Source organism: Reinekea sp. G2M2-21 (genome assembly GCF_015687175.1).
In the GTDB taxonomy this organism is placed as follows: domain Bacteria; phylum Pseudomonadota; class Gammaproteobacteria; order Pseudomonadales; family Natronospirillaceae; genus Reinekea.
This window is the reverse complement of sequence record NZ_JADPQG010000010.1, coordinates 1-57,671: the sequence shown is the minus strand read 5'-3', so window position 1 is coordinate 57,671 and position 57,671 is coordinate 1. Positions and strand designations below refer to the sequence as shown.

Genomic DNA, 57,671 nt, shown 5'->3' with positions numbered 1-57,671 from the left:
AGACACCGTATGCCGTCAAGATGAAAATACCGCAGAGAACAGCCGAAGCCCTTGGTGCTATCATATTCATCTACCTGTCCTGACGTTTAATTCACCATCAATGTAACAGCTTTAGCCGCAGAAAGTGTGTCAAGTCTTATCAAACTGTATCAATCCGAGCTATAACTCAAGCGTCAACAGCGGAAGTTGCGGTGTTGATTCATGTTAGAATGCACGGTTTAACGACACCGAGCGTGTCTCTTTTCTGAGTATCCATTCGACAAACAACAGGTTAGCCACCAGTCCGAACCAGATGAATCCCGCAATTACCGCATCGGTCAGTACCGATTCACCAAATAACAGAAAGGCTGGAACCGCAACCAGGCGTTGCGTGGCAGGGCTCAGCGCCGCGGCTGTCAAGCGCATCATCCAAATACGGTGGGTTGCAATGTTTCGCCGCCTGATGGCTACCAAGGCAAGGGTAAGCGCGGCAAGCATCACCACGACGTGCGATACAATGCCCATATATTTCATCATGCCGCCATACTGTGGATAAAATTGATTCATCCATAACGCACTGAAGCCAAAGCCGAGCGCGAATAAAATCAAGAAACGGCCCAGTAAACGGTGGAAAGCCGGTTTCTTTGCACGTATCTGTGGCATAAACTGCAATGGCATGAGCAAATTGAATAGTGTGCCGAAAATAATGTGGGTCAGGATTGGCAGTGGCATGCTGAAATAGGCGGGTGATGCCATATCCTGCACTGCGCCTTCCGGCCCCTGGCTGATAAGTGTTATTTGCAGCGCACCGAACAGAATCGATACGGAACCGAGTAGCAGCAGAAGCAGTGGTTTGATATTCGTTTTTGTGAACAATTGCATAGGAATCCTTTGTGTCGTCGTTGTGAAATGGTCTTCATTTTTCGCACACGCAGGGCTGTCAGTCGTCCACGCCTGCTAGCGTGGACACGTTTTTTGTCGGACAACATGGAATTATGGACATATCGTTGAACCCAATAAATTTCGCATTATTGATGATGGGCGTTGGTATGACTGCGCTTGCGGTGCCATTGCTGTGGCTCAGTCGGTTGCCTTTGTCGGTAAGGGTGCCATTGGTCACTTTTTTATTGGCCGGTACGTTGGTGATTTCGTTACCGCCAGCGATTGCGTTACTTCCAGCACTGGAATTTTATGCGTTGGGGATTGTTCTGCCGTGTTTCATGCTACTGCCCATCGCGTTGTCTTTTTATGTGGACGCGATTACGTCTGCGACGCCCTGGCGTTGGCAACGTAAACACATACTCCATGCAATCCCCATCGTGTTGGCGTTCATGGGCAGCGTCAATCTCTGGGTTCTTCCAAAAAATGATTTGCTGCAAATTTTCAGTGATACCAGCGATAATCTGCGCCTGTGGCCACAGATGGTTGTGGTCTACGCGTTTATAATAATGGTTGGCTGGGTTTTTCTTTCTGGCTATTTTGCTATTCGGATGTTTAGACAGTTGATCGTTTACCGGCGGTCGTTGAAGCAACTGTTTGCCAATAACGATCAACGCGAACTCTATTGGTTGAGTGCGCTGCTCAGCGTCTTGGCGCTGACCTGGCTGTTGTCGCTCATGTACAGTATTCCTTTGTTGACCAACCAAGCCCTACCGTTACCGGTTGAATTTCTCGTCGTGATATACATTGTACTGTTGTGGATACTGTGTGTTTTTGGCAGCCGACAACAACCGGGCTTTAGTGACCGTTATCTGCCGGATAAAGATACCTCCTTAGTTGACGTTACCAAGGAATCCGGTGGGAAATACCGTAAGTCTGGCTTGGGTGATACGCAAATGCAGCGTATTGCGACGAAAATAGAGAGCGCAATGCGCGACCAACAGCTCTTTCTCGATCCTGGGCTTTCGCTACCGGGCCTGGCGTCCACCTTGCAGATATCGCCCAATTACATTTCCCAAACGCTTAACGAAACGTTACAGCAAACGTTCTTTGACTACGTTAACGGCTGGCGCATTCGATACGCCATTCCCGCGATTATCGCCGCGGAAAAATCCATTTTGGATATCGCGATGGACTCAGGCTTTAACGCAAGGTCGTCGTTTTATAAAGCATTTAAAGCTCATACTGGCATAACCCCTACGCAATATCGGAAAAAATCTGAAGGTGTGGTAGGTCATAGCCAGTAACGTGGATTAAAGAGAAATGTTCTGAGAGTTTTGTCTGCTTTCTGGGCTCAATTTTATTAATCCTGCCAGTTCATGAAAACCTCAATGAAAGTCTGCACTAGGACAATATTCTATCGGTAATTGTGTCGATAAATTACCGTAGTTTTCAGTTTGTAAATGCTCGAAAAGTTCTATGTTCCAATTCTTTAGACTCGCATCACAGGAATGGATGGTCAATTCAATTTTTCTTGCTATGGGTCAAAATAAAAATTATGTTTCGCGCCACTAAGTTACAGGATTGAGACGTAGCTTACACAGAGACGCAAGGGAAACGTGTTTCGTCTGTCCGTTCTAATGGATCCGTTTTAGCGATCCAATTCCCCTGTAGTGACAATAGTCTTTTTTGGCGTTAACAACAGCCAGGGACTCTATTTGCCCAAAGAAAATGGATTTTAATTATGCGAGATTTGTTATTGCTGACACACTTTACAGGGTTGATCTTTGGCGCTGGCGCCGGGTTTTCAATTTTTGTAATTGGTTTTTTGAGTAAACGATTTCCCGAAGAAAGTCGGGAGGCTGTGCTGGTCAGTTTGTTCCCACTTCGTTATATCTCTTACATTGGTCTTTTTCTGTTAGTTATCTCTGGTGTACAGATGGCCGTTCCTTATTACGCCAATCTAAGCAACATGCCCTTGTTTAGCCTGAAAATTCTTTCTGTCTCTTTGATTGTACTGATCAGCTTGTACGGCTTTGGGCAAATGCAATTGGCAAAAAACAACAACCGCTCTGCGTATTTAAAACGATTAGGCGTTGCCGGAAAGATTGGTTTTGCACTGAGTTTGGTCACAGTCTACTGCGCTGTGTATTCATTTCACTAAGGAAAAAGAACATGAACGTAGCACTATTTTTTGGGGGAATGGAACACTCGCTCTACCCCGACCTGTTTGACGAATGCCTGAATCGTGTTGATGGCTTCCTGATTATCGATACCCCATTGAATCGGCAGGCTCACGCACAGGTTTTTAACCGTTATTTCCCGGCCGATGTCGTTAAAGAGGCTTTGTATATTGAACCCCATCTTGTCGGTGACATGATCCAACAAATCAAGCAATGGCAAGGTGAATACAACATTGTTCTGTCAGTTAATGTAACGGAGGAGTTTTTGGTTTCGGCGGCGTTTTGCAATGACTACTTCAGGTTTGAAAACCCAGGGGTGATGGCCGCCAAAATATCATCCGATAAACGAATTCAGCGTGCGCTAATGTCGGAGTTCAGTCCAAAAGAATATCAATGTGACACACCGTCTGCGGATATAGATTTCCCTGTGGTGGTAAAACCGACTGATAGTCATGGCGGGCAAGGTTTTACGATTCTGTCGGATGAAGAGGCATGGCAACGGTATTTACCTCGTCTGACCGAAAATATGGTCATTGAACAATACATTCAAGGTGTAGACAGCTCAGTTGAAACACTGGTTGTTGATGGTGAAGTCGTATTTCAGGGCGTAACAGAAGAGATCAGTTTACCTGCACCTTTGGACTTTTTGGAAATGGGCTACTACCAGCCTCCGCTTAATTTCTCAGAAGAATGTGTGGCAACGCTGAAAGACTATACCAAAACATTGGTGCAGAGAGTCCAATTCAGAACCGGTATATTGCACGCGGAATTCCGCATTCGACCGGACGGCCGAATATTCTTCATCGAGTTTGCGGCGCGCCCGCCCGGCGACAGTGTTCTGGCCATGTATCGTCACTCGACAGACGCGTCGTTGGAAGCGCAGTTCCTGAATGTTCTACAAAGGGAAACTGTCAACATGCCGAAAGCGAAGCGATTCGCCGGTCAACATTTTTATACCAATTTACCAAGCCCGCTTCCGGATTGGTTACAGTCGCCATATCAGAATCGTAATTGTTACGAAGACACCGAGTATCGTGTTCCGACACGATGTTTGAGCGCGCGTAACTCGTCAGGTATTCAGGAATTTGTGCAACTGACTACCAAGGCAACACGAGATCGTCCGGAGAGCTCGGCGGATCGACAAGGGTTTATTATCTATACCGCACCGACTCACTCAGATATGCAGCAGTTAAGTCGGACCATCGCATCCACCCTACACGCTAAAAAAGGAGAATAGCTATGTTTAAATTGACCGAATTGAAGGATAAACAGCCGCATCTGCAGGAACATCAATGGCCACCTTTGCCGCGGTTTAAATCGACACCCGAAGACATTCGCGAGTTTCTGTCGCTGCCAAGGTCGCTGCAAAAGTCATCGTTAGCTGAAGTGCGCGATACGCCTGCTTATGACGAATTCATCAACACAAAGCTGGCCTATATCTCTGGCTACCTTTTCTCCTATTGCGATGGCCCGTTGCACCAAGCCGTCGATGAGGATCTTGAATACGAAATTCAGCGTATGAAGTTGAGTGTAGAAAGTGAAGTTTTGGACCACTGGTTGTCCAGTGCGAACCGGGAGTACCCATTTAAAGACAGCGCCGAATGCGCCGATTATCTTCAGCACCTGACGTTTGACAATCCTGGGATTAATCACCCGTTATTTGATTTTCTGCGTAATGATGCGAATGAAGTGACATTCAAATATTTTCTCCGTAACGAAGTTTGCCGCAATGAGGTAGTAGACGATGAAGTAGCCGTGATGACCACCGGTATTCAAGGTGCTATGAAAGCAGCCGTCTGCTCTAATTTGTGGGACGAAGTGGGTCAGGGCAATCTCGGAAAATTTCATACTTATTGGTTACGTGAACTGGTCGAAGACTACAGCGACTGGCATAGCCTGATTCGGTATCGAGCAGAGGAACGACCCTGGTTTACGATGATCACAACCAATGTCTTTAACATACTGCTGACCCGTCCAGGTTTGAAATTTCGCCGGTACGGTTGGTTCCTGTTGAACGAAGGCTGGGTATCGCCACACTTTACCAAGGTGTTGTACGGTATGGATCGGGTCGGCCTCTGCCGAAAAGGCCAGCAAATCTACTTTAAAGCACACGAAAGCATAGACCCGCGCCATACAGTAGAACTGATTGAATCCATTCGCTATCAACGCCCAACTTTATCAGACAAACAGATGTCGGAAATTGCCTGTGGCGCGCATATGTCATTGGAGGCGAGCTTAAAACAGTATGACGCCATGTTGAACTATCTGGTCGCTATTAATGACGGAAAAATTGTACATAAAAACTAAGGACAGCACTCATGAATACTGCACAACAAGAATTAAGGCCTCAGGCCGTAGCAGAAAACGCCATGGTTTACGGTCAAGTTCATATCGGTCACGGTGTCGCACCTTGTCACCACGGAGAGATTCTGCAAGGCGTCTTTGAAGAATCCAATGGAAAGGAAACATTGGGCTTAGTTACGTTATTGAATTCGACGACTAAGGCAAAGGCCACCTTTCTACCGGATTCGGAATCGGATGTTATTACAGTTGAGCCTGCCTACAAGAAAAAGGCCCTGTCATCAGCAATTTTGACATTGGAAGAGCTGGGGTTGAACAATTTAGGCGGACGATTGATTTGTGACAGTTGTGTCACTGAAGAGCTTGGTTTGGGTTCATCGACAGCGGATGTTGTCGCAGCCGCCCGCGCTGTCTGCAGTGCCTATCAACGTAAGCTCTCGCGTGAAGCGCTGGCCCGAATTGCGGTTCGTTCGGAAGTCGCTTCAGACCCCATAATGTTTGAGTCGTCGACAGTATTGTTTGCGCAACGGGAGGGCCATGTTATTGAAGAACTCGGGCCATTATTGCCCGGCATGAGTTTACTGAGCTTTACCTTGGGTGAGCCAATTAGTACCTGTGATTATCGTGCGCCGCAGTACACTTGGGAGGATCTGCAGCAGTTTAAACCACTAAGAGGTTTATTGCGATTTGCACTGTTGAACCATGATTTGGCGACCATTGCACGTGTCAGTACGCACAGTGCGTTGATTAATCAGAAACACGTACCGAAGCCAAAATTTGATGCAGTGTTGGGCATTGCTGAGCAAGGTGGTGCATTGGGTGTCCAAATTGCGCACAGCGGAAACTTGGTCGGCATGCTTTTTTCGCCCGATGATCATGATCTCCTGGAACGAGTCAGCCACTGTCAAGGGCGTCTGCGTGACAATGGTATTCATCAAACTGCCTTTCATTCAACCTTTTAAGGAGAACACTGATGAAACAGGTATACAGCAGTATTTCTGAGGCCCGTGTTCTTCCTGAGTTGATTCGCATTGATGACAACCTGATTGCCGCGAAGTTTTTTTTAATGAAGTTGTTACCGGCCAAGTTTATTCTGGAAAGAGCGTTAAAAAACGGTGATATTAACGAAGATACCGTTGTCCTTGAGTCAACATCTGGCACCTTCGGTTTAGCTTTGGCACTACTTTGCAATCAGTACAATTTAAAGTTAATTCTGGTCAGTGATCCCGCGATTGATGTTCACTTAAATAACCGATTAACCGAACTGGGCGCCAGGGTCGATATTGTTACCGAGCCCGCCGAGGTAGGTGGGTATCAAGCCGCCCGATTGGAGCGCCTGGCGCACTATCGTCGACAACATCCAAACCATTTCTTTCCAGCGCAATACGAAAATAAAATGAATCCTGGGGCGTACGCATTCTTTGCGGAGCAACTCATTTCAGCGTTCGGCAAGGTTGATATCCTGGTGGGTTCGGTAGGCTCCGGCGGCTCTATGTGTGGAACGTTGAAGGCGCTGCGTACTATGCACCCGCAAACCATGGGGGTTGCTGTTGATAGCAATGTGAGTATGTTGTTTGGTCGACCCGACGGCGGTGCCAAACGTATTATTCGAGGTCTCGGCAACAGTTTGATGCCGCAGAATCTTGATCATTCGGTCTTCGATCAGGTGCATTGGTTGAATGCGTCAGAAATCGCATGCGCGACGCGAACATTGCACAAACGTCATGGACTTTATTGTGGCCCTACCAGCGGTGCCGCCTTTAAGGTTGCGCGTTATCTTGCTGACCAGAATCCCGATAAAAAAGTTGTTTTTATTTGTGCAGATGAAGGCTACCGGTATTCGGACAATATTTATAGTCCTACCTGGTGGCGCGAAAACCAGCTCGTTGAGGATGATCAACTGTCCTTGGCACCTGAGTGTATAACGGACCCCTCCATGGATGCAGAGAATTGGAGTTATCTGCCATGGCATCGGCGCAGCCTTACGGAGGTGATGAATCCTCTTTCCACGGTGGGTATCGCTTGATGTTTATCGTGTTTATTGAAAGTAATACTACGGGTACCGGTTATTTGCTGGCTGAGTTGGCGGTGGCGCAGGGTTACGACGTGTTGGTGCTGACGCAAAATGAGGCTAAATATCAATTTCCACCGCACATCGCTGTGGAGTCGATCGATACCAGTGATCAGGCTCTGTTATCCGAACGGTTGGACAAGTTGCAACAGGTTGACCGCATCGCGGCAGTGATGAGTACCTCTGAGTATTTTATTGCAACGGCCGCGAAACTCGCTGAGCAATTCGGATTGCCAGGCACGCACCCTGGTGCAGTGGAACTTTGTCGTGACAAATATCGTTTGCGGCAAACACTGCAAGACAGGGTTGAGTTCCCGGTTGGTTGTCGGTTGGTAACATCGGAACTGGATATCCCGAACACGGTTACCCAATTGAATTATCCTCTGGTCATTAAACCTCGGTCGGGGTCCGGTAGCTGTTCGGTTAGTCTGTGTCAAAACCTGGACGACGTTAAAAAAGCGATTGCGGATAACCGGGAGTTCGTTCAGCAAAGTGGCAGACACTTTGCGGACATTGGGTGTTTAGCTGAATTCTATGTGAGTGGCCAAGAGTATTCCGTTGAGTGTTTTCACGGTAAAGCTGTCTGCCTGACCCGAAAGCATTTGGGCGGTGCGCCCTATTTTGTTGAAACGGGTCATGACGTTAATTTCGCAATTGATACGGCGTCGTATCACAATATTTTAACCCAAGTCGAAGCGATGTTGGCCGCCGTCAACCTCGATTGGGGACCCGCTCATGTTGAAATAAAAGTCAGTCAGTCGAAAGTGTATCTGATCGAAATAAATCCTCGGCTGGCCGGCGGCATGATTCCCGTGTTGATTAGAGAAACCTTGGGCGTTGATCTGTTACAGGCCTGGCTAACCGCCGCGTTGGGTGGCAACCCGGAACTGGCGCCAACTGGAAACGGTCAAGGTGCAATACGGTTTTTCGTTCCTCAAAGTGATCAGGTTGTCACGCAACCGCTAACCGATGGCCTGTTGAAGGACTGCGCCCGACGCGCCGACCTTCCACCGCAAGCGATCAAAGACGCCAAACTTTATAAACCGATGGGTTATCGTTCGCAAACCCGCGGTGACTTCACCGATCGGGTAGGGCATGTGTTGGTCGTTGCCCCACAACTCCTGTTTCAGCAAGTCGATGTTTTACAGAATGCTATTCTCCGTGAGGTGATGTGTGACTGACTTACAGAACACCGGGCGTTTGAAGTCGCTGCTGGATGAAGATCTCCGTGACCAGGTATTTGGTCGCGTCAACACCGCAACCATAGCGAACGAACTGCGCTACTATGCGTTGATTGACTTTGCACATTTAACCATGCTTCAGCGTCAGGATATTGTTGATGTGGCGTCATGTGAGGTCTTGAAAGAAGAGATTGGTCGATTATTCCGTCAGGATTTCCAGGACCTGATGAATCTGCCGACTCAGCGGGGCACCTATCTCTGCTACGAGAATTTTTTAATCAGTCGTTTGGGCGTGGCAACGGGAGGACTGTTACAAACCGGACGATCAAGAAATGACATGAACGCAACGGTTTTTAAGATGCGGTTACGTGACCGGGTTGTAAATACATTCACGCTTTTGGAAATCTTTTTGCAAACCATCACGGAGCGTGCAGCCACAGAAGTGACGACCCTGTTTCCTGCCTTTACACACTATCAGACCGCTTTTACTTCAACGCTGGGGCACTATTTGAGTGGGGTTGCGACACATCTTTTTCGAGATGTCGATATGTTTGTCTCTGCGCTGTCCCTATTAGACAGCTGCCCATTGGGCGCTTGTGCCGGAGGTGGCACGACGATTCCGATTGATCGACAGGTGACGTCAGACCTATTGGGCTTTTCGCATCCCGTCCGGCATTCCATTGACGCTGTCGCGAGCCGGGATTCCTGTTTGCATCTGTTGTCTGCCATGGCGTCTGTCAGTACCACGTTGTCGCGGTGTGCGGCGGATGTGGTGTTTATGTCGAGCAATGAAACAGCACTGTTGTCGTTGCCGGATTCCCTGGTCGGCTCGAGCTCGAATATGCCACAGAAACGAAACCCTTTTTTGCTGGAAATCGTGAAAGGTCGCAGCGCCAGCATTGTGGCCGCCTGGACAAGTACGGTCACCGCAATGCAGTGGAATGCTTTTTCCAACTCGGTGGCTATTTCCAGCGAAGCAACGCGCCCGTTGTGGAGCGCGTTGGATGATCTCGATTTTATTCTGCGGCTGATGACCAAGGTAGTCGACGGCATCACCGTGAACCAGGAACAGGCACTGCAGACAATGGAACGAGGCATGGTCGATGCCGTGTATCTTGCGGAACAGATGGCCTATTTCGATCACATTCCGTTTCGCGATGCTCATCATCTTGTTGGCGAACAAGTTAATGCCGCCATCGCCGACCAAGTGTCGTTGCGCAGCAAATTTTCTGCAGTGGAACAAACGGCCGAGCAATGGTTTGGCAACATTGCGACAGCAACCGCTTTTGGTGGCGGCTGTGGCGACCCAATTGATTTGAATTCAGAGTTTCAGGCGTTTGTCGAGAAGCACCATCGTTGGCTGGCGCAATGGCAACCTGCAATTGCTGAACTGACCCGTGCTATCGACTAAGTCATGTTTAACACTCGCACCAAACACAAGGAGAGTACAGATGTTAACTGAAATGTTTACTTCAACTGCCGTACAGAAAGCGACGCCAGTTGCGCAGAGTATAGAACTCGCATTAATGGAGGGTTCTAGCCATATTTACATAGAGGGTTCCAGTGATGAAGACCATGCCAACAACTGGACGTCCGAAAAACTCCACACAGTAAGACAGCAGCTCGCGGAACACAATTTGTCCGCTATTGTTCACGGCAATTATCGCAATCCTATCTGTCATCAGATCGAAGACATTCGGGAAGCGGCCAAACACTATATGTTTAAGGAAGTCGACCTTGCGCGAGAGCTGGATGCGCCATTGATCGTTCACGCCAGTTGCCTGTTTACGCATTCCAATCTTAGTCACTTGCGCCGCACGGCTATGTCTGATTTTGCGAGAATCGTCAATGAGCTAAATGACTACGCACAGTCTCAGGGGGTTACGCTCTGGTTAGAGAACCTTGAGCATTATCAGAACCGCCGTCCGTTCTATACGCTTTTCTCCATGTTTGAACAGTACCGCAGGGTGTTTAGTGAAGTGGATCCTGCGGTTAAATTTATTTTGGATTTGGGGCACGAGAATATCTCAGCGGATCAACCGCATGAAACGCTCGCGTATTTTATCGATCGCATCGCTGCCGTAAGTGTCAGTAACAATGATGGCGCTATCGACTCTCATTCACCACTGGATCAAGGGACGCTGGACTATCGAAAAGTGATCGATGTTCTAAAAGCCCATGGTTGGCGCGGGCATCTTACGGTGGAAACCAAAAAAGGAGGTTTAAGGGAGGCAATGTCGCATTTAAGGTTCGCCGCGGAACAGTCCCTGGTGGCAGAACATATGGTTGGGTGCGTATGAGTCAATCTATCCCTGAACTGCAGTATGTTCGTTGTGATGTATTCACTCATGAGCGTTACAGCGGTAATCCCTTGGCTATTGTTGAAGTTGACCGTGCACTCAGCGATACCACTATGATCACCATCGCGCGTGAATTTGGCTACTCCGAAACGGTCTTCCTGCCCGAACATTGGCGCAGCCTGGTAAGGGATAGCTCGGTAAAAGTCGATGCGCGAATATTTACACCTACAGAGGAACTGAGCTTTGCAGGTCACCCCAGCGTGGGTACCTGCGCATACTTGGCTGCCCAGAGTAAAGCGGTTGGTGCGCCGATAAGTCATGTGACCTTATCTCTGCCGTTAGGACCGGTTGAAGCTGACATTCACTCGTCGGACCTAGGGCAGGTGCACGTCACCCTGGCGCTACCCGAGTACCCGACGATTCATGATGTGCCTTGCCGGTTAAGTGACCTTAGCGATCTTTGTGGTTTGCATAGCGTGGATCTCGATACCCGGTTGGGTCCCATTGCCGGTGTGCGTTGTGGGTCTGGGTTTCTCTTCATTCCTGTGCGTGACGAAGCGGTACTGTACGGCTTGGAAGTATCTCATAGCGTTTGGCAACGCTTGTTAAAGGCATCGCCCTTTAATAATCTGTATTTTTTTTGTCGAAAGGCAGAATCCGAAACAGAGTTTGAAGTGCGAATGTTTGGATTTGGTATTGGTCAGGGAGAAGACGGTGGAACGGGTGCCGCCGCTGCGGGCTTGGCATGCTATCTAAAAATCTTTAGCAATTATTGCCAGCCGGGTCTTGTTTCTCAGGGCCGAGCATTAGGACGTCAAAGCCACATTCATTTTTCGGCATCGCCGGTTGCACAACAGATTTCAATTGGCGGTGAAACGGTTTTTACCGGAAGTGGGCATCTGTTTCTGCCATCAGAGGGTTAGGTAGAATGCTGCTGACCTGAGCTAAATTGGCTTGCCTATTTTTGTTTCGGGAGCAGCGCCAATCTGCTTTATTAGCTGTGTCTTTATTGTCGTTAAGGACCAATCCTGCTGACGACAAGGGTTCGGGTCGCAACCAATGGATTTCTTGGAGGTTTTCTTTCCAAGGGGAGATCCCCTTGATCCGGCCTTCACCAGAGGTGAAGTCGTTAAAATCGAATCGAAGCCCATTGGGCTTCGCTTTTAATCGATTTTAACCCCCCTTTTGTCGCCTGCTTTGGTTTTCTTCCATAACGGATGCGACGGATTGGTTATTAACGCCGATGCCGCCGATGGCTTTCGAATGGTTAGTCAAACATTTGTGTGACCGAAATTGAGTAGTGCGTTAATTTACAAATAGGGCGCGATGGAATGGCCGTAAAGTATATAGCCGGCGGCACCCAGTTCGGACTCCTGACGTTCGACACGCATTAAGCCATTGACATAAATCGGCTCATAGGTATTGTCCAGTTCGATGCTTTGTTCCAGTTCGACATACACGATTTGATTGGGTGGCGGTGGCGGTGTATGAATGCAAGCACCAAAATAGGGGACCAGCAAGAAACTGAAAATTTTCTCGTCTTCAAAATCCAGCGGGACAACAAAGCCGGGGATTTTGACCTGAATACCATCGTATTCGTGCGTGACCGGCGCTTTATCTTGTAAGGCCTGCAATTCTGCAATCAGTGTTTGCGCTTCAGGACTATCGTCCTCAAGTGTCTCCAAGTCATAGCGGCCGATCACTTCATTTTCCAACGCCTCAAAGTCGTATTCTGACGGAATCAATTGATTCCAGCTGACAGGAATGTAATCCGTTTTCTTCTTCTCGGCGATTACTGACGTGGCTATGAAAACCATAACCAAAGCCAAGGGGATTACGCTAAGTTTGTGTGATATTTTCATTTGTCGTTTCCTTAAAAATAGGGAAGTAGAGCAACTCTGATTAATTCAGATTTCTTCGTTAAGTCTTTTGCCATTTCAGCCCAGCCCTCTGGGTCCTTCAGGTCGGTGACTGAGCTTTGTTGTATGTTTTAAAAAGCACTCGCCATTCCCTGAAACACACGCCTTGCTCATCCTTCGATCTGATAGGACTGAGGTGATTCGTATTAATCAGAGTTGCCCTAGACATTCGCGCTGAGTCCATCACTCAACGATTGGCGGTAGGCACGGTAGCCTGGCAACAATCCAAGAATGACGGTGGTGACCAGAAAACTCGATAAGATCACCATCATCGATTCATTGGGCCAACCGATGGTGAGTTCGATTCCGTAACGGTTTTGCACGTGGGAATTGGCTATACCCATCAGGAGAACATGCAAGCCATAGCCAGTCACGAGTCCCGCTAAACCGTAAAAGCCCGACTCCACCATTAACAAGCCGAGGAGCGTATTTCGTTTGGCACCTAATGCTCGGAATATCGCGATTTCACGTCGACGCTCATTCAAGCTGGAAATAATCACCGTGACCATGCCGATTAATCCGGTAACAATAACCATAACCGACACGGCCATTAACGCATTTTCGGCAATGCCAATCAGTTGCCAGAGTTCCTGCAGCGCTGCACCGGGAATCACCGCCATAAGGGGTTCTTTGCGAAACTCGTTGACTTGTCTCTGGAAACCAAAGGCTTTGAGCCTGGAATTCATACCGACTAAAAACGCGGTAATTGAATCCGGCGTTAAATCCAAGCTCAAGGTGTCGTCAACGCTGGTTGTCTTACCCTGACGTTTCACACCCGATTGCCAATCGACGTGCAATACGGTGATGCCTTCGAGTGGAATATGCAGCGACTTATCGACCGGTGTGCCCGTTGGTGCGAGTATGCCGACTACCTTGAAGGGGCGATCGTCATGTTGCTCGAATGAAGTGCTTCCCGTGCCGTGCGCGATAACAACAGCATCACCAAGTTGGTAGTTGAGTTGTCTTGCAACCTCTGCTCCCAAGACCACTTCAAACACGTCGGCGAACCAAACACCCTGTTGTAATTTGAGCCCGTGCTGTCGACCATATTGGTAGTGCTGTAAATAACTCTCGTTGGTACCAACCACCCGGTACCCTTTATGTGAGTCACCCAGTGAAATAGGAATCGTCCACTTCACATCTTTATGATTCTTAAGTTCTTGATAACTCTGCCAGCTGATGTTGTTGGTGGCGTTGCCAATTCGGAACACCGAATACAAGAGCAGGTTCAAGCTCCCCGTACGGCTACCAATGAGTAAATCGGTACCCGATAAAGTATTTCCAAAACTGCTGCGCGTATCGGTGCGAACTCGATCAACACTCAGCAATAAACAAACACTGACCGAGACCATCAGTAACGTTAACAGTGCCGTGACCCGGCGATTCCACAAACTTTTCAGCGCCAAATGTATCCAGTTCATTCTTGCTCTCCCGGGGTCGAAGGGTGCAGGTCATAGGTCGCATCAAAAAAACCGGCCAATTGCATGTCGTGACTGACAAACAAAAGAGAACTGCCAATGGAGCGGCATTGCTGCGTCAGAACCGTCATGAAGTTATCGATATTCTGCTGGTCTAACGCCGAGGTTGGTTCGTCAGCGATGATGATTTCAGGTGAGCCTATCAATGCTCTGGCGGCAGCGACTCGCTGCTGTTGACCCACACTTAAGCGTGATACCGGTTGACTGAACACACTCCGAGGCACTTGCAGCTGCGCCAGCCAGTGTTCTGCTTCTTCAGTGAGCGCTCTGGCATGTCTCGCCTTACCTTGCCTGCGTTGGGTCGATATTTTCGTGGGCAACGTGACGTTATCCAGGACCGATAAGTACGGTAATAGATTGAATTGCTGAAAGATGTAGCCGATATGATCCGCACGTAGCTTGTCCCGTTTCGCGGCACGCAGTGATGAAAATTCCTTACCAAGCAACTGAATACTGCCGTGTTGGACAGACAGTACGCCACTGAGAAGATTCAACAAGGTGCTCTTACCGCTGCCACTGGGTCCGTGGATGAATAAAGAGCGGCCCATGGGGATATCCAGGTTTTTAATGTTCAGAATATCGGCGGTCTGTGTGTCCCACGAGAATCGCAGATCTCTGACTTTTAGTGCGTCGTCTGAAGCCATGTTTTGCATCGGGGAGACCTGCTCCCCGCCTCGTGTTATTAAAAAGAAATGGACGCTACCATTGCGTTAAGTTCAGCCGCTCCTTGACCGGAATCCATTAAATAGTCGACGTCCAGATCGGTCAGGTTGGGAAAGAACGAAAACAATTTAATATCGATTCTGTTTAACTGAGAGGAGTGTTCGCAGGTAGCGGTCCAAGCGACTTGAACATTAGAGTGCTCTGACTCATGTTCGTCAGATTCTTCATGCTCTTCATGCTCTTCATCGAGCAGACTGGAATGGATGTCCATGGCACGTACCGAGCATTTTGCAGCCTCTGGAAACAAGAAAATTTCGTGACCCCGTTGTAATTGCGCGACGGAAGCCGCTATCAGGTCTTTGTCTGTTTGGTTGTTGGGTTTGTGTTCAAAACCGAAAATATTGAATGCCGGCGAGTTCAGTTCCAGCAGAACCGTATTTTGATCCTGAGCAATCCCCAGTGTCGCAGCGCCATGCTCATGGGCGGTGTGTTGCCGGTCTTCATCGGCAAACAGCGGTGTTGCCGTCGAAAAAACGAGGCAGATTAAACAGATGTTCTTCATGGTTTAAGCCTGATCAATGGTTATCTACGAAGTAACCGTTGGCATAGCCAAACACGTCTTCGTCATAACCTGAATTTAATGATGAAAGATACGCAAGGTACCCAGTATTGTGCGGATCAGGTGATGGAAGGTGGTGCGCGGATTTGTTTAGACATCGGTTCGAATACGGAGATCCAAACCCATTCGAGTGATGAGTTGATACTGCGAAAGCTAAGCGTTGGCCCAGAATTGGCGCAGGCACTGATGACCGCAATACTCGCTGCTGCGTGATAAATATCACAACTGGCGAGTTCGGGTTCATGATGTTCCTGGATATGGCTCAGTGCATGCACTGGCACAATGATGTTGTTGGCCAGATACAGGCTGAACACCATCAGGAAGATCGCTGTCCGATTGGTTACCGTCATCCGAAAAGCTGCGCTGAAAAAGAAGGGTTACTCTACTACGGGAGGTCAGAATTGCAAACGGCTCGCCTGCAATGTTTACACACTCTCTCGTAGCATACTTTTTTTCATGTCGTAAATGCGCATCAGAGGATGAGCAGTCATGTAAAACTCCGGTTGTCATGTATAAATGGAACGCTGATAAAAAAAGTTCAATGACGAGGCATACAACTAAACAGGCACCGAAGGTTGCCCGCCTATCTAAGATCATCGGAATGAACTGCGGCGCTATCACCGCTTCTTGGTAACGCAATTACCCGGCATCGGTTTCGCAGCGCCCAAAATGGTTACCCGAGTCCATATGTTGATGGCCTATCGCGAGAGTTAACGCGTTCATTCTGACAATTTGTTATCGATAACAATTTGAGGTAAAGTGACTGAGAAATTCGGATCCAACAACAATAATTCGGAGCGAATCCATGGCAAATCCCCCCCTGCAGATCACTGTTTTCAAGAGTGTTCGACAGTTTACGAGTCATTGTTCTGCTCTGCTGCGAGAGGCTTTAGAGCCCTGTGGGGAGGTTTTGCCCTGTTCTTGCGACAGTGTGCATTGTTTCCAGGTTTGGCAGCCAACACATGCGCACCGAGCCACGTCAGCAGCTGACCAGCAAGCAGGCTGAGCCATGGGACGGATACTGTTTAACTTTCATGATGTCATTCTCTGGATGACCGCAATGCAGTGCCTGTTCTTTGCCCTGATCTTGGCCACGACGAACGACAGTCGGAGCAAAGGGATCTATCTGCTCGGAGGGTTCTTGCTGTTGCACGCCATTATTCCCCTTCACGAACTGATTTTGTGGGGCGGTGAGTTTAAGTTCCTGGTGCGAGAGCAATGGCCGGAATTGTATTTTGTCGGAGCAACGGCCTACTTTCTGGATGGTGCGTTACTGCTGTTGTGCGTACGTGCGGTGTTGTTTGAGGATTTCACTTTTCAACGACGGCAATGGTGGCATCTGCTGCCGGCCTGCGCCTTTCTGATATTTATGATCGCGGCGTTCTATCAACTGCCGCACGCCGTTCGTATGTTTTTAATTAAGAGCGAACGTTTTGTTTATGACGACGGCTACGTCTACGCCGATGCTGCAGCCAAATGTTTGCGCGTGTTATACGCGGTGTGTTGTCTGTGGATGATGGTGCAGTACCAACGCGCACGCCGGAATACATTTTCGGCATTATCCCGGCAGGACTTTTTTTGGTTGCTGGCGTTAATTGCTGGCTTCCTGGTCGTTGGGGTATTAGAACTTTCTTTGAGCTTGGCGAAAGTTGTTCATCTTTACCGTGTGGTGGAATTCGATGTTTTTGTTCGGATGGGATTAACCGGTTATTACCTGACGTTCCTGTTGATCAGTCTTTGGGTTTTTACCGGCCTTCGTTTTTTCAATCAATTTGAAACCGTGACACGGGAAATGGTGATGGAGCCCGAACCGGTTGACGTGCCTGATACACCGGTCGATCCTGTTTTGGTGCAGGCTATCGACGATGGTATGCAACGCCTCAAGCCTCACCGGGATGCCGACTTGAAACTCGACCAGCTTGCTGATCTGTTGGGCTTCGGACCGAAAGAACTCTCGGTGATCATCAATCGTCACTTTGGCAAGAACTTTTATGAGTTTGTTAACCTGTACCGTATTCAAGATGCTACCAATCTGCTTAGTAGTCCAGATGGTGTGCAGCGGACAATTACGGAGATCTATCTTGCCTCGGGATTTAACAGTAAATCTGTGTTCAACACGTTTTTCAAAAAGAAAATGGGGATGACACCCAGCCAGTTTCGTCGCCAGGTACTGAGTGTGTCCACCGCAGTGGCAGCCTGAATTTTTATCGTGTTTAGGTTTTCTACTCTCAGCTCAATTCGTCGCGTCTGAATCGTGCGTCCAATAACAGATGAGTGCTACCTGCATCGATTTTTCCTGTTTTAAAAAGTTCGGCTGCCGGAATACGAACGACGACAGACCGAATTACCGAAACACTGTCTCTGTTCAGAGGACTTCCTCTGTTGCTCGTTATTCAAATTGAGGTTAACCACCATGAAACAGTTAAACAGTCAGAAATCCCGCCGCATATTTGCGATCGGGTTTGCCGTGTTGTTCAGTGCGCTGGCACTGAACAGTTGTAAAGACGAACCAGCCCCCGCCCCTGAACCACCAGATGTGGAAGAACCAGCGCAGGCCCTCCTTGCGTTGCACACCCGAAATACCGAATGGGTCGATGAAAACAATAACCCGGTGTTGTTAAAAGGCACCAACCTGGGTAACTGGTTGTTGCAGGAATTTTGGATGATGGGACAGAGCACTGACGCCGTGAATGATCAGTGCACGCTCGAAGCCATATTCGACGAACGGTTTGGTTTTGATGAACGCGAACGGTTGATGGATGTGTTTCGGGACAACTGGATCACCGAGCGCGATTGGGATTTGTTGGCTAGCTTTAACTTGAATGTCATACGGTTACCGTTTATCTGGAATCTGATCGAGGATGAACGTAACCCCATGACGTTACGCGCGGATGCTTGGCAATACCTGGATGACGCGATTGATCAGGCTGAAGCCCGAGATATGTACGTTATTCTGGATTTGCATGGTGCCGTCGGTGCGCAAGGTGAAGAGCACCACAGTGGCTGCGCCGGACTCAATGAGTACTGGGACAACGAAGACTATCAGGCTCGCACGCGGTGGTTGTGGCAACAGATTGCAGCCCGTTATAAGGATCGTAACGCTGTAGCAGCCTATGGTCTGCTCAATGAGCCGTGGGGCACCACACCGGAAAATCTTGCGGCAGAGTCGGTTGAGTTGTACCACGCCGTCCGTGCCGTCGACGACAAAAAAATCATCGTGCTTCCTGGTCATTCTGCCGGAATCGATGCCTATGAATCGCCTGCCGACATAGGCTTAACTAACGTGGCGTTTGAAATGCATTTTTACCCTGGCATCTTTGGCTGGGGAGAGATCGGCTATGCCGTGCACCGGGATTGGTTCAGTTGTGGTGTCGATGGCCTGTCCGGCGTGTGTGATTGGCAAGCCAAACTGGCCGATAAAAATGCGCCGTTCCTGGTGGGTGAGTTTCAACCCTGGACGGGTCTTGGTCCTGAGTTGGGAGCGGATATTGCGCGCGCGACCTACGACCGCTATGGCGACATGGGGTGGGCATCCACCAGTTGGGCCTACAAGGTTCTGACCAATGGCGGTGGCGAAGGGCAGGGTACCTGGGGCATGGTCACCAATGAAGAGGTGCTTGGTCTGTTGGCAAAGGCGGACACCTGGGCGTGTGCCGGATGGGACAGTTCGTTGACCGAGGGTTGTAGTGCGGGGCGCGAGACGTTCAAAACGGATCGTCATGGCGAACACACCTATTATCTGGTCATTAAATTCGGCAGTTGCTGCGGTGGCAATCTGGACGTGAGTCTCGATGAGTTGAGCATTAAAAACGTTGTAAGCGACGAAGAAATGGTTGTAAACGGGCAGTTCAATTCCTCAGCCGGCTGGACCGAGTATTTTCAAAATGCGCTCCCCACACTGGAATTTAACGCAACTGATGCGGCGTTGGCGCCGACGAACCATCAAGGCGGATTTCTTCATTTAACCGGAGCAGCAGACATCAATGGTGGTGTCTATCAAGCCATCACACTTGACTCTGATGCCACCTACGAGCTGTCCGGTGTGTTTAAAGATAATGGCAGCACCAATGCTTGGGCCGAAATTTATCTGGTCAGTTCGCTGCCGCAAAACGGTGTCGATGTACTCGCGGAAGGTCCGCTGGCACCCGTCGATTTTCACGCGGCCAGTAAGGATGATATCGAAGCGCTTTTCACCGCGTTCGGCAGCATTCCTTACGACATCCACGAAACGTTACAGGCCGCGTTAGCCTCACCGTCGCGTTCATCGTTATTTAACTTACCATTGGCCCCAGCAAACCTGGCGCTGACCGAAGGCGTTGATGCTGTGACACTGCAATGGGATGCCAGTGCCAGCGACAATGTCACCGGATACAACGTGTATCGGTCTACCATGCTGGCTTCCGGGTACGAACGGATAGCTGAAGATCTGGACGCTTTGACGCTGACCGATACCGATACGAACCCGGCACTGACTTATTACTATCAAGTACACGCGGTGACAGAACGTGATGAAAGTGTGCGCAGCAATCGTGTCTGGACAGAGTTGAAATCCATCGAGGTCCCTGGGCGGGTTGAAGCGGAAGATATGTCGAGCATGTCTGGCATTCAGATAGAAACCACGAGTGATGTGGGGGGCGGCAGTAACGTCGGTTACATGGATCCGGGAGACTTTATGGAGTACTACATCAACGTGGCCAGTACTGGAGCGGTCACAATCGATTATCGGGTCGCCAGCAGCGGTGGCAGTGACGGTTTTGAATTGCTGTTGGATGGTGTGGTTATCGATACGCAAATCATCCCAGATACCGCGGGTTGGCAGAATTGGCAAACCGTGTCCGGCACGGTGTCGTTGCCCGAAGGTTTGCATACGTTGCGGGTCGATGTGATCGGCGGTGGCTGGAACTTTAACTGGATGGAGTTTAAGGAACCCTGATAGAAAAGGTTCGGCTGCGGGAAACGAACGATCCCACCGCAGATTCATGCCAACCTGACACGGTCTCTGAATCTTAAGGGTACTTACCCGCTGTGTTCTCAGAGATAACCTGAAAGGCATCCGTCGTTATGGATGCCTTGTCACAAAAACAAAAATTAAAAAGGTTTAGCGATGAACAACCAACACAAACTTAAATTTGTTTTAGCCTGTGCACTGCTCGGTGCGCCTATCGCCGGCTGGTCCGCTCAATTGTTTGAGGCGGAATCGGCGCAATACAATTTTGGAATGCAATTTGAAAATACCACGGATGTGGGAGGTGGTCAGAACGCCGGCTGGATCGATGCCGGTGATTTTTTGAATTTTTCGGTCAATGCGCCTACCGCTGGCGTTTATCAGGTGAACTACCGTGTGGCGTCTCCTAACGCAAACGCGGTGTTGGTCATAGGCGAGGGTGGCACAGACTTGTCGGATAACCTGACGGTACCGAACACCGGTGGCTGGCAGAATTGGACCACTGTGTCGAACAACATTTATCTTTCCGCCGGTGCGCATACCCTGACGTTGTATGCGGTAACCGGTGGCTGGAATGTGAATTGGATTTCACTTGAAGAGCCAACCGTGACCCCACCACCGAGCGGCAGTTTGCCGATGATCCGTACGCAGGGTAAACACTGGGTTGCCAATGGTGAACCCGTGCGTTTGCGTGGCTTGAACCTGGGCAATTGGTTGCAAATGGAATTTTGGATGATGAGCGGTGCCATTCGAAACGATAACGGTGCTATCGATGATCAGTGCACGCTGGAGGCAACGCTCGACAGCCGTTTTGGCTACGCCGAACGCGAACGGCTGCTGGATATCTTTCGCAATAACTGGATGACCGACCGGGATTGGGACAACATCGCCAACCTGGGTTTCAATGTGGTTCGCTTACCCTTCCCGCATAACCTGATTGAAGATGAAAACAATCCCTATACGCTGCGCTCAGATGCGTGGGAATTTATCGACAAAGCCATAGCCAAAGCCGCCGAACGCGGCATGTATACTATTTTGGATTTACACGGCGCGGCCGGCAGTCAGGGTTGGGAGCATCACTCGGGTTGCACAAACCGAAACTGGTATTGGGATGGCGGCAATGGTCAACCGGCCAGCTATTATCAGGACCGAACGCATTGGCTGTGGGACATGATCGCGCAACGTTACAACGGTAACTCGAATGTGGCCGCCTACGGTCTGTTGAATGAGCCATGGGGAACCGACGCAGTGACGCTCGGTAACAACCTTGCAGCGCTGTATAACACGGTGCGTGCGAAAGACGCTGAGCATGTCATCATCATGCATGGACATACATCGGGTATCAGCAGTTTCCCGCAACCGGGCAATGATGTCGCGTATGAAATGCATTTTTACCCTGGTTTCTGGGGTTGGCGTGAAGGCGACAATGCCAGTGATGTCCATGCGGACTGGCTGTTCTGTTCTGCACCGAGCGGCAGCTCAACTTGTGAGTGGGATGCGCAGATTAACGCACGCCAGGCGCCATTCCTGGTCGGCGAGTTTCAACCTTGGACATTGCTCGGTAAAGACGCCGGTGAAATTACCCGGAAAACTTTTGACGTGTATAACGCGCTGGGCTGGGCCGCGACCGCCTGGGCCTATAAAACGACATCGCCAACGGCACACAGTGGTTCCAGTGATGGCAATTGGCCTTGGGGACTGTTCACCAACACCAGCGGCTATGGTTCCATCAACATGAGTACCGCTTCATTGGGCGCTATTGAGAATTGGTTTGCGCAGTTTGCAACACAAAGTATTGCCGGTCATGGTGACGTGGATTATTGGCTGCATTATCTACCAACGGCAGGCGCCGGTACCATCGAAGCAGAGCATTTCCACGAGCATTCAGGAGCCAACATCGAAGCCACGACAGATCCAGTGGGCGGCGATTTCAATGCCAGCTATCTCGATACCGGTGATTGGATGGTGTACCGTGTGAACGTACCAACATCCGGCAATTATCAATTGCAGTATCGCTTGGCATCGCCAGCCGGTGGTGTCGTGAATGCCAGCGTGCACAATGGTCGAAACTTTGGTGACACAACCGTTCCGGCCACAGGCGGGTGGCAGAATTGGCAAACGGTTGATGGTCCGACTGTTTATCTGGATGCCGGTATGCAGGACCTGAGTCTGTACGTTGCGCAAGGCGGATGGAATATCAATTGGTGGCGATTGGTCGCGAAATAAAAATGAAGGTGTGATGTAGGCAATATCACGAAAGGCGCGTTTTAAACGCGCTTTTTTATGAGTAGATTTTGTTCGTAGAGGACCTGTCTCTGATAATAAATTCATCCCCTATTCGTTGTCTCGATGTTCTCTATGTTACGTGATATCCGCTTAAACTGAACCAGGGTTGTGCTTGGTTCGATAGTTCGTGTTTGGTGACTGAATTGTTCCAATATGGAACTTATGAGTATGTGCGGTCTTCTTTATTGTTCTTTTTATGACTAAATTGCGTTTGATATTAGTGGTGCTCATAGTTGAGGTTGGAATATTTTTAAGTGTAATCTAAGGAAATTTGACCGATTTTTGTGAGACCGTTCATAGTTCAGGTTATCCACCAAAGCAAATGAGAACCGGTTCCGATTTCCATTAAAACTTTGCGGTAAGGTTCGACCAAAGTAAAAAACTATAAACTAAACCGGTCGAGAGAGACTGCCGTTTTTTGATGCGGATCATCAACGTTATCGTTGCAGATCATGTTGTCGTCGTCAGAAACCAAACTCTTTGTTAAGGAATTTTTTTCGGTTCATTTCGATGAGCTGAACGGGCACGCTTGTGTGTTAGAAAATTCCAAGACTCGAAAAAATCCCGACCGGCCGTTTCTGCACAAGGAATCTAAAGCCATGTTGGTGAAAGACGGCATAAAACTATGCGTGATCCTGTTCACAACCTTCGTGTTAAGTGCGTGTGATTTAAACACCTACGAAAACGAATCCAATATCTTTGCTGAGAACCAAGGCAAACGACTTTATGAAGGGCGGTGCGCGAGTTGCCACGGCATCAATGGTCAGGGCAAAGGCACGCCACTGACACCGGCCATTGACCCAAGCCGATCCTCGTACAATAAGCTGTCGTTGGAAGCCTACATTGAACAAAATATGCAGCGCGGTGGCGTCTGTCTCGATGATTGTGCGCGTAAGGTCGCCGAATATGTGCGAACTTTTTCGGTGCCGGAAAAAAATGAAGAGCCGAGCCCACCAGATGATACGCGAGATCCTGAAACCTTAACCGGTGATGCGGGAACCGGTGCAACACTGTATGCATCGCTGCAGTGTGTCGATTGTCATGGTGCTGATGGGCAAGGACTTTTTGCGTTGGATCCAGCAAAAGAAAGATTTACCCACTCAACGAATATCAATGAATCGTTACCATTGGCCTCTTACATTCACGCCTATATGGGTCCCTCACCAACCTATCCTAACTGTACTGGCCAGTGTGCAGCGGATATCGCGGCTTATTTGAATGGTTGGGAGGACGATAACGGCGGAGATAACGGCGGAGATAACGGCGGAGATAACGGCGGAGATAACGGCGGAGATAACGGCGGAGATAACGGCGGAGATAACGGCGGAGATAACGGCGGAGATAACGGCGGAGATAACGGCGGATCTACTGACCCAGACACGTTAACCGGTGACGCCGTTCGCGGGTCTGAACAATACATTGAGTATCAGTGTAGCGCTTGTCATGGCGCCGATGGTAAAGGAATCTACACACTGGATGCGACCAAAGAGAACTATGCGCATTCCTCTCAACCCAATAACCCCGTGACCCTGGCGCGTTTCATTCAAGATTACATGGGACCGCAACCGCAATTCGCCAACTGCAGTGGTCAATGTGCAGCGAACATTGCCAGCTATCTGAGGACCTGGAATTCAGATAACGGCGGAGATAACGGCGACGGTGATGGAAATGACAATGGTAACCCCGCAGTCGTACCACCGGTTTCTGTCGCAGACGGGCAAGTGGTCTTTGGCGGGCAACCTGCCAGCTTAGCAGGGTACAGCCTTTTTTGGAGTAACACCGGTTGGGGAGGTGAAGCATTTTATAATGCCGGTGTTGTGAAAAGCGTTAAAGAAAACCTCAACGGCAGCATCATCCGAGCGGCCATGGGTGTTGAAGAGAACGGCGGCTATCTAAGTGATGCATCAAATATGAACCGCGTAAAAACGGTCGTCGACGCGGCAATCGCCGAAAATATGTATGTCATTATCGATTGGCACACACACCACGCGGAAGATTACAAAACGCAAGCGATTGCGTTTTTCAAGGAAATGGCGACGCTTTACGGTGACAAACCAAATGTTATTTATGAAATCTACAACGAACCGTTAAACGTTTCCTGGTCTGGCGTTATCAAACCTTACGCATTGGATGTTATCAGTGAAATCCGTGCCATAGACCCAGACAACCTGATTATTGTTGGAACGCCTAACTGGTCTCAAGATGTGGATGTTGCGGCGAACGACCCCATTACAACGTATACCAACATTGCTTACACCTTGCATTTTTACGCCGGGACTCACCGACAATCGTTGCGTGATAAAGCCAATATTGCGTTAGGAAAAAAATTGCCGTTGTTCGTGACCGAATGGGGTTCTGTATCGGCCAGTGGTGATGGTGTTGTTGATGAAAATGAAACTCGCGCTTGGCTATCCTTCTTACAGACAAACAAAATCAGTCACCTGAACTGGGCGCTTAACAATAAAGCGGAAGGATCGTCGTTGTTGCAGCCCAATGCCACCAACGATGGTGAATGGTCCGAAAATGATTTTACCGATTCCGGCACGTTAGTGAATGACTTGGTAGCCAATTCACCCGATACGTTGGCGTCACTACCGAATGGAAACGGCGGAGATAACGGCGGAGATAACGGCGGAGATAACGGCGGAGATAACGGCGGAGATAACGGCGGAGATAACGGCGGAGATAACGGCGGAGATAACGGCGGAGATAATGGCGGCGATAATGGCGGCGATAATGGCGCGGCCGACGCGGCAAATGGCAAAACGCTGTATGAAAGTGCCACCTTAGGGTGTGCGGGCTGTCACGGCGTTCAAGGCACGGCAACGTTGCCTGATTTTCCAAACATTGACCCTGCGAAGCAGATGTTCACGCACAGCTCATCCGCCACGACGACCTATGATTTGGAAACGTACATTTCCAATTTCATGCCCGCCGCAGCAGACAAATGTATTGGCGACTGTGCGCGAGACATTGCCGCCTACATTCGCACCTGGCAACCGGACGAGCCGGTGTTGTCGTGCGAGGCGACCGACATCCATTATGGACGGCGGCAAATGCGCTTGCTGACCCAACGTGAATATGAAGCCACCCTGTATGACTTGACTGGCTATACGGTTGTGGCGAAAGCCAGCGGTGTGCCAGCGGACACGGAGGTCGAAGGATTTTCCAATCAAACCTTGACGCCTGTGACGCAAGCCTACATGGATGCCTATGTGGCCATTTCGCAACAGGCGGCCGAGTTTGTTGCAGCGAGTAATTTTGCGCAGGTTGCGAATTGTGATGGCATGAGTACGTCCCAATGTGCATCGGAGTTCATTGATGGCTTCTTGCCTAAAGCCTATCGTCGGCCATTAACCGACGTTGAAAAAAATCGTTACCGAGTGTTTTTTACCCCGGCCTACAGTGAAGGTAAAAACGACGAAGGTTTGCGCCTTGCTTTACGTACTGCACTCAGTTCGCCACACTTTTTGTACCGCTCAGAAATGGGGGAAAAGGTTGCCGACATCCGAGACCGCATTGCCAATGGCGATGTTGAGTACGCTCCGGGTACGGTGCAGTTAACCTTGGAAGGCAGTAGTCTGGCAACCGAGCCGGATTCGGACTACAACGATATCCCGTTGTATCAAAACTTCGGTATTTCCGCGGGTTATAGTTTTACCGGCCATGACATCATTACCATTACCGCAAAGGGTATTGAAGCCAATGGTGCCTATCCCTCAATTGAACTTCGAGTCGATAACACCCAAGTCGGAACAGTACTGCTCAGTTCTGACTACGATGACACCGTCTCATTTGTTGTGGAAGGCGTTGTCGGCTCGAATAAATACGTACAGATTACCAACGCCATTAACGGCGCACAGCATACGGATGGGCGGATTCTCAGCCTGAAAAAAGTCACCTTTGCGGATGCCGTTGAAGTCGTACAGCCGATGCCGCCAGCAGAGCTGGAAGACGAGGCTTATATACTGACGCCGTATGAAATGGCTTCGTTCCTGTCCTACACCTTTACCGGAACGATGCCCGACACTGAATTGTTCGAAGCAGCCGCGACAGGTGCACTGTCCAGCGCTTTCGAGCTAGAAGCGCAGGTCGACCGGCTACTGAAAACGCCTCAGGCGAGAGATCACTTTGGTGAATTTGCCGCCCAGTGGTTCGCCACTGACAATGTGTTATCCGCGACAAAAAATGCCGAGTTGTATCCGGATTTCACGCCGGCAATTCGTCAGTTGATGGCGCAGGAAGTTCGCGAAATCGTCAAACATGTGATGTTTGATGGCGAACAGTCGGTGTCCGCTTTGTACGATAACTTCAGTTTTATGAACGCAGAGCTCGCGAACTACTATGGCGTATCTGGTGTGATGGGTAATGACTTTACTAAAGTCAGTAATTTATCCGATCGCGGCGGTGTTTTAACCAGTGGTGCGTTCATGGCCGGTTTTGCACACGAAGAGGAAACATCGCCTATTAAGCGCGCTGTCGCCGTACGCGAGCGAATGTTGTGTCATAAAGTGCCACCGATGCCCACGGATATCGACGCGGCCCGCGAAGATGTTGCCCAACAGTTGCAAGAGTACATTGAGCAAAATGGTCAGATTACCAATCGAGAGCGATACGCTTTTCTTACCAAGGATGCACCGTGCAGCAGTTGCCATGATGCCATCATCAACCCCCACGGTTTTGGTATGGAAAATATCGACTCCGTCGGATTGTTGCGCACCGTGGGTGTTAACGGTAAAGCCATTGACGCGAGTGGTCAGTTGATCGGAACGAATGAAATGACGGACAACAATATTCTGACGTTCCATGGTGCAAGGCAGTTGTCGGATTTATTGGAGGACCTGCCATCAGCGCAAAGCTGTTTCGCAGAAAAAGGCTTCCGCTTTGTAATGGGTATCGGTCACGACATTTATGACCATGTCGCGGAAGACGCGCCGGAATTAGCGGCTGATGAAAAGGCGGCCTATCAATGCGGTATCGACACCATGACACAACGGATGTCCAGCCAAAATCAGAATGCGCGCGCGGCACTTATTGCGCTGGGCGCGAGCGATTTCATTCGCTATCGCAAACAACGGTAGTCAGGGAGAACAGATATGAAAGAATCAATTGCACATTGGAATCGTCGACATTTTCTGAAAACACTAACGCACGCTGGGCTGTCTGTGAATATGCTGCGGGGCGCGACTTTTACCACTGCCATGATGGCGGCACGCGCAGCCGAAGCAAAATCGGTACCGGGTATCAAGCGGGTTGTCTGTGTCTATATTCCCGACGGCGCTCCTGTAAATGGCACCAACCTTTGGTTGCCATCCGCCAATTTGGAATTGCCCATTACCACGCAACCTCTGGAAGCCGTTAAGAATCATTGCATCTTTTTTAGCGATGCCAGTATTACCAACAAAACCGGTGACGGAATAGGCGGCCACGGCAACACCAATAAAGCGTTTGCCGGTGCCGGTTTTGCGAATACCTTTGATGTGGAGCTGGAGCGAACGTTGGGTGCTGCCTCAGCGTTTCCTTCTTTGCTTCTTGGTGTGCAAAGCAATGGGCACGGCAGCGCGACCAAAAAGAACGGTTCTGAAATTAATTACCAGGACAATCCGCTAGCCGCATTCAATCGAGTTTTCGGTAACAGCGCTAATCTTGGTGATGTCAGCACTAAGCGTACCCGTGGGTTACTTGATGTACACAAACAAGAGTTAACGGACCTGCAAACGATACTCGGGTCTTCCGAACGCGAGCGCCTCGATGAGCATCTCGGTGCCGTTGAAAAATTAAATGCGCGGCTGGATCAAACCATCGACGAAGCTTGTTTGAACCCTGACTGGAACGTGGATGGCTTCGTCTATGATGATGCCAACAAGACTAAGTTTACGATTGAGTCGGAATTACAGATCGATACCGCTGTTCTGGCCTTAAGTTGTAACCTGACCAATGTTGTTTCCATCATGCTGGGCAATCATCAATCTGAACACGCTATTCCGGAGTTAGAGTTCAAAGGCGACTACCATCAATCGATCCACGGCGGCAGGGCGGGTGCCTATGAAGAATGTCGTGCATATTTGTCTGGCCGTGTTACCTACCTGATTCAGAAGCTGGCTGAGGCCAATTTACTGGACAGTACGTTGGTGATTCAATCGACCGACATGGGTGACGGTGGCGCTCACAGTTCTGAACATGCCCCGGTGATGATGGCCGGTGGTGGCAGTGCGTTGAACGGTGGTACCGTGGTAAATGCCTCGGGTTCGCACATGAATGTGTTTGATACGGCAACCGAAATTCTCGGGCTTACGGGGCAGATTCCGCAGTTTGGTAATGGTGCGCTGACCGGTGTGATTACCTAAGGAAAGGTCACCAATATAATGCAGAGTTCAAAGCGACTCTCACATCTCTATGGATGTAGCGCGATCAGTAGTTTCTCGTTGGAGTTTATAGGAATAATGTATCATCCCCTGAAACTACATTAACGAACAGGTTTCTGTTGAGTGGATGTATTGACTGGTGGCTCCTTCATCTGAATCTACGTTTTCAACCCAAAAAAAGGCCAGCATGTGCTGGCCCAAGTGGGGCGGAGTTTAGTAGTTTATAAAAGTAAAGGACCCCTAGCTTTTTGTGTAGCTGTTTACGAAGCTTTCTAGGCAATTTTGGTGATTTGATATCCACTTTTGCAACAAGTTTGTCTCAATGAACAGCTTATCCAACCAATATTCATGTGTGTTCAAATTTGCCATATACGCATTGTAGAAATCAGTATTGTTGTTGTCACTGGCATAGAGGTTCCTTAGTCTTTGGCATTTATCCTCCATTTGCCTCACTTTACTTTCAAATTCCTCAAAATAGAAATTGAATGTTTCCATGCCTGCTGTTTGATAAAGAGGTTTCAGCGACGATAGATATTTTTCAGAATTTGGGCAAACACTCCACAGAAATTGTTTTATCCCACCTCCGGCTAACTCACTAATGAAATCGTTATACAGTACAATTATCTTGACTGCTTCTGGAAAGTCACTCAACTTATTCAATGTATCTGATGACCAATTCGGTCCTTCTGGAAGCAAAGAGTTTATACGTTCGTATACGGTTGCTATCAGATCGTCTACTTGCGCCGGGGATGCCATTTCTATGTTATGCATAACTGCTTGCTCCCTTTAGAGATTCTTGGCTTGGATAGCTATTTATAGTGTTCACCAGTGATGCATTTAGGGACCTCTCCTGTAGAAATGCCTCATTTAACCGACGTTTGATTTCAATAATAAATCTGTTTGCGTTACTGCGGTTATTCAGTTCAATCTGTGAAAAAAGAACGTTTACTCTTTTCTGAATTGTGGACAGATTGTTGACTAACTCCGTGTAGCGTTTTACGAGGTCTTCTGGGTAGCCGATGGTTTTCAGAAATCGAGAAAACATGAGTCTTGATCCGTACAAAAGAGACACAGCGTTGACACTGCTTACCTGGTAGGTCAGTAGTGTTTCAGAAATCTCATAGGGTAGCATGTCCGCAATCATCTGGTAGAGACTCAGCTCATCGTAATTACTCAATAAGAATTCCCTGTGTGTTTGATAGAATGCGTTCAGATCAAGTTGGGAAACTCTATAGTCTACGGCATAGCAGTCATAGAACCATAGCCTCGAGGTCTCTGTATACCTCTCGCGAGTTTCCGCTAGGCTACTGTAGTGTATTCCTCCAATTCCATGGTAAACGTCAAAGAATGCCAATTGATCTTTCTCACGGCTGACGTTGAGTAGCATGTAGCAATGATTCATGTTGTATTCTTCGGTCGGAGTTTTATATTGTTTCATTAACGCGAGAAAATAGGGAATACCGCATTTGGGTGCTTCAAACATGATCGGTCGACCATTGCCTATTTCGAACTCCGCAAGTTCTACGAAACGATCGAAGTCAAATTTCTCGTCGGTGCGCAACGTGTGTACCCCGATGGAAGACCAATCTTTTTCATTGAAATATTTTGTTTTAAAGTTCCAGCGATATTGCTTTTTCGTGTAGCAGCTTTCTGCAATGGTACCAGTGTCCTCAAGTGCTTTTGCAAAAAGTAAGTCCGTTGGGGCTTGTACAGCATACAAGTAAGCCAGTAGATTTTTCTTGTCACAACTGAAATGGTCGGCTGCATCTTCATTGTGCATTCGTTCCATCCAATTCGCATAGGCATTCTCATGAGTCGCCATATCAGGCACCTTCCATAGCCAGTTTTTCGTCTCCGCCACTACTTCTGATAGCTTTCGTTACCTTAGTGACAACCCAGCATGTATAGAGGAAACCGATAGACCACCCAACAGAGCCCGCCCACCAGAAACCGACGATGCCAAAGTAGTGACCAAAGATGTAAGTCAGAGGAACGCGGGTTAATATGAATGAATAAATAGTACAAAGGAAAGCAACTTGCGTTTTGCCCATACCGTTTAGAAAGCCGTGCATTACATTTGTCATGGCAAGGAATGCAAAAAACGGAAACAGTATTTGGATGTAAACAGTCGCAATTTCTATGACGTTAGTATCCTGCGTGAAAAGTCGTACCGTGAATTCAGGATAAGCAACAATAAGTGCGGTTAGCACAATAGCGAGTGCTGCGCATAATGCCAGGGTCTGTTTGAACCCAGTCGTTACTCGCAATACGTCACCTTTACCGTAGTTTTGTGCAACAAAGGTCGTGTTAGCGGAGCCCATTTCGGAAAAGAACATGACGACGAACATCTCTATGCGACCTACTATCGTTGCTGCAGCAATAACAGCTGCTCCAAAAGGCGTCAGTATCCAGATCATCACCAGTATTCCCGCCGACAACATCATATGCTGGCAGGCTGGAAAAACGCCCAGTTTGAGAGTCTCAAGCAAACCTTCAAAGTCTGATTTTCGAATGGCGAAAACGTCTCTGAAGAAAGGGTTTTTCCAGATAACATAGGCGAGAAGGGCAACGAAACCAACGACCTGAGTAACGACAGTCGCTAGCGCAGCCCCAAATATACCCATGTCCAAGTAGACGATCAGGATGATATCCAAAACAATATTTAAGACACTTGTAGTGAATAGCATATATAGCGGAGTAATGCTGTCTCCTAACGCTCTGAGAGCAGATGATATGCCTATAACAAGGAACTGAAAAATAAGCCCGTATAGTAAGGTTTTTGTGTATATGGTTGTTCCATCTACGATATCTGCTGGAACTTTCATAAGCCAGATAAAAAAAGTTGCTAGCCATGGGCTCAACAATGAAATTACGACACCGCCGAAAATGAATAGCGCCAACATACTGCGAATACTACCAACAATTCGTTTGTTGTTTTCTGCGCCCTTGTGTTGCGATATTTTTATTGAAAAGCCAATAGCCATACCAAGAATGATTGAGACTATGAAATAGACCAATGGTCCGGATATTCCGAGTGCTGCGAGCTCATTCCCGCCCAGGTGTTGCCCAATGATAATGCTGTCTACCAATATGTAGGCTTGCTGCAACAAACTGCCAAAGTAGAGCGGTAATCCAAAGGCAATAATGGTTTTCAATGGATGACCAAGTGTTAAGTCTTTCATGTGATTTCCTGTTTAGGCTACTTCAAGCTCTTCGGTTAAATAGGCCGCAATGTTTCTAACAGACGACAATTCCAGCAACAATGCCACATCAATTTTCACAGATGATTCATTGTTAATGGCTGAGACAATCGATAAGGCAGTGATTGATTCGCCACCTAGTTGTAAAAATTCGTCGTCTAAGTCTATTTCTTCATAACCCAGCGACTCTGCCCAGCTGTTCGCGACGACGATTTCCATGGCGGTGTAATCGCCATCAGAGCGTCCAGTTAGTGTGCATTGACAATTGGATTGAGAATGAGTAGGCAGATCTTCGGTCTCAGCAGTTAGCGCGGTTAAGTTTGTGCGCATCGTTGTGCGATGATCGATTTTTTCAAGAATATCTGCAGAAAGGTCAATGCCAAGGTTCTTAAGGATATCTACAATTTTGTCTGTGTAATTCACTTCGCCAACGAAAATATGGTTTGGCGTGTGCCGAATTGCATTATATAGGCAGTCCAGTCCCTGCTCAGTAGGAATCGACTTGAAGGTTAAGTCATGTTGCGTATTGTAGGCTACGGCCATACCTATCTCCTTCCAAGCACACCACTGCATGGAAACAATCCTTACTTTGCCATTGTGCTTTGCAGCGAATGCATCCATATATGAGTTCGCAGCGCTATAATCACTTTGACCGGCGGTTGGAAAAACCGCAGCAACAGAGGAGAACAATACTAAAAAGTCGAGCGAAACTTCTTCAATGAGCTCGCTTAAGAAATAAGTTCCCTGAATCTTAGGTTGAATAACATCGTCAAACTGTTTCTGACTTCTGTTAGATATTAAGCCAGTCCCTGGAATACCTGCCGCATGGAATATGCCGTCTATTTTGCCAAAGGAGCCTATCATTTCCTGACACAGCTGACGAACCGAGTCACGGTCAGATGCATCGACCGCCTTTACCAAAACCTTAGAGCCTAAAGCTTGGACGGATCGAATTTTTGCGATTTTGCTGAGGATTTCCTCTTCGTGGATATCGCTCCAATCTGCCTCTGCAGGTAAACCTCTGCGACTCGTCAGAACGATGTTTACGCAGGATTTCTCAGCCAACATTTGTGCAACCGCCAGACCAAGATCGCCGGTGCCACCCGTAATGAGATAAGTGCCACCTTCCCGTATGTCGCAATCTGAGTATTTACTTGAAATGACATCGTTGTACTCAAAGACTTCGGTATACCGAATATCTCCCCGATACACCGCCATACGCTGTGTTGTATTTGCGCCCAGTTCAAAAAGGATGGTGCGGGCGGGTGTGCTCGGTTCTATATCAATACTTTTAACGCTGATAAAAGGTGTTTCACGAGGAATGACAATGCCAAGCCCGATGAGTGACGCGTTTACTTCATTGATAGTGTCCTTTGCCATCTTATGTTCGATATAACGCGCATTTTCTGTGAGCACAGTTAGACGGCACTTATGACTCTGTGTGATAAGTGCTTTTGCAAGCCAAAAGAGACTATTGAGTTTTCTATTCACATCGGCATTCAACGCTTCAGTGTTGTCAGCGCTTTCACCAGAGTGAGTTACGTGGATTATCTGGCTGATACCCTCCTGTTTGACAAACGTTGCCAGATCAGAGAAGTCCGTTTCTACCAGCCGAACGCTCTTATTATCGCCGGTTATATCGCATGTGTTACCAACCTCGACGCGTGTAACATCACAACCTGTAGCCGATAGAATAGTGCTGAGCTCCTGTGCCTTAGCTGAGCCCTCGATATCCAAGATCAGGTACTTAAGCGAGGAGTCTGGCAGATTAACGCCTGGCAACGGTTTCTCATGATAGCGAGTACAGAATGTAACTAAACCATCTCTTTCGAAATTAGGTGGCAGAAGTGATATGTCGTCTGGAAAGCGCAGCAAGCAGTCAACTTCATCAAATGAAGGGCTTGGTGTCTTCACATATAAATGACGTTCATGTTGTTTTGCTTTTTCATAGGAAAACAGTCCACCTGCAAGATAGTGCTCCTGAATGGTCGATACATTCATGGAGTTGGAAAGTTCAAAAACATCATGGGCTTCGGGTTGATTAGGTCGCTGCGTCGGACTCATATGACTAACAAACGCCATTAGCTCTTCCATGCTGCTGACCACCTTCGCTGTCCTGAAGGCATGATGTTGACGCCGCAGTAACTGAGTTTGACAGATGGCTGCTAAGTTATCGTCGGCCAATCGTGTTGAAAGATAGTCTATCCAATCTTGTTTTAATCGTTCAAAACTTTGCAGAGAAGGCGCACTGCACGTGAAAAGGTGCGGTCCAGTGTAGTGTTCGGTTTCGCTGGAAGTTTGCGGTGCTGCTTCAATGAGCACGTGGCAGTTGGTGCCACCTAAGCCGAAAGCGCTGATACCGGCAAGATACTTACTGTTAACTGGCGTCCAATCTCGAGTTTCTTTACTGATGAAGAAAGGGGATGAATCCAGATTAAGCAAGGGATTCTCGGTCACGAAATTTGCTGTTTTAACCAGCGACTTGTGTTGTAGCATGAGTGCTACTTTAATAACGGATAGTATTCCAGAGGCCTCGAATAGGTGGCCGATATTCGTCTTTACCGTACCTAGTGCGACTTGATGTTGATGAAAGTCGTAGGCAGATGTTGCTTTTTTCAGTCCATTGATTTCAATCGGATCGCCGACTTTTGTCGCAGTGCCATGTGCTTCTATATAGCTTATATCCGTTGGTTTAATCCCCGCATTTGCCCAAGCTTTTTCAAGCAGCTTGGATTGGGCCCCTGCGTCCGGCGTGGTTAGACTTTCGGTGAAACCGTCGTGATTAATGGCTCCGCCTTTGAGCACTGCGTAGATGTTATCTCCATCTGCAATAGCATCGTCCAGAGATTTCAAAACAACCGCACCACTACCTTCACCGAGTCCAGTGCCGTCAGCACGTGCATCAAATGTTCTTGTTTTTCCGTCAGATGATTCAATTCCAATCTTCGAACTTTGGTCGGCAATCGGTGTGCATAATCTTGCTCCGCCTACCATGGCCATACGACAATCGCCGGCTTGAATAGCCTTAACGGCATTCAATGTTGCGACTAAAGAAGCCGAACAAGCAGAGTCGACGATGGTGCTTGGGCCATGGAGATCAAGGAAATGTGAAATCCGGTTTGCGAGCATGCAGGGAACGTTACCGGTTAATGCTACCTGTCCGAGTGTAGGGTCTACATCGTTTATATAGGTTGTGTAGTCATTGCCAGGGTTAGAAGCAAAGCCAACAAAAACACCGGTCTCTGCGTCTCGGAAGTGCTTGTTGGCATAGCCTGCATCATCTATTGCGCGATAGAAAGTCTTTAACAAGAGGCGTTGATGCGGATCCATCGTTTGCGCTTGCTTAGGGGTTATATTAAAGAAGCGATAGTCAAACATTTCCGCATCGTTCAAAAAGCAGCCATTGTGAAAGCTCTCTCGTTCCTGTTTAAAACTGTGTGCACTTCGGCTGCGACGGTAACGCATGTGCTTAATTGCCTGTTCCTGTCGCTTCTCAGGAAATTCACCGACCAAGGTGTTCGCTTCGGAAATCAGTTTCCAAAAAGCTTCCAAAGATTTGGTGTTTGGTAAGTCCACGGCCATGCCGATAATTGCAATGTCTTTCATCGTATATCCCTCTTCGAAAAAATGTTAAGCGGTTTCCAACGCGATGTCGGCGAGTAATTTGGTTAAAAATTCGGTATTCCCAACTTCTTGGAATTGGTCAGGCTCAAGTCCAGTGTTCAACAGGTAATTTATCGAGTCGTGCCAACGGACTCGACCAGCAATTTGATTCGCCAAATTCTCTTTTAGATTGAGAGCCGTATAAGGGCTGGCAGTGAAATTGGAAATGACGATTTTTTCTGGCGCATTGAACGTTCTATCCGACAGATAGTCATTGAAAGCAGCAACAGCCGGTTTCATATAGGGTGAATGGAATGCGCCGCTGGTTTTCAGGAGAAAGGCTTTTGTTTTGGTGTTTTTGGTAAGTACGGCCAGCAGTTGGGCAAGCTGTTCTCTGTCCCCTGATACAACGACCTGTGTCGCGGAGTTGGCATTTGCGACGTGAATGTTGTTAAACCCGAATATTTCAATCTGGTTCTGCAGTTCACTTGGGCTTTTTCCCTGCACCACGGCCATGGCACCTTGAGCGCATTGGTGCATCAAGGTCGCACGCTTCTTAACTAACTCAAGTCCAGTGAATAGATCGAAAACGCCTGCATATAGTAGTGCGTTGTATTCACCTAGGCTGTGGCCTATGCAGTAGGGCACATCGGGTGCTTTCTGGAGCGCTGATAAGGCATTGACGAAGTACAGAGCAGGCTGAGTGTAATCTGTGCGGTCTAATAAATTATCGCGATTGTTTAGGCATAGATCGACTAGGTCGAATCCCAATCTTGCGGAAGCTTCTTGTGTTAAATCAGGATACAAGTTAAAAACCTCTTTGCCCATTCCCTTATACTGTGCTCCCTGGCCGGGAAACATTAGCACTTTGGTCGCCATATTTTTTCTTCCTTAAAAAGTAAATTCAGATAATTTCAATTTCGTTTTCAAATCGATTGGTGCAAAGGGAAATCCACTGTTGGGTGACGCTGACTTGCTTTACCGAAAGGTTGTGTTTTCGTATCGCATTTTGTGTGAACAGTTTTACCAGTGGTCCAGGTCCAAAGTCGTAGATGTGACCTTTAGGTAAACTCTTTAGAACAGGGGTTATGGTTTCTTCCCACAGAATTGGTTTTTTACAAACCAAGTTAACGACCTCTTTAGATAAGTCATTGCAAAAAGAAATGTTTTCACCTGAAAAAGATGAAATCAAATTTGCTCTGGGTATATGGAGAGAAAAGTCAAAGCCGATAAACTCACCGTCCTTCTGGAATTTATCGTGAATTCCACTGAGAAGGTCACTGTGGTATGGGACCGTAAAACCCGGATCGATGAATTCAATCGAGCTATATTTTGGTTCCACTGATATCCACTTTCTAAAATGGTCTAGAGATGGACCATAACCAACAACAACACAGAATTGGTCTGCGTTTTTCAAGCCTAAATCAATAGAGGGCGACTCAGGAAAAAGGCCCTTGAACTGATCTATAGCCTGTTTCAGGTCAATTGCCGTTATTTTTGTCAGGCTGAGCATGGGTGCATGACGGATGACGTTAGTCCCTAATATTTTCTGATAGTGCTGTTGGGACCGAAACGTCAGCATGAAAACATATTTAATCATGCTGTCGATGAGATTTTCTAAATTCATACTTGAGGAATAGTGGGTCAGAAATGAAGCACTTATGAGCCCGACGCTGTGACCAAAGATTGCTTTGGATTTCGTTATCAGGTCTTCTAACCCTGAATGCATGATCTCTAATTTATACGCTAGCCATGCGTGGTAGACGACCGTTAAGGTCAGGTCTGAAATGGACCTGGGTAATTGAATGCTTTTGTCATCATGTAACCACTTTTCCAAACATAGCTGTTCATTAGTGTCACTGTTTTCGGGGGCAATGTAACGTTCAATATCACCCAACGCCTGTACGACCTGCTTAAAAAATGAAACCATGTCAGTGTCTTGTTGCATAGATTTAAGCAGTGGCGTGCGGATGTCTACGCCATGAGATCCGAACTGCAACGCGTAATTATGGTTTGGCAGGTTCATGTCTGTCCTTAGAGATATTTAAATTATTTCGTAGTGGCCTGTTTTTAAAGATGGCACGCCAGTGCGCAGGAACTCAGCTCGAGAAGCGATGGCATGATAATTTGAGTTAACCCAAGAGGTATTTTCCTCATCGCGAGCGAATCGACTTCTAAAATTTTTACCGAAGGCCTTTGGATTTAGGAATGAATTTACTGAGATTGAATCAAAGGTTAGCGACTTGGGGGAGTGATAGGCCGCCGACGGAATCACCACGGCATCGCCAGGGTGCAGCTCAATCGTGTAGCTTGGAACTTCACTAAGAAACGGGTGCTTAGTTTTGTTTTCGACGGAAAAAAGATCCAACTCATTGTCGAGTGCGACATAGTGCTTTTGCGATATCTGGTCAGCGTATTGTGGGGGGAATACAGTAATTTGTTTAACGCCTTGGATCTGGAACAGGACATTGTCGAGGGCGTCGTAATGCAGTCCGCCTGATGACATGCCCAACCATAAGTAAGACGCTTGTGTAGCATGCATGTCTGCTACTGGCCCGTAGATGACGTTTTTGAAAAAATATCTGCGCGCATTGACGACACCATAGAAATACGCTCTCTGTGAAGCCGTGGGAAGTCGATTCAGTGAGATGAACTTTTCGAGTTTATTAATAAACGTTTCAGTACTCGACAGGGTTGGTTTGAACACGCCGTCTTCAAACTTGGTGTGTCCGCTGATAGGCACATCTCTATGTTGATTTTTCAATGTATCAAAATTTAGTGCCCTAACGTCGTCAATAAGCAGCTCAGACGCTTTTATGCAGGCAACCTGGCCCGCTTGAAAAGCCTCCAACACTTCGTAACTATCTGATAAATGGGGTGTTTCTAGAGTTATGTGCTCTCTCATTTCTCGATCCTTGATTGGTTTTCGGCCGCCACAACGAGCACAAATGCATCAATGTAAGCGGTTACATAGTTCGTTCAGGCGAGCGCGAAAGCAATGGCCGAATGCTTTTTTTGTGAGGCGTCTCTAAAATGTTCGTGGAAATCGATTGTTGGTTTGGCGAGAGGGAAGTACTAAAGAGTAGCGTATGTCTGACAATATCAAGCCGACTATGTCTATAAACACCACATCCCTGTGTTGTTCAGCTGATCGTTCTTTACTTCAATACGACTCGATCATTCAGTGGCTGAGTGGGTCGACTGTTCGGCTGATGCATGGCCTCTCCCAGTTGGGAAATCTGTTCAGCGGATGCGGTCATCGGTTCTTTCATCACCAACCATTGAACGCCTTCAGTACAAGGAGGTGTTGTCAGGGAACCCGAGAAACGGTAGTAACCGTTATCGGTGTTCAATAGCGTCTTTGCCTCTAAAGCGTGTGAGATCGTTATCGTTGGGTTTGTTTCGTCTGGTACGTTTTTCAATAAATCTGTCAGTGCTACATTTGCATCGCCTTCATGGAAAAATTGCGCAACGACAGCCAAGTTGCCCTCGGCATCGGCGTGAACGAAATGCGCTTCCAACGGGAACGATTGCCCTTCCAGTTTGTTTTCACTGGGGGTATGAAAGTGAAACTGCTTCAGCTCATAGGTTAGTTCTTCAATCACCAGGGTATTCCCGGCAGGGAAATTAACTTGCACCGTATGGCCGTTATTTAGCGCCTCTGTGGCTGCTTTGGTGTACAGAAACGTCAGTTCCGGTAATGCACTCTCAATCGCTGACTCGATGTCAATCGGCGACTGATTTTTCCCTGTTTTACAAGTTTGAAATTCAGGTGACAGTGATCCCCAGTATTCGGGGCCTTCGTGTCCGGCGTAACTCCAGTGTAAGGTATCTTCGGCCGATGAAAATGATGGAAGCAAAGAGATACTTGCACAAGCAAGTGCAATCGGTATGAGTGATTTTTTCATTGTGGTGCCCTTAAAAAATTTTGATGTTTGTTGAAAAGATGTCCGCAAAATCGGATGCATCAAACGGGGTAGGAACTGCTACTGCACAGCGCGTTTGCGAAATCTGGCGACTGCGAAATCTGCGGCGGCAGTGTAACGTCGGATATGACAAATAATGTGATGTCCATCAAGGCGTCGAGGTATGAAAGTAGACCATGTTTGAAGTTGTCGACCGGTTCAATGTCTCGGTATGACCTCGTTGGCAATTTTGTTGGGCATACGTCGTGCGTATGCTGAATCTGTACATCGTAAATTTGTGGCGGTACTCACTTCACTGTACGAAATTGTGGTCTGATTGGTTGCTACCATTAATCACGCAACCTGTTGTTTTTAAATGTATTTTTGGTTTTGATTTGTTCTTTGCATCACTCAGCTGTGATACAGTGCTAACGGTCTTTAGGGCATCTGAGATTACTATTGCAAATCACCTCAGTTCTGTGAGAGCGAGGGATGAGCGAGGCGTATGGTGCAGGAAATGGCGAGTCCTTTTCAAAAAACACAATAATGCTCAGCTATCGATCTGGAGGACCCAAAGGGCGGGGCTGGAATGGCAAATTTCTTTGCTAAGCCTTTTGCCAAGATGCTGAATATTGCCTACTGAATTTGCCTCGACATTTGCGAAGTTCTGCGCTTACTTAGGTAGATAGTTATTATTCAGAATCGCCTTACCACCAAAACAAAAATAAGGTCAGGTTATGGACAGAGATTTAGTCTTCGCTAAAACAGAGCAGGGCAAAGCTGCGATTGCCGAACGGTCACGCGATTTGTCTGCGAAACAGCGACAGCTGTTGATCATGATAGATGGTCGTAAACGACTTCGGGATTTATTTCCGACCTTTGATGAAACGGCCATTGCACGAATTTCGGGTTTATATAACAGTGGGCTTATCAGTGCAGACCAACCGCTGCCGTCATTCGCGGACGCCATGCCTAAACCCGACCCTATCTCGGCACCGACTGCAACGTCTGCTAGCCCGTTACGGGTTTCTTCGATTCCTGTACCGGCAAAGCTGGCAAACCTACGTCGGATTCTGGCCATGTGCAGTCAGCAATATCTTGACGATGAATTGGACATGATGTTGATGGACGTGTTTGATCAACTGCGCGGTCCGGGTGACCTGCAATTTTGTCTGGATCAATGGTTAAGCCGTATGCAAGCCAGTCAGCCGTCGTCGGTTACCGCCATGTATGTCGGTCAGGTTCAAAGTCTGTTGTAAGACAGCTGGTGCATGGTAAAGCTGGCCGGCGCGTTGTGCACCGGCCGCGCCGTCAAACTGTCATCCATTTGTCACAGATCTTTCATATTTCACTCCTAGTATGTGCGCGCCTATAACGACAATACGATGTACCAGGAGATAAACCATGGAAAATGACGCTCACAAGTCCGTTGCCTTCGACGCCCTGTTGAATAATGCAGTATCACGACGAAACTTAATTAAAACTGGTGGCGCGATTGGCGCGTCGGGATTTCTGGCCGGTACGTCTACCTTGGCCAACGCCGTCAGCCAGGCAACGACGCTGATGAGTTTCAAGCAAATCCCTATGAGCACCGCCGATACCGTGTCGTTGCCGGAAGGCTATCGCTATGACGTGTTGGTTGCCTGGGGTGATCCAATTGTGAAAAGCGGAGCCAAGTTCGCTGTCACCAACACGGCCGCTGATCAGAAAACACAATTTGGCGATAACACCGATGGGATGAGCCTGTTTCATCTGCGCAGCGACGACGGAAAACTCGATGAAAACCGTGGCGTGATGGCAGTAAACAGTGAATACATCAACAAAGAATTTATGCACGTGCACAAGGGTGAAAACCTGACCACGGATGACGTGAAAAAAGAAATCGCAGCGCACGGGGTGAACGTCTTCGAAGTATCTAAGAATAAAAAAGGTCAATGGAAAGTTGCGAAAAATGGCAAACTGAATCGACGCTTTCATGGCGATGCTGACGAGTTTGTGATGACCGGCCCTGTCGCAGGGCACGCGTTGTTGAAAACAGCTGCGGATCCGAGTGGTCGCCGTATCATCGGGACCTTCAATAATTGCGGTAATGGCCGTACACCCTGGGATACCTATCTCACCTGTGAAGAAAATTTCAACGGATACTTTGGCGCACCGAAAGGCACCTCACTGAGTAAAGAACAAAAAGCGTACGGCTTATCCGAAACAGGCTTCGACTATAACTGGTGGCCCACCGAAGAACGTTTTAACCTTGCCGAGCATCCCAATGAAGCCAACCGGTTTGGGTGGATTGTGGAGATCGATCCGTTGAATCCTGAATCCAAAGCGATGAAACGATCCGCTCTGGGTCGCTTTAAGCATGAAAATGCGGCGCTGACTTTGTCGGCCGACGGCCATGCGGTTGTCTATATGGGCGATGATGAACGCGGTGAATTTGTCTACAAGTTCGTATCCGATAAAACCTACATCGAAGGTAACCGCGCCCACAACATGACGTTACTGGAAAACGGGACGTTGTACGCGGCAAAATTTAATGACAACGGCAGCGGTGAATGGGTTGAACTGAGCTATGGTAAAAACGGTTTAACCGAAGCCAATGGTTTCGACAGTCAGGAATATATCTTGGTGTATGCGCGATTGGCGGCTCGTTTTGTCGGCGCGACTACCATGGATCGACCGGAGTGGGTTGCGTGTCACCCGTCGTCACCGATGGTGTTCTGTACGTTGACCAACAATAAAAACCGTGGTGTGAAAGACGATCAACCCGTCAACGGAGCGAACCCTCGCGCGAAAAATGATTTCGGTCATATCGTTCGTTGGGTGCCGGAAAACCGCGACCACCTGTCTTCGCGGTTTGGTTGGGATCTGTTTGTGGTGGCGGGTAATCCAACGACGCAAACCGGTGCAATGGCGGGTAGCGATAACGTAAACGCCGACAACATGTTCAACAGCCCAGATGGTTTGGCGTTCGATGCCGACGGCCGTTTGTGGATTCAAACTGATGGTGATTATTCAAACGAAGGCAAATTTGCCGGGCAGGGCAACAATCAGATGCTGTGTGCCGATCCGGTGACCGGGCACATCCGTCGCTTCCTGGTGGGTCCTCGTGGTTGTGAGATTACTGGCAGTGCTTTTGCGAATGATCAACGCACGTTGTTCGTCGGTATTCAGCACCCGAGCGAGACCTGGCCGAATGCGCATAAAGATGGTGTTCCACGCTCTGCGGTCATCGCTATCTCGCGCGAAGATGGTGGCGTTATTGGTACCTAACAAGGTTTTTTAAGACGAAAAAGTGTTCTTGTCATGATCGTGCTTTGATGTGATCTTGGCCATGCGGTTAACCGCATGGCCTTTTTTTGTTTACGCGTAGCGTTCACCATGAATGTCGTCAGTCGACAGTTCGTTGCTCAGCCAGTTCAGTTCTTCTGCGGTCAATTCAACCGTAAGTGCACCGGCGTTTTCCACAAGCCGATTCGGGTTGCGAGTACCGGGAATCGGTATGAATCCCTGATGCGTAATCCAGGCCAATGCAATTTGTGCCGGGGTGCAGGCTTTACGAGATGCCATGGCTTCAATCTCGGCGACAAACTCCAGGTTTTTTGCGAAATTATCTTCCGAGAATCGCGGATTGGTTAACCGCCAATCGTCTGCGGCCAAATCGTTTCGCGACTTAATCGCCCCGGTTAAGAAACCACGCCCCAGCGGACTGTACGTGACCAACCCAATCCCGAGCTCTTGCAGCGCCGGTAATACGCCTGCGCCCAAATCTCTTGTCCACAGCGAATACTCGCCTTGCAGCGCGGTAATCGGATGAACCTTATGTGCACGGCGAATAATATCTTCACTGGCTTCCGATAAACCGATGTGGCGGATCTTACCTTCGGTGACCAGGTCGGCCAGTGTGCCTACAACCTCTTCAATCGGCACGTTCGGATCGACTCGGTGCTGGTAATACAAGTCGATGGTCTCCGTCTGCAAACGGCGTAAGCTGCCTTCACAGGATTGTCGAATTTGGGCGGGGGTGCTGTTGAACCCGAGCCAGGTACCATCGGTTTCACGCGTGACGCCAAATTTGGTGGCCAATGTCAGTTTATTGCGCTCGATGCCCAGAGCTTTAATGCGGTCACCGAGCAATTGTTCATTGGTGAAAGGGCCGTACATTTCCGCGCTGTCCCAAAACGTAATGCCTTGTTCAACGGCGGCGAGTAGGGTGGCGTCCACATCTTCCGGACGTTTGTGGCCGTAAAAGTCGGACATGCCCATACAGCCCAACCCCATGGCTGAGACCTCTAAGCCCTGTTGACCCAGTTTAACTGTTTTCATGTGCTTCCCTCTTCGTTGAGTTGACCTGATCGATAACACAGCCATTATTCACGCCAAGCCGGTCATCCCGTTAGCCCGTAACTCGCGCCGACTTGCCTAATCCTCCGGAATTCACTAAGCGGACTCAACATGCCGTGTAAAACCAGCGATACTGACCACAACAGAATGTGCGGAGCCCCCATTGAACTTAGCAACGATAGCAGAATTGGTCGATTCGATGGTGCAGGCCGAAGGGATGTCGCAGAACCTCCTGCCTTTTACCAGCCTGTATCGCGTGACCGAACCGCAGCCATTAACCCCATTGGTGTACGACCCGAGTATTTATTTTGTGGTGCAGGGTGAGAAGGAAGCCTGGTTGCGTGAGCAACGCTTTGTGTACAACGAGTTCCAGTACCTGGTGTTGACGGTGCCGTTACCATTGCGATGCCGAGTTTTTAATGCCCAGCCCGCCAAACCATTTTTAGCGATCCGGTTGGATATCGATCTGACCATTCTGGCGGAGCTGGTCAATCAACTGCCTGCGCACTCGATGCAGGCGGATCAGAGTGACAGCGGTATTTTTGTCTCTGAATCCAATGAAGCGTTAGCGGGCAGCATTCATCGGTTGATCTCCACCGCGCAACAGCCCGAGCAGGCAGCGGTGCTGGCACCGATGTATTACCGTGAAATTCTGTTTCATCTGCTGCAAGGGACGCAGGCACATCTGCTGCGCAATTTTGTGACGCAGGATCGTCACAACAACCGTATCGCTCAGGTGGTGCATTACATTCACCGCCATTACAATCACGCGCTGAAAGTGGAAGAACTGGCTGACATAGCGGCCATGAGTCCATCGACCTTTCACGAACACTTTAAAAACGTAACGCATTTGTCGCCCTTGCAGTACGTCAAAAATATCCGTTTGCATCACGCCAAACATCAGATTTTTATCGAGCAATTGCCGGTAAACGAGGCGGCTTTTAATGTCGGGTATGAGAGTCCTTCTCAATTCAGTCGCGAATATAAGCGGTTGTTTGGCCTGTCACCGGTTCAGCATTTGCGCCAGTCTGTAATCTAATATGGAATAATTTTTTTGCAGGTTTTGGTGCTGGCTAGCAGGCCCTGAAAAATGACGTATTTTTTAAAATATCCCTATTTATCAATAACTTATCGTTATCTCTAGGTCGATTTTATGGACGCCATTGAAGCGCATTAACGCCCCCCAGCAAACTTAAAAATTATAAAAAGCTTGAAATTGGCGGAACCTGCCGCTAAGTTTCTGAGGGTGATGATGAACCGGATTGCTCATAGGCAAAGACAACAATAAAACGGTCACATCATGGGAAATGCCGGTAACAGGTATTTTTTAAACGCTTGATTTGTTATCGATAACAGTTCTAAGCCAGCTGTTATGTCTTCGGAAACAACAATAATTACTAACGGAGTTTACTATGATTCTGCATAACCTGACCGCGGCCGTTTTTCGGGCCAAAGCAGTCAACCGATTCGCAGCGCAAACCTGGCTCGAGTCTCAAACACAAGTAAAACGCGCTCTGGGTATCGCGGCAATCACGCTGATTTCCGCTCAGGTGGCCGCGGTGGAAGGGAACCCTCGAGTCAATCAATTGGGCTATTTGCCGGGCAGCAATAAAATCGCAACCTACGCCAGCAGCTCGAACTCACCGCTGAACTGGCGCCTTGAGAAAAGCGGCCAGACGATAGCCAGTGGCACAACAACGCCAAAGGGGTTCGATTCTGCCTCTGGTGAAAGCGTCCATCAGATTGATTTCACTTCTGTAGATGTTATCGATAACAGTTTGAGGCTTGTCGTGGGTGGCGATCAGAGTTACCCCTTCGATATTGCCCCCAGTGTATTCACCGGTGTAGCGTACGATTCGATTAAATACTTTTATCACAACCGCAGCGGCATAGAGATTCGTACCGAGTTTACCGGTGGCGGATTGGGCTCTTTCGGCAACGATGCGAAATGGGCACGACCGGCTGGTCACCTGAATCAAGGTGTGAATCAAGGTGATTTTGGGGTGCCTTGCTGGCCAGGAACCTGCAACTACTCGCTGGATGTCCCCTATGGTTGGTATGACGCTGGCGATCACGGTAAGTATGTGGTGAATGGTGGTATCTCAGTGTTTAAATTGGCCAACATGTATGAAACCGCGCTGCATTTACGCAGCACCGAGGCACGGTTTGCCGATGGTACTTTGAATATCCCGGAAAGCGGTAATGGCGTGCCCGACATTCTCGACGAAATCCGTTGGCAGATGCGTTTTATGCTGGCGATGCAAGTGCCCGATGGTCGCGACAAAGCTGGCATGGTGCATCATAAAATGCACGACGCAACGTGGACGGGCATACCTCTGTATCCACACCAAGATGACCGACCTCGTTATCTGGTTCCACCGTCCACAGCGGCCACGTTGAATCTGGCTGCCACCGGGGCGCAATGCGCGCGTTTGTGGCGGGAGATTGATCCAGCCTTCGCTAACCAATGTGAAACTGCTGCCATAAAAGCCTGGGATGCAGCCAAACAGCACAGCAATATCACCCTGCCAGACACACCTTATAACAGCGGCGGCGGGTCCTATGGCGACACCTCATTAGCTGACGAGTTTTTCTGGGCAGCCGCGGAGTTATACATCACCACAAGTGACGCCAAGTACTTGGGTGATATTAACATCGGTGCCATAGGCGTTTCCGACTACAGCTGGCAACAGGTACAACTGGCGGGTGTTATGTCGCTGGCGACAGTACCGACACCGCACACGGACAACTTGCGAGCGCAGGCCCGGCAAAAGTTGATTGATATTGCGAATCAGCGTTTGTCGGTGGTCCGTGGTGAGGGGTACTTAACGCCCATCACGTCCAGTGAGTATGTCTGGGGTTCTAACAATATGATTGCCAATGTGCTGACCATCTTGGGCATCGCCTATGACCTCACCGGAAATAACGAATACGCACAGGCGGTGGGTTACGGCGTGAATTATCTGTTTGGTCAGAACCCGCTGTCGAACTCCTACATCACCTGGCACGGTGAAAAAACCACGCAACAACCTCATCATCGAGTGTGGGCCGGTGCCAAAGACGGCGCTTTTCCCTGGGCCATACCCGGCGCCTTTTCGGGTGGTCCAAACGTTGGGTTGGAAGATGATCTCTCACGTAACGCTCTCGATGGTTGCCAGAGCCGACCGCAAACCTGTTATATCGATGATATTGGCGCATGGTCGACCAACGAAATCACCATTAACTGGAACAGCGCATTAGCTTGGGTGCTGGCGTTCTATGATGACTATGCACAGGCAGACAGTGGCGACCCGACGGTAGAGTTAACGTCGCCGTTTGCGGGGCAGAACTTTCTGCCCGGCGAGGTTGTGACGGCGTCGGCATCGGCTCAGGACGCTGACGGTTTTGTGCAGTCCGTCAGTTTTGCGTTGAACGGTGTCAGCGTCGCGACGGATACCACAGAGCCCTATTCTGTAGAGCTGACTTCTCTGGCTGATGGTGCCTACAGTTTAGTGGCCGAAGTAACCGATAACGATGGCAAGCGAGCGGTATCAACGGCGGTGCCCTTTTCCGTAGGTGACGTGATCAACCTGCCACCGGAAGCCTCGTTTACTGTCTCGGTCAATCATTTATCGGCCTCCTTTGATGCGTCTGCCTCGCGTGATGCCGATGGCGAAATCACACAATACCTGTGGCGTTTCGGTGATGGACAAACCGCCAGTGGCGTGCAAGTCACCCATGAATACGACACAGCGGACCAGTTCAACGTCGAATTGGAAGTGGTGGATAACCAGGGCGCCAATGATTTTGCGGATGCTGTGATTACTACAACCGTTCCACCGGTGGTTTCCCTGAGTTGTTCGATAGCGAGTTTCGACATCTGGAACAACGGAGCCATTGTGCGTGATGTTAAGGTCACCAATATTTCGCAACACACAGTGAATGGTTGGCAGGTTGTGTTGAAGTCGTCCAGCCAAGTGGGGGCGGTCGATGCATGGGGCGCAACCGTTACCGGCAGTGGTCAGCAATTGACCGCCAGTAATACCCAAAGCCTGGCGCCAGGTGCGTCCGCGGTGTTCACCGCTCAGATTTCGCACGATGGCCAGTTCACCGGCATGACCTGTGACACCGGTGATGGCGGTTCAAGCAATAAGCTGGATGCCTTTATTGAAGCAGAGAGTTTTACGCTGATGCAGGGCGTACAAACCGAAAACACATCGGACGTGGGTGGTGGTTTGAATGTTGGCTGGATCGACACCTTCGACTGGATGATTTTCCCGGTTCTGAACGTGCCAGAAACCGGAAGTTATATTGTGGAGTACCGCGTTGCCAGCCCTAATTCGGGTGGCAAAATTCAATTGGAAGCGCGCGGTGGCAATTCTGTTTTTGGACAAATTGACGTGCCAAATACCGGTAACTGGCAAGCTTGGCAAACGATATCGCATACGGTGACGTTGCCAGCAGGGCCGGTTGAAATTGCCATTGCGGCACAAGCCGGTGGTTTCAACATCAACTGGTTCCGTATTCGCTCTGCGGACTAAGTTGATTTGAAAGCAAAGGTGCACGGGGCTGGGTTACCTCGTGCGCCTTTTACAAACCTAGGGCAACTCTGATTAATACGAATCACCTCAGTCCTATCAGATCGAAGGATGAGCGAGGCGTGTGTTGCAGGGAATGGCGAGTCCTTTTCAAAACACACAACAAAGCTCCCTCATCGATCTGAAGGACCCGGAGGGCGGGGCTGAAATGGCAAATTTCGTTGTTAAGTCCTTTGCCAAGATAATGAATATTGCCTGCAGAACTTGCCTCGAATTTTGCGCATTTCTTCACCCGCTGAGGTAGAGAGCAATTATTCAGAGGTGCCCTAGCAGGAGAAATGCTTTTACTCTGTCCCCTCAGCCGGTGTTATTTACTGACGTGTATTGCCGAATCGAGCAAATGAAAAGGGCTCTGTATCGATTGCGGTGTCCATTCCCAGAATAATCTGGCTCATTAACTCACCGGTGGCAGCGCTTTGCGTCATCCCCAAATGGCCGTGACCAAACGCCATGGTTAACCCTTGTATTCTGGGGTGCCGACCGATGATGGGCTTGGAGTCGGGCAGTGACGGCCGGAAACCCAGCCATTGGGTTTTTATGGTGCGATCGAGCTTTGGCAGCAATGCCGTTAACAGTTTGTGCTTGCGCTGAATCATTCGATAATCAGCGGGCGCATCCAGCCCGGCCAACTCTTCGCCGGTGGTCATACGCAATCCTTCCAACATGGGCGACACCACAATCTGTTTTTCAACATGCATGATCGGTCGCGTAAGCGTATCGCAACCCGGCATCATGATGTGGTAACCCCGTTCCGTTTCCAGTGGAACATTGTCGCCCACGGTGGCCAGCAAGCGCTGCGAAAACGCTCCTGCGCACAGGGACACTTGTGTTGCCGCCAGTGATTGGTGCTGCATGTGAATGGTCAAACCTTCTTGTGTTTTCTGTAATGCCTGCACGTTTTCTTGCCGGAATTCACCCCCTCGTTCCCGGATCACCTCAGCCAGCCGCTGGATAACATGGTGTGGTTGGCGCAAGAACAGAGAGTCCTTCTGCCAGAATCCGTGTTGGATTGCAGGGCCGATTTCTGGTTCCAAATCGCGGACCTCGTGTCCGGTTAAGGCCTGCCAACCAAGCCCGGCGGAGTCGAGTAATGGTGTCTGTTTCAATTGCGCTTGGAATGCCGCATCGGATTCAAACAACTTTATCCAGCCGGTGGCTTCCACCAGATCGGATAGCTGCAGCGTCTGGCGGGCGGACTGCCAGCAGGTTTTGGAATGATTATTCAGCGCTAAGATGGCCGACGCATTCGCATCGGCTTTGTCACGACGGGATTCCTTCAAGAATGCCCACAACCAGGGTGACAGGGTGGGTAAATACCGCCACCGGATTTTCAGCGCAGAATTTGGCTTGAGTAAGCCCTGAAGTCCCTGCTGCCACGCGCCAGGTTCCGCGATTGGGCGGAATGAGGCAAAAGACAGTACGCCTGCGTTCCCGTAGGAGGTTTGGTTCCTGTCTCCCGGCAGTACCCGGTCAATAAGCAACACCTTTTTGCCCGCTTGCTGCAAATGCCACGCGGTCATTAATCCGATAATCCCGGCTCCGATAATGACATGCTGATGGGTGTGAACTGGTGTGCTGGTGCCCATAGTTGGCTCCTAGTGTCGATCGTTAATCGGTAAAAGTGCTGGTCTTTGTCGTATTGTTCACATCGTTTTGCGCCATGCCATTGTAGACTTTTAATTCCGCGTACAGGGATTGAGGGATCATCTGTTCAAGTTGATCTTCAATTCGCAGCAGTACCGAGCTGATTTGCCCAATGAGTGCGCGACCGTGCGGCGTCAAACTCACATACCGGTTTTTTAGATTGGTATCACCGTATCGAACGGCAACCAAATCTTTTAATTCCAATGATTGAATGCTCCGTGTTGCCGCGGCTTTGTCGATGTCCAGTTGCCGGGCTAACCTAGCCAATGTCATCGAGCTTTCCTGTGCGAGTACGAGAAGCGTGGCGTGCTGACCGGCACGCAAACCCAGCGCGCGCATTTCACGGTCCAGTGACCGGTTGAGTGCTTTATAAAGCCTGGCGATCGACACAGAAGTCAGATCAGTCACATGTTTGGATTCCATAGCGGTGCGTGCTCCTTAATGAACTCTTCCAGAGTGCGAGGGGATCGGCCCAGCAAATGAACCATGTCTTGAGAATTTCCACTGGCTTTGCCTAAGCGTGCCATCGTAAAAATCAAACCCGTTATCACCGCGTAGCCGAGCGGATGCCCCTTTTTCCTTGTGCGAATAATATAAGGTAACAAACCGGGTTTTCGATAATGGATTGGCCTGCCCAGTGCCTGCGTCAGGAGTTCGGCAACCGTATCGTATGTATAACTGATGTTACCCGTTAATGTAAATGCCCGATTGCGCAGAGCTGAGTCAGTCAAGCACTTGACCGCGCTTTCCGCAATATCGCGCGCGTCGATGAAATTTGTCTGGCCGCGACCGGCGGGGACGAGTATTTCGTCATGGCCTCGAATGTCTGCGCGTTGTTGCATGGTGAGATTCTGCATAAAGAAACTGGGTCTCAGAAAAACAAACGGTATACCTAGTTCGACAATACGCTTTTCGATTTTTGCGTGTGGTGTCACAGCGATAGTGTCCGCCCCCTGCAACGATAGAAACACGATTTTTTGGATACCCTGATCGCGGCAAGCCGTCAGAAAAGGCAGCATATCTCGCCCTGGGTTGGCCAAAGCCGGTGGGCGTACAAGGAAAACGGTCGTGATGCCCTTCAGCGCATGGTGAAACGATTCGGGCTTCAGAAAATCCAACCATCGCGTTTGTGGATCATCCCTTTTCCTGGAGCTGGCTTTAAGAAAAGGCTGGTTCTGTAGACAAAGTAAGTCGCACACATAACCGCCGACATTGCCTGTCGCACCGGTAATTAGCAGCATGGCTATTTAACCTCACGTCAATGTTTTTGAAGACAGCACGTTAGCTCTATCGCAGTCAGGAATATAGTTGATATATCAATTAAATGGCCGATTTCGCCACGTTAATCGAAAGTAACTTGCTGGCAGGGTGAGGTGGGAATGGTTGCGTGTAGCGGTTTGTAAGGTGCTGAAGCAGCGGCACCGTTACTTTCGCGACAGCCATGGTTATCTATGATTCCTTTTTATAAATAGTTCAAACTCACCAATTGAAACCCATTGCCGACATCGGCGTAAATAACCATTCCGTCGCATCTGCTTTGGCTGACTAAATTGACACTTCGCAACGGATTCAAGGGCATGGATGCCCTTGTAAGCGCCGCGCGTGCAAGGATGCACGCTCAAGCGACCGTTCGAAGTCAGTGGCAATTAAGGAAGAGCACCAAAGCGGGCGACAAAAGGGGGTTCAAGGGGATCGCCCCTTGGAAAGAAAACTACAACCCATGAACACGCTCGTGAATCATCACCGCTAAAACATATCGACCATCACAATGAATATCGACATTTGCGTAAATAACCATTCCGTCGCTTCACTTCTGGTGAAGGCCTGCTCAGTCCTTGAAGTAAAAACCTTTCATTGACACTCAGTCACGAAACAATTTTAACCAAATACGCTTAAGGCAACGCTGATTAATTCAAATCACCTCAGTCCTATCAGATCAAAGGATGAGCGAACCCTATGTTCTGCAAGCAAGAGAAATCTTTGCGCTTGTCTGCCAAAACCATTAACTTTATTGATTCAGATCTTGTTAATTGTTATCGATAACATTAAGATGCCCGCATGAGTACAATCTACGACGTTGCAAAAATGGCCGAAGTCTCGGCAATGACCGTTTCGCGCGTGCTGAATAACCCGGATAAGGTCAGCCCGAAAGCGCGTAAACGCATTGAAGAGGCTATCGAAAAGCTGGGTTACAAACGTAACCAGGCGGCTCGTGCCTTGGTGGCCAAGTCGACCGGGCTGGTGAAAATCGTGCTGTCTGAGCGGCAAACCGCGCAGGATCCTTATTTTATGACCTTGTTTGCAGGCATCAGTGATGTACTCAGTGAAAACACCATTGCTCAGTTGGTTCTGCACGACATGGCTCCACACCTGAAGTGCGACGGGATGATCATCATGGGGTTGCGGGAAGGCCAGGCGTTGGATCTCAAAGTGGGCGAATATCCCTCCCCAGTGGTTTTGTTTGGTAAGGGCTATGACGATGTAGACTGGGTCGATGTGGATAACGTTAATGGCGTTTATACGGCGACCAAACATCTGCTCGATCTGGGTCACTTGGAGATTGCCTTTTTCCGCTACGACTCCGACGAACCCTACGTAAAAGAACGTGAAGACGGCTACCGCAAAGCGATGGCCGAAGCAGGTATCCAGGTGAAGCCCGAGTGGGTGGTGACAGACATGGAAAATGATTCCGTCACCTCCAAAGCCAGAGCGCTGCGTGTACTGCGTACCACGAATGTCACCGGTATTGTTTGTGCGTCAGACATCGTCGCATTGGGGGTAACTCAGGCCGCGAAAGAGTTGAATATCAGTGTGCCCAATCAGTTGTCCGTTGTTGGTTTCGACGGTGTTGGTGTCGATATGATGGCCGACCCACGACTGACTACGGTGAAACAACCGGTGTTTGAGATTGGTCGACGTTTGGCGCAATTGTTGGTCCAGCGGATTAAGCAAAAACAACAGAATTATCAGGCAGTGCAAGAGTTAATTCCCACGGAGTTAATCGTTCGGGACAGCACCGCCAAAAAATAAAAATTTTTGTGATGGTTTGTTATCGATAACAAAAATATCAACAACAGAATCCTAAAGTTTGGAGTTTCAGCGTATGAGTCAGCAGGCAAACTGCACCATTGAAAACGGCGTGTTTTACATCGACGGTAACCCGATGATGTTTCTGTCTGCCGACTATCCCTACTATCGTGACCACGTTGATAACTGGCGCGATCGTATCCTGTCATTAAAAGCCATGGGCTGTAATGTCATTACCTTTTATGTTCCCTGGCGACATCATCAAACCGGTGAAAAACAATACGATTTTACCGGAGAGGTTCGGCCCAATAAAAATGTCATTCTGTTTCTGCAGCTCGTGCATGAGTTGGGTCTGTATGCCGTGGTGAAACCGGGGCCATTTATTCACGCCGAAACAGATTTCGGTGGGTTACCTGACAATGTCAATGCCGATGTCATCGGTGAAGCCTGGTGTAATGCTCAAGGCGAGGCTGTGGTATGGCATAACCCACTGCCCGCGCCGATGAACCCAACATTTCGCGATTTGAGCGAGCATTGGTTCCGCGCGGTAAATCGCGAGGTGGTGGAGCCGCTTTTGTATCCCGCCGGTCCAATCATTGCCTTGCAGGTACTGAATGAAGGCATGTATTCCGATGGGCAACATTCCCCGGTCAGTTACGATTTTTCCGCCAGCAGTCTGCACTTCTATCAGGAAAAACTGCAGGAGAAGTTTGGCTCAACGTCCGCGCTGAACGATATTTTTGGGCAGAATTGGTCGGATTTTTCTGAGCTGCCACTGCCGCGTGACTTAACCTTCGACAAGGTTGACGACAAGCGTGATCTCATTCCGCTCATGCTGTGGTCCGAAAATCAGAACGTGCACCAAGGCGAACTTTATCAACGCTTCAGTGACACGCTGGCGAAGCAGGTGCCGCATCTGTACAACATTAACCCTCCGTTGGCGGACACGCGAGGGTACGATTTTTGGCTAACCCGGGTTGTGCCAGAGACCATGCCCATTCATTACGGTTTCACCAATTGGATCGGTGTGGTCAGTCATGATGAAACCGCGTTTTTACGTTACCTGTTGTTGGTGAAGCGTGCGCGCGGCATTAACCTCGAAGAAAACTGGGGCTTCTCCAAACTGTACGATTGGCGTTACCGCTATCACCACATTCCGTTTTACCAAACGGTCTTGGCGATGGCGCTTGGCGCTACCGGGTTCAATGTGTACACCGGTGTGTCGACGGATCAATGGGATGATGGCATCGACACCATGCAGCAGAAGCCTTACCCCGATTGCTCGCCAATTACCGAGAACGGTGAACAAACAGCGAAGTCTGCGCTATTAACCCGCCTGAATGCGTTTCTGCAAACCTATCAGCAGTTGGCACTGTTGGGTAAAGCCGATCGTCAGCCCGCCTTTGGTCTTTATTTGCCGTACAGTTACGTGGCCTGTTACTCCCAGGAAGCCAGTGACTACAACAAGCTTGGCGAAAAACCCTTGCGCAGTGGCTTCAAAGCGTTAGAAGCCTATATGCAATCGCAGTTGGCAGCGAACCGCGATTTCACTATCGCCAATATCGAAACAGATCCGGTTGAGGCGTTATTAGCGCACCAAAATCTGACCGTCGTTGGCGGTTTCTTTATGGCCGACGCGGTGCAGAAAAAGCTGATCGAATATGTGGAGCTGGGTGGTCAACTGGTTTGGTTGGGTGAACTGCCAACCGTTGATCAGTGGATGCAACCGTGCACCGTCTTGGCGGATCGCATCACCGATCGGCAACGGATGTCGCGCACGCACATGGGGTTGGGGCAGCTTATCTATACCCCGGAAAACCCGTTCGAGATCGGCGGAATTTCCAACAGTTTTAATCAGTTGATGCAGTCGTTACTACCAGAACCTTCGGTGATCTGTGACAGCGCTTACCTGTTTCAGTACCAACACAACGGCAAGCAATTACTGTATGTGTTGTCGTTTACCTCAGTCAGCATGACCCACACCGTCATGGTAAAAGGTCAGCCATTGCAGGTGCATTTACCGGCGAAAGGTTGCGCCATGATTGTGTTGGACGGTTCGCGCATCGACGGTGCGTTTATCAAAGGGATAAACGATTACGATCGTTCCGAAGTGGCGCCAGCGCTGACGTGGGCAGGGCGCTCAGTACAAGCCGACAGCCACGGCGATCTGCTGTATCTCAACGGTGAGCTTCAGGTGTGGAACTACCGGTTGGAGACTAACTAAAATTTTCAAAAAATGTTATCGATAGCATTCGAGTTCGCATGGATGCTATCGGAAACACAGATCGAACCTTGCGGACAGGGCTCGATCCAAATGTCCGTCAGGACTATTCATAGAAACTATAAAAACAACAGAGGTATATATGAAGAAACTAACCAGCGTCATCGCCATGACAGCCCTCGCATCCGGCGTAGCGATGCAAGCACAAGCTGCTGCAAAACACGAACAGGGGGGGACGTTAACAGTACCTATTATCACCCAAACCTTTATTGAAGATTTCAATCCGCTGAATACAGTTCAGCTCGACCTTGTGCGTGGCACCATGTACGAACCTCTGTGGTTTGTGAACACCATGCAGGGCAATATTGACTGGCGCCTGGCCGAAAGCTTCAGCTATGGCGATGATAAAAAATCAATGACCATTGTCTTGAAGAAAGGCTTAACCTGGTCTGACGGTGAGGCCATCGATGCGGATGACTTGGCCTACACCCTCAACCTGGGCAATGGTAACGCAGAACTGGATTCGACCGGTCAATGGTCCAACGGTGTTATCAAGAGCGTCGAGAAAGTGGGCAGTCACACAGTAAAACTGAACTTCAGTGAAGCGAACACCACCGTCGACTGGTACCTGTCTGAAGTGATGATTGTGCCTGAACATGTGTTTTCAAAAGTGAAAGACATTATCACGTTCGCTAACACCAACCCGGTGGGTTCCGGACCGATTACCGAAGTTAAAACCATGCGCAGTAACCAGGTCGAAATCTGCCGTAACCCGAACTACTACAAGGCTGCTGAAGGTCTGCCGTATCTGGACTGCATTAAGTTTCGTCAGTACTCCGACAACTCTCAGATTCAGCCGGCGTTGATGGCGGATGAGATCGACTGGGGTTCTAACTTCGTGGCCGATATCGACAAAACTTATGTCGCACCCAGCCCAGACACCCACGGTTACTGGTACCCAGCGAACGACGCCTGGAACCTGTATCTGAACACGCGCAAGCAACCGTTCAGCGACGTCAACTTCCGTAAAGCCTTCTCCATGGCGATCGACCGCGACACCATCGTTGACTTGGCGACGTACGGTTACGCCACCGCAGAGAATACGGTTGTGGGTATCGGCCAGTACTTCAAACCCTACTTCAACGACAAGATCAACAAAAAGTATGCGCACTTAGCGAAGTACGATCCAAAAGAAGCGAAGAAAATCCTCAAGAAAGCTGGCTATAAAGATGTCGACGGTGACGGCTACCTGGAAAACCCAGATGGCTCTAAGATCGATTTCAAGATTGACATCGTGAACGGCTGGACCGACGTGGTACAAGCGGTGCAGATGACCACCGAATACTTGGCGGAAATCGGCATCAAAGCGTCAACCCATTCCGTGGAATGGTCTGCGTATGACTCTGCGTTGAAAGACGGCACCTACGATGTTTCCTTCAACTGGTCAGCCACCAACGGCATCAACCCGATTCAAGGTTACCGTGAATACTACCACCCAGCCCGTGTGGGTCAGATCTGGCACGCCGGTCACGGCATGGCGTCTGAAAAACTCGGCAAGCTGGTGGATGAGTATGGTCGTATCGATGACGAACAGCGCCGCACAGAAATCCTCGACGAGCTGATGATTTTCACCGCTGAAAATCTGCCGTTCATTGAAGTTATGTCTAACGCCACCTGGTTCCAGTACAACACCACTCGTGTTGATGGGTTCCCAACGGCAGAAAACCCTTATGTGCGTCCTGTGTTCTATGCAACAGGAACTAAACTGAAGGTCTTCGAAAACCTGTACGCGAAGTAGCGTCGCAACAGGGCACCCGCTGCTCGGTGGCGGGTGCTTGGGAAACGCAGCGAGTCAATTCGTTGTGCGGAACCTCCGCGCAGCGGTAACCCGATGTTCGGGCTGATTCGAGTCGTGTTTGTTTTACCCACGCAGCCGTCCTGCGGGTAAACGAAACACGATTAAACGCATACTTGAGGAGTTAGT

The 57,671-nt window shown here is 49.0% G+C and carries 41 protein-coding genes (1 of these 41 running past the window's edge); 22 read left to right on the top strand and 19 right to left on the bottom strand.

Annotated features, from left to right (window positions below):
* Positions 1 to 70: the start of a DUF4386 family protein gene (locus IYN85_RS23525; RefSeq protein WP_196161420.1), read on the bottom strand. 500 nt of this gene lie to the left of the window's left edge; 70 of the gene's 570 nt are visible here — the first part of the coding sequence; its start codon is at positions 68 to 70; its stop codon lies beyond the left edge, outside the window.
* 134 nt (positions 71 to 204) lie between these two features.
* Entirely contained in the window at positions 205 to 861 is a 657-nt protein-coding gene (locus IYN85_RS23520) for a DUF2306 domain-containing protein (RefSeq protein WP_196161419.1), read from the bottom strand.
* Between the two features lie 125 nt (positions 862 to 986).
* Here IYN85_RS23520 and IYN85_RS23515 point away from each other — a divergent pair, with 125 nt between their 5' ends.
* The 10 genes from IYN85_RS23515 to IYN85_RS23470 all read left to right on the top strand — a co-directional run bounded on the left by IYN85_RS23515 (position 987) and on the right by IYN85_RS23470 (position 11,817).
* Positions 987 to 2,165, top strand: a complete 1,179-nt coding sequence (locus tag IYN85_RS23515) for an AraC family transcriptional regulator (RefSeq protein WP_196161418.1) — start codon at positions 987 to 989, stop codon at positions 2,163 to 2,165.
* Between the two features lie 437 nt (positions 2,166 to 2,602).
* The gene (locus IYN85_RS23510; RefSeq protein ID WP_196161417.1) at positions 2,603 to 3,022 is read left to right on the top strand and encodes a hypothetical protein; all 420 of its coding nucleotides are present in this window, start codon (positions 2,603 to 2,605) and stop codon (positions 3,020 to 3,022) included.
* Between the two features lie 11 nt (positions 3,023 to 3,033).
* Positions 3,034 to 4,278, top strand: coding sequence for an ATP-grasp domain-containing protein (locus IYN85_RS23505; RefSeq protein ID WP_196161416.1), 1,245 nt, complete (start codon positions 3,034 to 3,036; stop codon positions 4,276 to 4,278).
* A gap of 2 nt (positions 4,279 to 4,280) precedes the next feature.
* Positions 4,281 to 5,348, top strand: coding sequence for an iron-containing redox enzyme family protein (locus IYN85_RS23500; protein ID WP_196161415.1), 1,068 nt, complete (start codon positions 4,281 to 4,283; stop codon positions 5,346 to 5,348).
* Positions 5,349 to 5,359: 11 nt separating this feature from the next.
* A complete protein-coding gene (locus IYN85_RS23495) occupies positions 5,360 to 6,304 on the top strand; it encodes a hypothetical protein (RefSeq protein WP_196161414.1) in 945 nt (314 codons plus the stop codon).
* An 11-nt stretch (positions 6,305 to 6,315) separates the two neighbouring features.
* Positions 6,316 to 7,368 carry a pyridoxal-phosphate dependent enzyme gene (locus tag IYN85_RS23490; RefSeq protein WP_196161413.1) on the top strand — a complete coding sequence of 351 codons (1,053 nt, stop codon included), beginning with the start codon at positions 6,316 to 6,318 and terminating at the stop codon, positions 7,366 to 7,368.
* Positions 7,308 to 8,594, top strand: coding sequence for an ATP-grasp domain-containing protein (locus IYN85_RS23485; RefSeq protein WP_196161412.1), 1,287 nt, complete (start codon positions 7,308 to 7,310; stop codon positions 8,592 to 8,594). Before IYN85_RS23490 ends, IYN85_RS23485 begins: the two co-directional genes overlap by 61 nt.
* Positions 8,587 to 10,005 (top strand): lyase family protein, encoded by a 1,419-nt coding sequence (locus IYN85_RS23480; protein WP_196161411.1) that lies wholly within the window; start codon positions 8,587 to 8,589, stop codon positions 10,003 to 10,005. Before IYN85_RS23485 ends, IYN85_RS23480 begins: the two co-directional genes overlap by 8 nt.
* Positions 10,006 to 10,045: 40 nt before the next feature.
* Positions 10,046 to 10,894 carry a sugar phosphate isomerase/epimerase family protein gene (locus IYN85_RS23475; protein ID WP_196161410.1) on the top strand — a complete coding sequence of 283 codons (849 nt, stop codon included), beginning with the start codon at positions 10,046 to 10,048 and terminating at the stop codon, positions 10,892 to 10,894.
* Positions 10,891 to 11,817 carry a PhzF family phenazine biosynthesis protein gene (locus IYN85_RS23470; protein WP_196161409.1) on the top strand — a complete coding sequence of 309 codons (927 nt, stop codon included), beginning with the start codon at positions 10,891 to 10,893 and terminating at the stop codon, positions 11,815 to 11,817. The genes IYN85_RS23475 and IYN85_RS23470 overlap by 4 nt, the downstream gene beginning before the upstream one ends.
* Positions 11,818 to 12,204: 387 nt before the next feature.
* Here IYN85_RS23470 and IYN85_RS23465 read toward each other — a convergent pair whose 3' ends face one another.
* The 5 genes from IYN85_RS23465 to IYN85_RS23445 form a co-directional block, all read right to left on the bottom strand.
* Positions 12,205 to 12,756 carry a DUF3299 domain-containing protein gene (locus tag IYN85_RS23465; protein ID WP_196161408.1) on the bottom strand — a complete coding sequence of 184 codons (552 nt, stop codon included), beginning with the start codon at positions 12,754 to 12,756 and terminating at the stop codon, positions 12,205 to 12,207.
* 218 nt (positions 12,757 to 12,974) lie between these two features.
* Positions 12,975 to 14,234 (bottom strand): FtsX-like permease family protein, encoded by a 1,260-nt coding sequence (locus IYN85_RS23460; protein WP_196161407.1) that lies wholly within the window; start codon positions 14,232 to 14,234, stop codon positions 12,975 to 12,977.
* The gene (locus IYN85_RS23455) at positions 14,231 to 14,944 is read right to left on the bottom strand and encodes an ABC transporter ATP-binding protein (RefSeq protein WP_196161406.1); all 714 of its coding nucleotides are present in this window, start codon (positions 14,942 to 14,944) and stop codon (positions 14,231 to 14,233) included. Before IYN85_RS23455 ends, IYN85_RS23460 begins: the two co-directional genes overlap by 4 nt.
* A gap of 29 nt (positions 14,945 to 14,973) precedes the next feature.
* Entirely contained in the window at positions 14,974 to 15,516 is a 543-nt protein-coding gene (locus IYN85_RS23450; protein WP_196161405.1) for a DUF2796 domain-containing protein, read from the bottom strand.
* A 116-nt stretch (positions 15,517 to 15,632) separates the two neighbouring features.
* Entirely contained in the window at positions 15,633 to 15,923 is a 291-nt protein-coding gene (locus tag IYN85_RS23445; protein WP_196161404.1) for a hypothetical protein, read from the bottom strand.
* Between the two features lie 659 nt (positions 15,924 to 16,582).
* Between IYN85_RS23445 and IYN85_RS23440 the strand changes: the two genes are divergently transcribed.
* From IYN85_RS23440 to IYN85_RS23420, 5 genes are all read left to right on the top strand, one after another.
* Entirely contained in the window at positions 16,583 to 17,773 is a 1,191-nt protein-coding gene (locus tag IYN85_RS23440) for a helix-turn-helix domain-containing protein (protein WP_196161403.1), read from the top strand.
* A gap of 213 nt (positions 17,774 to 17,986) precedes the next feature.
* Complete coding sequence (locus IYN85_RS23435) at positions 17,987 to 20,506, top strand: cellulase family glycosylhydrolase (RefSeq protein ID WP_196161402.1); 2,520 nt, start codon at positions 17,987 to 17,989, stop codon at positions 20,504 to 20,506.
* A 171-nt stretch (positions 20,507 to 20,677) separates the two neighbouring features.
* Entirely contained in the window at positions 20,678 to 22,744 is a 2,067-nt protein-coding gene (locus IYN85_RS23430; RefSeq protein ID WP_196161401.1) for a carbohydrate-binding protein, read from the top strand.
* Positions 22,745 to 23,403: 659 nt separating this feature from the next.
* Entirely contained in the window at positions 23,404 to 27,885 is a 4,482-nt protein-coding gene (locus tag IYN85_RS23425; RefSeq protein WP_196161400.1) for a cellulase family glycosylhydrolase, read from the top strand.
* A gap of 15 nt (positions 27,886 to 27,900) precedes the next feature.
* Positions 27,901 to 29,151, top strand: a complete 1,251-nt coding sequence (locus tag IYN85_RS23420) for a DUF1552 domain-containing protein (protein WP_196161399.1) — start codon at positions 27,901 to 27,903, stop codon at positions 29,149 to 29,151.
* 258 nt (positions 29,152 to 29,409) lie between these two features.
* Here IYN85_RS23420 and IYN85_RS23415 read toward each other — a convergent pair whose 3' ends face one another.
* The 8 genes from IYN85_RS23415 to IYN85_RS23380 all read right to left on the bottom strand — a co-directional run bounded on the left by IYN85_RS23415 (position 29,410) and on the right by IYN85_RS23380 (position 39,880).
* The gene (locus IYN85_RS23415) at positions 29,410 to 29,940 is read right to left on the bottom strand and encodes a hypothetical protein (RefSeq protein WP_196161398.1); all 531 of its coding nucleotides are present in this window, start codon (positions 29,938 to 29,940) and stop codon (positions 29,410 to 29,412) included.
* A complete protein-coding gene (locus IYN85_RS23410) occupies positions 29,933 to 30,991 on the bottom strand; it encodes a hypothetical protein (RefSeq protein ID WP_196161397.1) in 1,059 nt (352 codons plus the stop codon). Before IYN85_RS23410 ends, IYN85_RS23415 begins: the two co-directional genes overlap by 8 nt.
* Before the next feature lies 1 nt (position 30,992).
* Positions 30,993 to 32,351, bottom strand: a complete 1,359-nt coding sequence (locus IYN85_RS23405) for an MATE family efflux transporter (protein ID WP_196161396.1) — start codon at positions 32,349 to 32,351, stop codon at positions 30,993 to 30,995.
* A gap of 12 nt (positions 32,352 to 32,363) precedes the next feature.
* Entirely contained in the window at positions 32,364 to 35,975 is a 3,612-nt protein-coding gene (locus tag IYN85_RS23400; RefSeq protein WP_196161395.1) for a type I polyketide synthase, read from the bottom strand.
* 24 nt (positions 35,976 to 35,999) lie between these two features.
* Positions 36,000 to 36,851 carry an ACP S-malonyltransferase gene (locus IYN85_RS23395; RefSeq protein WP_196161394.1) on the bottom strand — a complete coding sequence of 284 codons (852 nt, stop codon included), beginning with the start codon at positions 36,849 to 36,851 and terminating at the stop codon, positions 36,000 to 36,002.
* Between the two features lie 25 nt (positions 36,852 to 36,876).
* On the bottom strand, positions 36,877 to 37,902 hold the full coding sequence (locus IYN85_RS23390; RefSeq protein ID WP_255533840.1) for a hypothetical protein: 1,026 nt from the start codon (positions 37,900 to 37,902) through the stop codon (positions 36,877 to 36,879).
* A gap of 114 nt (positions 37,903 to 38,016) precedes the next feature.
* Positions 38,017 to 38,877: a cupin-like domain-containing protein gene (locus IYN85_RS23385; protein WP_196161392.1), complete on the bottom strand. Its 861-nt coding sequence runs from the start codon at positions 38,875 to 38,877 to the stop codon at positions 38,017 to 38,019.
* 253 nt (positions 38,878 to 39,130) lie between these two features.
* A complete protein-coding gene (locus IYN85_RS23380) occupies positions 39,131 to 39,880 on the bottom strand; it encodes a carbonic anhydrase (protein ID WP_196161391.1) in 750 nt (249 codons plus the stop codon).
* 734 nt (positions 39,881 to 40,614) lie between these two features.
* Here IYN85_RS23380 and IYN85_RS23375 point away from each other — a divergent pair.
* Positions 40,615 to 41,136 carry a hypothetical protein gene (locus tag IYN85_RS23375; protein ID WP_196161390.1) on the top strand — a complete coding sequence of 174 codons (522 nt, stop codon included), beginning with the start codon at positions 40,615 to 40,617 and terminating at the stop codon, positions 41,134 to 41,136.
* A 145-nt stretch (positions 41,137 to 41,281) separates the two neighbouring features.
* A complete protein-coding gene (locus tag IYN85_RS23370; protein WP_196161389.1) occupies positions 41,282 to 43,147 on the top strand; it encodes a PhoX family phosphatase in 1,866 nt (621 codons plus the stop codon).
* Positions 43,148 to 43,237: 90 nt separating this feature from the next.
* Here the strand turns inward: IYN85_RS23370 and IYN85_RS23365 are convergent, their stop codons facing one another.
* A complete protein-coding gene (locus IYN85_RS23365; protein ID WP_196161388.1) occupies positions 43,238 to 44,200 on the bottom strand; it encodes an aldo/keto reductase in 963 nt (320 codons plus the stop codon).
* A gap of 181 nt (positions 44,201 to 44,381) precedes the next feature.
* On the opposite strand from IYN85_RS23365, the gene IYN85_RS23360 reads away from it, so the two are divergent.
* Positions 44,382 to 45,257: an AraC family transcriptional regulator gene (locus tag IYN85_RS23360; RefSeq protein ID WP_196161387.1), complete on the top strand. Its 876-nt coding sequence runs from the start codon at positions 44,382 to 44,384 to the stop codon at positions 45,255 to 45,257.
* Positions 45,258 to 45,630: 373 nt separating this feature from the next.
* A complete protein-coding gene (locus IYN85_RS23355) occupies positions 45,631 to 48,738 on the top strand; it encodes a glycoside hydrolase family 9 protein (protein WP_196161386.1) in 3,108 nt (1,035 codons plus the stop codon).
* 368 nt (positions 48,739 to 49,106) lie between these two features.
* Here the strand turns inward: IYN85_RS23355 and IYN85_RS23350 are convergent, their stop codons facing one another.
* From IYN85_RS23350 to IYN85_RS23340, 3 genes are read right to left on the bottom strand one after another with little or no spacing between them, the layout of a single operon-like run.
* On the bottom strand, positions 49,107 to 50,381 hold the full coding sequence (locus IYN85_RS23350; RefSeq protein WP_196161385.1) for an FAD-binding oxidoreductase: 1,275 nt from the start codon (positions 50,379 to 50,381) through the stop codon (positions 49,107 to 49,109).
* Positions 50,382 to 50,403: 22 nt separating this feature from the next.
* Positions 50,404 to 50,862: a MarR family winged helix-turn-helix transcriptional regulator gene (locus IYN85_RS23345; RefSeq protein ID WP_196161384.1), complete on the bottom strand. Its 459-nt coding sequence runs from the start codon at positions 50,860 to 50,862 to the stop codon at positions 50,404 to 50,406.
* A complete protein-coding gene (locus IYN85_RS23340; RefSeq protein ID WP_196161383.1) occupies positions 50,844 to 51,680 on the bottom strand; it encodes an SDR family oxidoreductase in 837 nt (278 codons plus the stop codon). The genes IYN85_RS23345 and IYN85_RS23340 overlap by 19 nt, the downstream gene beginning before the upstream one ends.
* 817 nt (positions 51,681 to 52,497) lie before the next feature.
* On the opposite strand from IYN85_RS23340, the gene IYN85_RS23335 reads away from it, so the two are divergent.
* The 3 genes from IYN85_RS23335 to IYN85_RS23325 all read left to right on the top strand — a co-directional run bounded on the left by IYN85_RS23335 (position 52,498) and on the right by IYN85_RS23325 (position 57,485).
* Positions 52,498 to 53,469 (top strand): LacI family DNA-binding transcriptional regulator, encoded by a 972-nt coding sequence (locus IYN85_RS23335; protein ID WP_196161382.1) that lies wholly within the window; start codon positions 52,498 to 52,500, stop codon positions 53,467 to 53,469.
* 73 nt (positions 53,470 to 53,542) lie between these two features.
* Positions 53,543 to 55,690 carry a beta-galactosidase gene (locus IYN85_RS23330; protein WP_196161381.1) on the top strand — a complete coding sequence of 716 codons (2,148 nt, stop codon included), beginning with the start codon at positions 53,543 to 53,545 and terminating at the stop codon, positions 55,688 to 55,690.
* 139 nt (positions 55,691 to 55,829) lie between these two features.
* Complete coding sequence (locus IYN85_RS23325; RefSeq protein WP_230390945.1) at positions 55,830 to 57,485, top strand: ABC transporter substrate-binding protein; 1,656 nt, start codon at positions 55,830 to 55,832, stop codon at positions 57,483 to 57,485.
* The last annotated feature ends 186 nt before the right edge of the window (positions 57,486 to 57,671 follow it).

Excerpts from the sequence above, each read along its gene's own strand:
- IYN85_RS23330 (WP_196161381.1), top strand. The coding sequence starts at position 53,543 with ATGAGTCAGCAGGCAAACTGCACCATTGAAAACGGCGTGTTTTACATC.
- IYN85_RS23500 (WP_196161415.1), top strand. The coding sequence starts at position 4,281 with ATGTTTAAATTGACCGAATTGAAGGATAAACAGCCGCATCTGCAGGAA.
- IYN85_RS23490 (WP_196161413.1), top strand. The coding sequence starts at position 6,316 with ATGAAACAGGTATACAGCAGTATTTCTGAGGCCCGTGTTCTTCCTGAG.
- IYN85_RS23485 (WP_196161412.1), top strand. The coding sequence starts at position 7,308 with ATGGCATCGGCGCAGCCTTACGGAGGTGATGAATCCTCTTTCCACGGT.
- IYN85_RS23390 (WP_255533840.1), bottom strand. The coding sequence starts at position 37,902 with ATGGTTTCATTTTTTAAGCAGGTCGTACAGGCGTTGGGTGATATTGAA.
- IYN85_RS23395 (WP_196161394.1), bottom strand. The coding sequence starts at position 36,851 with ATGGCGACCAAAGTGCTAATGTTTCCCGGCCAGGGAGCACAGTATAAG.
- IYN85_RS23510 (WP_196161417.1), top strand. The coding sequence starts at position 2,603 with ATGCGAGATTTGTTATTGCTGACACACTTTACAGGGTTGATCTTTGGC.
- IYN85_RS23440 (WP_196161403.1), top strand. The coding sequence starts at position 16,583 with ATGGGACGGATACTGTTTAACTTTCATGATGTCATTCTCTGGATGACC.
- IYN85_RS23470 (WP_196161409.1), top strand. The coding sequence starts at position 10,891 with ATGAGTCAATCTATCCCTGAACTGCAGTATGTTCGTTGTGATGTATTC.
- IYN85_RS23460 (WP_196161407.1), bottom strand. The coding sequence starts at position 14,234 with ATGAACTGGATACATTTGGCGCTGAAAAGTTTGTGGAATCGCCGGGTC.
- IYN85_RS23385 (WP_196161392.1), bottom strand. The coding sequence starts at position 38,877 with ATGAGAGAGCACATAACTCTAGAAACACCCCATTTATCAGATAGTTAC.
- IYN85_RS23450 (WP_196161405.1), bottom strand. The coding sequence starts at position 15,516 with ATGAAGAACATCTGTTTAATCTGCCTCGTTTTTTCGACGGCAACACCG.
- IYN85_RS23410 (WP_196161397.1), bottom strand. The coding sequence starts at position 30,991 with ATGGCGACTCATGAGAATGCCTATGCGAATTGGATGGAACGAATGCAC.
- IYN85_RS23345 (WP_196161384.1), bottom strand. The coding sequence starts at position 50,862 with ATGGAATCCAAACATGTGACTGATCTGACTTCTGTGTCGATCGCCAGG.
- IYN85_RS23520 (WP_196161419.1), bottom strand. The coding sequence starts at position 861 with ATGCAATTGTTCACAAAAACGAATATCAAACCACTGCTTCTGCTGCTA.
- IYN85_RS23430 (WP_196161401.1), top strand. The coding sequence starts at position 20,678 with ATGAACAACCAACACAAACTTAAATTTGTTTTAGCCTGTGCACTGCTC.
- IYN85_RS23340 (WP_196161383.1), bottom strand. The coding sequence starts at position 51,680 with ATGCTGCTAATTACCGGTGCGACAGGCAATGTCGGCGGTTATGTGTGC.
- IYN85_RS23355 (WP_196161386.1), top strand. The coding sequence starts at position 45,631 with ATGATTCTGCATAACCTGACCGCGGCCGTTTTTCGGGCCAAAGCAGTC.
- IYN85_RS23455 (WP_196161406.1), bottom strand. The coding sequence starts at position 14,944 with ATGCAAAACATGGCTTCAGACGACGCACTAAAAGTCAGAGATCTGCGA.
- IYN85_RS23475 (WP_196161410.1), top strand. The coding sequence starts at position 10,046 with ATGTTAACTGAAATGTTTACTTCAACTGCCGTACAGAAAGCGACGCCA.
- IYN85_RS23505 (WP_196161416.1), top strand. The coding sequence starts at position 3,034 with ATGAACGTAGCACTATTTTTTGGGGGAATGGAACACTCGCTCTACCCC.
- IYN85_RS23375 (WP_196161390.1), top strand. The coding sequence starts at position 40,615 with ATGGACAGAGATTTAGTCTTCGCTAAAACAGAGCAGGGCAAAGCTGCG.
- IYN85_RS23445 (WP_196161404.1), bottom strand. The coding sequence starts at position 15,923 with ATGACGGTAACCAATCGGACAGCGATCTTCCTGATGGTGTTCAGCCTG.
- IYN85_RS23335 (WP_196161382.1), top strand. The coding sequence starts at position 52,498 with ATGAGTACAATCTACGACGTTGCAAAAATGGCCGAAGTCTCGGCAATG.
- IYN85_RS23370 (WP_196161389.1), top strand. The coding sequence starts at position 41,282 with ATGGAAAATGACGCTCACAAGTCCGTTGCCTTCGACGCCCTGTTGAAT.
- IYN85_RS23465 (WP_196161408.1), bottom strand. The coding sequence starts at position 12,756 with ATGAAAATATCACACAAACTTAGCGTAATCCCCTTGGCTTTGGTTATG.
- IYN85_RS23380 (WP_196161391.1), bottom strand. The coding sequence starts at position 39,880 with ATGAAAAAATCACTCATACCGATTGCACTTGCTTGTGCAAGTATCTCT.
- IYN85_RS23495 (WP_196161414.1), top strand. The coding sequence starts at position 5,360 with ATGAATACTGCACAACAAGAATTAAGGCCTCAGGCCGTAGCAGAAAAC.
- IYN85_RS23325 (WP_230390945.1), top strand. The coding sequence starts at position 55,830 with ATGAAGAAACTAACCAGCGTCATCGCCATGACAGCCCTCGCATCCGGC.
- IYN85_RS23350 (WP_196161385.1), bottom strand. The coding sequence starts at position 50,381 with ATGGGCACCAGCACACCAGTTCACACCCATCAGCATGTCATTATCGGA.
- IYN85_RS23365 (WP_196161388.1), bottom strand. The coding sequence starts at position 44,200 with ATGAAAACAGTTAAACTGGGTCAACAGGGCTTAGAGGTCTCAGCCATG.
- IYN85_RS23425 (WP_196161400.1), top strand. The coding sequence starts at position 23,404 with ATGTTGGTGAAAGACGGCATAAAACTATGCGTGATCCTGTTCACAACC.
- IYN85_RS23435 (WP_196161402.1), top strand. The coding sequence starts at position 17,987 with ATGAAACAGTTAAACAGTCAGAAATCCCGCCGCATATTTGCGATCGGG.
- IYN85_RS23405 (WP_196161396.1), bottom strand. The coding sequence starts at position 32,351 with ATGAAAGACTTAACACTTGGTCATCCATTGAAAACCATTATTGCCTTT.
- IYN85_RS23400 (WP_196161395.1), bottom strand. The coding sequence starts at position 35,975 with ATGAAAGACATTGCAATTATCGGCATGGCCGTGGACTTACCAAACACC.
- IYN85_RS23415 (WP_196161398.1), bottom strand. The coding sequence starts at position 29,940 with ATGCATAACATAGAAATGGCATCCCCGGCGCAAGTAGACGATCTGATA.
- IYN85_RS23420 (WP_196161399.1), top strand. The coding sequence starts at position 27,901 with ATGAAAGAATCAATTGCACATTGGAATCGTCGACATTTTCTGAAAACA.